Raw genomic sequence first — 57,671 nt, 5'->3', positions numbered from 1 at the left:
TAGTTTGAGTCTGATATAATTTGATAATCAAAGCTTATTGAAAGGAGTCTGGTGTGAATTACGATAAAATTGATGGCTATCTTGTTGATATTTTTAATAACGTCGTTATTATCGAAGAAGCAAGTTTGAAAAATTCAAAGTTTAATGATGTTTCCCTCAAGGAAATGCATACCATTGATGTCATCGGTACACATCCAGATACGACACCAAGTGCAGTTGCTAGAGAGCTTATGTTAACCCTTGGTACTGTAACAACTTCTCTCAATAAACTTGAAAAGAAAGGATATATTATTCGTACACGTTCATCTGTTGATCGTCGTGTGGTTCATCTATCGCTTTCTAAAAAAGGTCGTCTGGTATATCGTCTTCACCGTCGTTTCCATAAATCAATGGTGATGCGGATTACAGAAGGATTTAACGACGAGGAATTAAAGGTTATGAGCAAGGGATTGGAAAATCTCCACGCCTTTCTTGAGGAGTTGAAATAATGGCATTTGCAAAAATTAGTCAGGTTGCCCATTATGCACCTGCTCAGGTCGTGACCAATGATGACCTATCTAAAATCATGGATACCAGTGATGAGTGGATTCGCTCACGTACAGGGATTCAAGAACGTCGCATCTCATTAAATGAGAATACGAGTGATTTAGCTACCAATGTTGCTTATCAGCTGTTGGAAAAGTCGGGATTATCTCCCGAAGAGTTAGACTTTGTTTTGGTTGCAACGATTTCTCCTGATAGCTCGATGCCTTCAGTGGCAGCGCGTGTTCAAGGAACAATTGGAGCAGTCAACGCATTTGCTTTTGATATTACCGCGGCATGTAGTGGTTTTGTCTTTGCTTTGGCAACCGCAGAAAAATTGATAAAGTCAGGTGCTTACAAAAAAGGTTTAGTCATTGGTGCTGAAGTTCTTTCGAAAACTTTGGACTGGTCTGATCGTACAACAGCAGTTCTATTCGGAGATGGTGCTGGCGGTGTTTTATTAGAAAAATCTGAAGAAGAACATTTTTTTGGTGAATCTTTAAATACCGACGGTAGCAAGGAAGGTCTTGAGTCGGGAGCTTCTGCAGTTATCTCGCCTTATTCTGATGGTACTGAGCAGCTTAATCCCTATATGCAAATGGATGGTAAAGCAATCTTTGATTTTGCTGTGAAGACTGTTTCGAAGAGTATTAAAGCATTGGTTGAAGAAAAAGGTGAACCTGATTACTTCCTTCTTCATCAAGCTAATATTCGTATTTTGGATATTATGGCTAAGAAAATCGATGTCAGTCGTGATAAATTTCTGGCCAACATGATGTCTTATGGTAATACCAGTGCGGCAAGTATCCCAATCTTGCTTTCTGAAAATGTGGCGAATGGGACTCTTAAATTAGGCAGTGATCAAACAATTCTTCTCTCAGGTTTTGGTGGGGGTTTGACATGGGGCAGTCTAATTGTTAAAATCTAGTTATATAAATTATGCACCAGCATAGATTATAAGAAATATATTTATCTTAAAGGAGAAAATAAAATGGCAGTATTTGAAAAAGTACAAGAAATCATCGTTGAAGAACTTGGGAAAGATGCAGAAGAAGTAAAAGTAGAAACTACTTTTGACGAACTTGATGCTGATTCACTTGATGTATTCCAAGTTATCTCAGAAATCGAAGATGAATTCGATATTCAAATCGAAACTGAAGAAGGTCTTAACACTGTTGGTGACCTTGTTGCTTACGTAGAAGAAAAAACTAAATAAGCAGGGCATAGAGAATATTCTTGTTAGGGATATTCTCCTTTGTTTATACAATTACTTTGATTATTAAACTATTTATTTGATTAGAAAATCGAAAAAAGGTGAAAAATGAAATCTCGTATTACAGAACTGTTAGGAATTAAATATCCAATCTTCCAAGGTGGTATGGCCTGGGTTGCTGATGGTGACTTGGCTGGAGCCGTTTCAAATGCTGGTGGACTCGGAATTATTGGTGGGGGTAATGCCCCTAAAGAAGTGGTGAAAGCTAATATTGATAGAGTTAAACAAATCACTGACAAACCATTCGGTGTTAATATTATGCTTTTGTCGCCATTCGCTGATGATATTGTTGACCTTGTCATTGAAGAAGGTGTAAAAGTTGTTACAACTGGTGCAGGAAATCCAGGTAAATATATGGAACGCTTGCACGAAGCCGGTATCACAGTTATTCCAGTTATTCCATCAGTTGCACTTGCTAAACGTATGGAAAAACTTGGAGCGGATGCTGTTGTTGCAGAAGGTATGGAAGCTGGTGGTCACATCGGTAAATTGACAACTATGGCTCTTGTACGTCAAGTTGCAGATGCGGTATCTATCCCAGTTATTGGAGCCGGTGGTGTTGCTGATGGACGTGGTATGGCTGCTGTTCTCATGCTTGGAGCAGAAGCTGTTCAGGTCGGTACGCGTTTCGCTGTTGCCAAGGAATCTAACGCTCACCAAAACTTCAAGGATAAGATTTTGAAGGCTAAAGATATCGATACTGTTATTTCCGCTTCTGTTGTAGGACACCCAGTTCGTGCCATTAAGAATAAATTGGCTACAGACTATAACCAAGCTGAAAAAGATTTCTTGGCTGGTAAGAAGACTCAAGAGGAAATTGAGGAACTTGGTGCGGGTGCTCTTCGCAATGCTGTTGTTGATGGAGATGTGGAATATGGTTCAGTGATGGCTGGACAAATTGCAGGTCTTGTTCGTAAAGAAGAAACGTGTGCAGAAATCTTGGAAGATTTATACACAGGTGCTGCAAAGGTAATTAAAGAAGAAGCTGCTCGTTGGGCAGATGTAAACGTCTAAAAACGTCGAAAGGATTAGGATAGTGACAAAACGTGCGTTCTTATTTGCTGGTCAAGGGGCTCAGAAATTGGGCATGGCGAGCGATTTGTATGCGGCTTATCCCGTTGTCAAAGAGACATTTGATACGGCTAGTCGTATTCTAGGTTATGATTTGCGTGAATTGATTGATTCTGACGAAGAAAAACTTAATCAAACACGCTATACTCAACCAGCTATTTTGACAACGTCAGTAGCCATTTATCGTCTCTTGGCAGAAAATGGGATTACTCCTGATATTGTTGCCGGCTTGTCTTTAGGTGAATATTCTGCCCTAGTTGCGGCTGGAGCACTCTCATTTGAGGATGCAGTAGCTTTGGTTGCTAAACGTGGAGAATTCATGGAAACAGCGGCTCCTGCTGGAAGTGGGAAAATGGTTGCTGTCATGAATACAGATCCAAGTCTGATTGAAGAGATTTGTAAGAAAGCATCTGAAAAGGGTGTAGTAACACCTGCCAACTATAATACCCCAGCACAAATTGTTATTGGTGGTGAAGTTGTGGCTGTTGATTATGCTGTGGAATTGCTTAAAGAAGCTGGTGCAAAACGCTTGATTCCTCTTAATGTATCAGGTCCATTCCATACAGCTCTACTTGAATCAGCTAGTCAAAAATTGGCAGCAGAACTGGAGAAAGTGTCATTCAATGACTTTGCTCTTCCTTTGGTAGGTAATACTGAGGCTCAAATTATGAAGTCAGAAGACGTCAAAGCTCTTTTGGCTCGTCAGGTGATGGAACCTGTACGTTTTTATGATTCGATTGCTACTATCCAAGATTTTGGTGTAGATGAAGTGATTGAGATTGGTCCTGGAAAAGTCTTGTCAGGTTTCTTGAAGAAAATTGATAAAACCCTACCAACTCAAAATGTTGAAGATCAAGCTAGTCTTGATGCCCTTCTTAATGCTTAAAACGAGGTAAACATGGAACTTAAGAATAAAAATGTTTTTGTAACAGGTTCAACACGTGGTATTGGTTTAGCTGTGGCACATAAATTTGCTAGTCTTGGTGCCAACGTTGTCCTAAATGGACGTTCTGAAATTTCTGAGGACTTGCTTGCGCAATTTGTAAACTATGGTGTAACTGTTGTTGGTATCTCAGGTGATATTTCTAATGGTGAGGATGCTAAACGTATGGTGGCAGAAGCCATTGAAAAACTTGGAAGTGTTGATGTGCTAGTTAATAATGCTGGTATCACCAACGATAAGTTGATGTTGAAGATGACTGAAGAAGATTTTGAACGCGTCTTGAAAATCAACTTGACTGGTGCTTTCAATATGACGCAGGCAGTCTTGAAACCAATGTCTAAGGCTCGTCAAGGTGCCATTATCAATATGTCATCTGTTGTAGGTCTTATGGGAAATGTTGGTCAAGCTAATTATGCGGCTTCAAAAGCTGGTTTGATTGGTTTTACTAAATCAGTAGCTCGTGAAGTTGCAGCTCGAGGTGTTCGTGTTAATGCTATTGCTCCTGGTTTCATTGAGTCTGATATGACTGATGCAATCCCAGAGAAAATGAAAGACGCTATGATTGCTCAAGTCCCAATGAAACGTATTGGTCAGGCAGAAGAAGTGGCAGAAGTTGCGGCTTTCTTGGCAGGGCAAGAGTATCTTACAGGTCAAACAATCGCTATTGATGGTGGTATGACCATGCAATAATTGATTTTCATTATAAAAAATCATATACTAAAATATCCATCCGAAAAAGGAGAATATACATGTCTACAAATCGTGTTGTTGTTACAGGTTACGGTGTAACCTCGCCAATCGGTAATACACCAGAAGAATTTTGGAACAGTCTTCGTGACGGTAAGATTGGTATTAAGCCAATCACTAAGTTTGATGCTTCTGAAATCCCAGTCTTTAATGCTGGTGAAATCCAAGATTTCCCATTCGACAAGTATTTTGTGAAAAAAGATACTAACCGTATGGACACTTATTCACTTTATGCGATTTATGCTGCTATGGAAGCTCTTGAAAATTCAGGACTTAACATGGAAGAAGTAAATCGTGATTGCGTTGGTGTTATCGTGTCATCTGGTATCGGTGGTTTGCAAGAACTTGAAGATCAAATTATCCGTATGCACGAGCGTGGTATGAAACGTATTAAACCAATGTTCATCCCTAAAGCACTTTCAAACATGGGTGCTGGTAACATTGCTCTTAAAATTGGTGCTCAAGGGGTATGTAAATCAGTGACAACTGCCTGTGCCTCTGCTAATGATGCTATCGGTGAAGCCTTCCGCGAAATTAAATTTGGTTTGCACGATGTTGTCTTGGCTGGTGGTGCTGAAGCTTCAATCACTAAGATTGGTATCGGTGGTTTCAATGCCCTCACAGCACTTTCAACAACAGAAGACCCAGAACGTTCATCAATTCCATTTGATAAAGACCGTAATGGTTTTGTTATGGGGGAAGGTGCAGGGGTTCTCGTTATTGAAAGCTTGGAACATGCCCAAAAACGTGGTGCTAATATCTTGGCTGAGATTGTTGGTTACGGATCAAACTGTGATGCTTACCACATGACAACACCAACTCCAGACGGTTCAGGAGCTGCTAAAGCAATTAAATTGGCTATCAATGAAGCTGGTATCAAGCCTGAAGATGTTGACTATGTCAATGCCCACGGTACTTCAACACCTGCCAACGAAAAAGGTGAAAGTGGTGCTATTGTGTCTGTACTTGGTAAAGATGTTCCAGTTTCATCTACTAAATCATTTACAGGTCACTTGCTTGGTGCCGCTGGTGCTGTTGAAGCTATTGCAACAATTGAAGCTATTCGTCACAGTTTTGTACCAAAAACTGCTGGTACAAAAGAATTGTCTGACTACATTGAAGCTAATGTTGTTTATGGTGAAGGTAAGGAAGCTGATATTGAGTATGCAATCTCAAATACCTTCGGTTTTGGTGGACACAACGCTGTTCTTGCCTTTAAACGTTGGGAGGGCTAATTCATGAATATTTCTGAAATTAAAGATTTATTGGCTCAATTTGATGCCTCAACTTTGCGTGAGTTCTCATATAAAAACAATGGAGAAGAGTTGAACTTGAGCAAGAATCAAACAAGTTCAGTAACAGCTGCCCCAGTAGCCCCTACAGTTGAAGTGGTTGCGCCAGCTCCTCAGGCTCCAGTAGCTCCAGCAACACCAGCTGCTGTCGAAACACCAGCAACACCAGATGAAGAAGTCTCTACACCAGCTCAAGCAGCTGAAGGAGAAGTGGTTGAAAGTCCACTTGTCGGTGTGGCTTACTTGTCACCATCGCCTGAAAAACCAGCCTTTGTTTCTGTTGGCGATACTGTTAAGAAAGGCCAAACGCTTCTTATCGTTGAAGCTATGAAGGTCATGAATGAAGTGCCTGCACCTAAAGATGGTGTTATCACTGAGATCTTGGTAGCAAATGAAGAAGTTGTTGACTACGGAAAAGGATTGGTACGCATCAAATGACAATTGATATTAATGCTATTCGTGAGGCTTTGCCACACCGTTATCCAATGCTTTTGGTTGACCGTGTTTTAGAAGTTTCTGAAGACGAAATCACAGCTATTAAAAATGTTACGATCAATGAGCCTTTCTTTAATGGGCATTTCCCACAATACCCAGTTATGCCAGGTGTTCTCATAATGGAAGCTCTTGCGCAAACTGCTGGTGTTCTTGAATTGTCAAAACCTGAAAATAAAGGCAAGTTAGTCTTTTACGCAGGTATGGATAAGGTTAAATTTAAAAAACAAGTTGTCCCAGGAGATCAACTTGTTATGACAGCTAAGTTTGTTAAACGTCGTGGAACAATTGCTGTTGTTGAAGCTAAGGCTGAAGTCGATGGAAAACTTGCTGCATCAGGTACTTTGACTTTTGCTATTGGAAGCTAATGTTTTGTGAAAATCCTTCTGGCGACAGTCGGAAAGGATTTTTCTTTAGACATTGGTCTATCACATAGAAAGGAAATCAACACAGACTACCATAAAAATGTCTGATGTTATCTTGTTTTATGTTTAAAAAATTATTGATTGCCAATCGTGGTGAAATTGCAGTTCGTATTATTCGTGCAGCGCGTGAATTGGGAATCCAAACGGTTGCTATCTATTCTGAAGCAGATAAGGATTCTCTTCATACTATGCTTGCTGATGAAGCAATCTGTATTGGTCCGGCAAAATCAACTGATTCTTATTTGAATATGAACCGTGTCTTGTCAGCGGCTATTATAACTGAGGCTCAAGCTATTCACCCAGGGTTTGGTTTTTTGAGTGAAAACTCTAAATTTGCCACTCTCTGTGAGGAAATGAACATCAAGTTTATTGGTCCTTCAGGCGAAGTTATGGACAAAATGGGTGATAAAATCAATGCTCGTGCTGAAATGATTAGGGCTAATGTCCCTGTAATCCCTGGTTCAGATGGTGAAGTCTTTACGGCCGAAGAGGCCTTAGAAGTTGCCAATCGTCTTGGTTACCCAGTAATGCTTAAGGCTTCTGCAGGTGGTGGTGGTAAAGGAATTCGTAAGGTCAACACTGAAGAAGAGTTGGCTCCTGCCTTCGAATCTGCGTCACAAGAAGCTAAAGCAGCCTTTGGTAATGGGGCAATGTATATCGAGAAAGTTATTTACCCAGCTCGTCATATTGAGGTTCAAATTTTGGGAGATAGCTATGGTAATATTGTCCACCTAGGTGAGCGTGACTGTTCTCTTCAACGTAATAACCAAAAGGTCTTGGAAGAATCGCCTTCTGTTGCCATTGGTAAGACACTTCGTCATGAAATTGGGTCTGCGGCTGTTCGTGCTGCTAAGGCTGTTAATTATGAAAATGCGGGTACTATCGAGTTTCTTCTTGATGAAAAATCAGGTCAGTTTTACTTTATGGAAATGAATACCCGTGTTCAAGTTGAGCACCCAGTTACTGAATTTGTAAGTGGTGTGGATATTGTTAAAGAACAAATCCGTATTGCCGCAGGTGAAAAATTATCTGTGGCTCAAGATGATATTGAAATCAAGGGACATGCCATTGAGTGTCGTATCAATGCGGAAAATCCTAAGTTCAACTTTGCACCAAGCCCAGGGAAAATTAGCAATCTCTATCTACCTAGTGGTGGTGTTGGCCTTCGTGTGGACAGTGCTGTCTATCCAGGCTATACCATTCCACCTTACTATGATTCAATGATCGCTAAAATCATTGTTCATGGAGAAAATCGATTTGAGGCACTCATGAAGATGCAACGTGCTCTTTACGAGCTTGAGATCGATGGCGTTGTGACAAATGCTGACTTCCAGTTGGATTTGATTTCAGACCGTAGCGTTATTGCTGGGGATTATGATACATCATTCTTGATGGAAACTTTCCTACCAGCATACCAGAATCGTGAGGAATAGAGTTTATGGGATTATTTGATCGAAAAGAAAAGTATATCCGTATCAATCCTAACCATTCTGTACGTAATGGGGTGGATCAACAGGTGCCAGAAGTACCAGATGAGCTTTTTGCCAAATGTCCAGGCTGTAAGCAAGCTATTTATCAAAAGGACTTGGGACAAGCTAAAATCTGTCCAAACTGTTCTTATACCTTCCGTATTTCGGCAAAAGAACGTCTTGATTTAACGGTTGATGAGGGATCTTTCCAAGAACTGTTTACAGGTATTAAAACTAAAAATCCATTGAATTTCCCAGGTTACATGGAGAAGCTAGCAGCTACCAAGGAAAAAACAGGTCTTGATGAAGCAGTTGTAACGGGTGTTGCAACTATCAAGGGGCAAAAAACAGCCTTGGCTATCATGGATTCCAACTTTATCATGGCTTCAATGGGAACTGTTGTTGGTGAAAAAATCACAAAACTCTTTGAGCATGCGATTTCAGAAAAACTTCCAGTTGTTATTTTTACAGCTTCTGGTGGTGCCCGTATGCAAGAGGGAATCATGAGTTTGATGCAAATGGCTAAGATATCGGCAGCAGTAAAACGTCATTCGAACGCTGGTTTGTTGTACTTGACTGTTTTGACAGATCCAACCACTGGTGGGGTTACAGCAAGTTTTGCTATGGAAGGCGATATCATCTTGGCTGAGCCACAAACTTTGATTGGTTTTGCAGGTCGTCGTGTCATTGAAAATACAGTTCGTGAAACTTTGCCAGATGATTTCCAAAAGGCCGAGTTCCTTCAGGAACATGGTTTTGTTGATGCCATTGTCAAACGTACAGAGTTGGCTGATACTATTGCCACACTCTTATCATTCCATGGAGGTGTTCAATGAGCGACGTAGCACGTATTTTAAAAGAAGCGCGTGATCAAGGCCGTTTAACTGCTTTGGACTTTGCCCAAGGAATTTTTGATGATTTCATCGAACTTCATGGTGACCGTAATTTCCGTGATGATGGTGCCGTTATCGGTGGTATTGGTCGCTTAAATGGCCAAGCCGTTACAGTAGTGGGTATCCAAAAAGGTAAAAACCTCCAAGATAATCTCAATCGTAACTTTGGGCAACCTCATCCAGAGGGTTATCGTAAGGCACTTCGCCTCATGAAACAGGCTGAAAAGTTTGGTCGTCCAGTTGTTACCTTTATCAATACTGCAGGTGCTTATCCTGGTGTCGGAGCAGAGGAACGTGGACAGGGTGAGGCTATTGCTCGTAACCTTATGGAAATGAGCGATCTTAAGGTGCCAATTATTGCCATTATCATTGGTGAAGGTGGTTCTGGAGGTGCCCTTGCCTTGGCAGTAGCTGATAAGGTTTGGATGCTTGAAAATACCATCTACTCTATTTTGAGTCCTGAAGGTTTTGCAACCATTCTCTGGAAAGATGGTTCACGTTCAGAAGAGGCAGCAGAGTTGATGAAGATTACATCAGGCGAGTTACTCAATATGGGAATCGTTGACAAGGTTATCCCAGAACGTGGTTACTTTACTAGTGAAATTATTGAAGCGATTAAGACAGCCATTGTAGATGAATTGGCAGAGTTAAGCCAATTATCAAAAGAAGACTTGCTTGAAGCGCGTTATCAACGTTTTAGAAAATATTAAAAAACATTGGGGGACGACTCCCAATGTTTTTTTAGACGGTATGACGTTCGAAGGCTTGGTCTGAAATGCCTTGTTCAAGGATAAGTTTAGCCCATTCCTTAGCCGAATGAAGGCTGTGATCCTTATAGTTACCACAAGATTCAATGGTAGTTCCTGGAACATCTTCCCAAGTAATTTCGTTAGCAATAGCTTCAAGACAAGATTTGATAACTTTGGCAATTTCCGTAGGATCTTGTTTTCCCCACATGATCATATGAAAACCTGTACGGCAACCAAATGGTGAGCAATCGATAAGTCCATCGATACGTTGACGAATCAGTTTAGCGAGTAGGTGTTCGATAGTATGAAGACCACCTGTATCGATACTATTTTCGTTAGGTTGGATCAAACGGATATCGAAGTTTGTGATGATATCTCCTTTGGGTCCGACTTCCTCCGAAATAAGACGGACATAAGGTGCTTTTACAATAGTGTGATCAAGTTCAAAACTTTCAACAGTAACGTCCTTTGGCATGATAATACCTCCCTATTCTAATAGAGTTATCATACCATAAAATCAACTTAAAGTTCTAGTATTTATTTGAGATATAGCTACAAATATGATACACTAGAAGACGGTTTTCTTTAGGGAAACCTTAGAAAAGTTGAGGTAAAGACATGATAAACATAATAATTTTAGTTGTCTTTGCACTCATTGGTTTAGTCGTTGGATATTTAGCAATTTCTATCAAACTTAGCAAAGCTAAGGAACAAGCAGAAACTACCTTGCTAAAGGCAGAACAAGACGCTGTGAACCTTCGTAGTCAGGCAGAACATGATGCAGACCACCTGCGTGTAACTGCTGAACGCGAAAGTAAGGCTCAACGTAAAGAGTTCTTGTTAGAGGCAAAAGAGGAAGCTAGAAAATATCGAGAAGATATTGAAAAAGAATTCAAATCTGAACGTCAAGAGCTTAAACAAATGGAGAATCGTTTAACAGAACGTGCAACCAGCCTTGATCGTAAGGATGAAAATCTATCAAGTAAAGAACTCGCCCTCGAGAAAAAAGAGCAGAGTCTTGCTGACAAATCTAAACATCTTAATGAGCGTGAAGAGAATGTGACTCAGTTGGAGGCTGAGAAGCAAGCTGAACTTGAACGTGTTGGTCAAATGACCATTGCAGAGGCGCGTGAGGTAATTTTAACAGAGACTGAGAATAATCTTACTCATGAGATTGCAACACGTATCAAAGATGCAGAAGCACAGGTCAAAGATACTGTTGATAAGAAGGCCAAAAACTTGTTGGCGCAAGCTATGCAACGTTTGTCTGGGGATTATGTTACTGAACAAACCGTAACTACTGTCCACCTCCCAGATGATAATATGAAAGGTCGTATCATTGGGCGTGAGGGGCGTAACATCCGTACCCTTGAAAGCCTGACAGGTATCGATGTTATCATTGACGATACTCCAGAAGTGGTTGTTCTTTCTGGCTTTGATCCAGTCCGTCGTGAGATTGCTCGCATGACTCTCGAAGCCTTGATTAAGGATGGACGTATCCATCCAGCTCGTATTGAGGAGTTGGTTGAGAAGAGTCGTCAGGAAATGGATAACCGTATCCGCGAATATGGTGAAGAGGCAGCTTATGAAATTGGGGCTATGAATCTCCACCCTGATCTAATCAAGATTATGGGACGATTGCAGTTCCGTACTTCATATGGTCAAAACGTCCTTCGTCACTCAGTTGAAGTTGGTAAACTAGCAGGTATTATGGCTGGTGAATTGGGTGAAAATGTGGCTCTCGCTCGTCGTGCTGGTTTCCTTCACGATATGGGGAAAGCTATTGACAAAGAAGTCGAAGGTAGTCACGTTGAGATTGGTACTGAGTTTGCACGTAAGTACAAAGAGCATCCAGTCGTGGTTAATGCCATTGCCAGTCACCATGGAGATGTGGAACCTGAAAGTGTGATTGCAGTTATTGTTGCTGCAGCAGATGCTTTAAGTTCGGCTCGCCCAGGGGCTCGTAATGAATCTGTTGAGAATTATGTCAAACGCCTTCGTGATCTGGAAGAGATTGCATCAAGCTTTGACGGTGTACAATCAAGCTTCGCCCTTCAAGCTGGTCGTGAAATTCGTATTATGGTTCATCCAAATAAAATCTCTGATGACGAAGTTACGATCTTGTCTCACAAGGTACGTGAACAAATTGAGAAAAACTTGGATTATCCAGGAAATATTAAGGTTACAGTCATTCGTGAATTCCGTGCGGTTGACTATGCCAAATAGATAAAAAAGCCGAAAGGCTTTTTTATTTTGCAATAAAATTGAAAAGAATTACCCTGTTAAAAATGTATGAACTTTCTTATCAACCTGCTTCATTTTGATAGATTAGCATTTTGCAATGAAATATTTTGATTTTTTTTGACGGTTTTTGTTGACAGCTATTAAAAATTTAGTATAATAGATTTTGTAAACGATTACAGAAGGAGAGATTATGCTAAAGTCTGAACGTAAGCAGATTATCTTGTCTCAGTTGAAACAAGATGGTTTTGTCACTTTGGAAAACCTGACAGTTTTATTAAGTGATACGTCTGAGTCGACGATTCGTCGTGACTTGGATGAGTTAGCGGCAGATGGCCAACTTAAACGTGTTCATGGTGGTGCTGAAAGTATTCATGGTCTAAAGGAAGAAATTGCCAATAGCCAAAAAGCTATCAGAAATGTTCAAGAAAAGGCTCGATTAGCTGCTTATGCTGCCGATTTGATTAAGGAAGGTGATGTCGTCTTTCTTGAGGCTAGTACAACGAATGAACTTTTGATTCCACATTTGAGCAATCGTCAGGTGACGGTTGTGACTAATTCTATCCATCATGCTGTTAAGCTAGTAGATCTCGGTGTTAGTACTAGGATTATTGGTGGTAAGGTTAAACATTCAACAGATGCCTCTATTGGAATTACTGCTCTGGAACAAATCAGACAACTGAATTTTGATTGTGCTTTCATTGGTGCTAATGGAGTTGATGCCAATTATTTCACAACGCCAGATATGGAAGAGGCTGTCATTAAACGAACAGTGATAGCCAATGCGCAAAAAGCTTATGTTTTAGCAGATGCCTCTAAACTTGGTCAGGTTACCTATGCTAAGGTAGCTGAGGTTGAGAAAGTAACCATAATCACAAATGCTTCGGAAGAAGGGCTCCTTAAAGAATTAAAAGAGAAAACGAGGGTTATTGAAGTATGATTTATACTGTAACGCTAAATCCATCAATTGACTTCATTGTTCGTATCGACAAGGTAGCGATTGGTGAAGTTAACCGTATGGAGAGTGATGATAAATTCGCTGGTGGTAAGGGGATTAATGTCAGTCGTATTCTACAACGTTTAGGAATTGACAATACTGCTACGGGCTTCATCGGTGGTTTTACGGGACGTTTTGTTACAGACGGTTTGGATGCTGAAGGTATTAAAACTAAGTTTGTAGCTGTCGACCAAGATACACGTATCAATGTTAAAATCAAGGCTGACCAAGAAACTGAAATTAACGGTACTGGACCTGTCATCAATGATTATCAGTTAGCTGAGCTTGAAGCTATCCTTTCAAGTGTAAGTGCTGACGATGTGGTTGTTTTTGCTGGCTCTGCACCAAGCAATCTTGGAAACAAGGTCTATAACAAATTGATTCCACTGGTTCGTGAAACTGGGGCACAAGTGGTTTGTGACTTTGAAGGACAAACCTTGCTTGATTCATTGACTTACCAACCGCTCTTGGTTAAGCCAAATAACCATGAACTTGAAGCCATTTTCAATGTTAAACTTAATGGTTTGGCTGATGTTGAAAAATATGCGCGTGAAATCCTTGCTAAGGGGGCGCAAAACGTTATCATCTCAATGGCAGGTGATGGAGCTCTGCTTGTCACACCAGAGGCTGCGTACTTTGCCAAACCAATCAAGGGAACAGTGAAGAACTCTGTTGGTGCAGGGGACTCAATGGTTGCCGGTTTCACTGGTGAGTTCGTTAAATCAGGTGATCCAATTGAGGCTCTCAAGTGGGGAGTAGCCTGTGGAACATCTACGGCTTTCTCAGATGACTTAGCGACAATTGAATTTATTAAAGAAACATACAATAAAGTAGAGGTAGAAAAACTATGAAAATTCAGGACTTACTGAACAAAAAAGTTATGTTGCTTGACCTTCAAGCAACAACAAAGGAAGCTGCTATCGATGAAATGATTAACAGCTTGGTTGACAATGGTGTCGTAACTGACTTTGATGTTTTCAAAGCAGGCATTATGGCTCGTGAAGCACAAACATCAACTGGTTTGGGTGATGGAATTGCTATGCCACACAGTAAAAACGCTGCAGTAAAAGAAGCAACTGTACTTTTTGCTAAATCTAATAAAGGTGTGGATTACGAATCACTTGATGGTCAACCTACCGACCTCTTCTTTATGATTGCAGCTCCAGAGGGAGCAAATGACACTCACTTGGCAGCTCTTGCTGAATTATCAAAATACCTTATGCAAGATGGTTTTGCAGATCGCTTGCGTAAGGTAACATCTGCGGATGAAGTGATTGCAGCGTTTAATACTGGCGAAGAAGAAGCGCAAGCTGAGGAAGCCAAGAAAGCACAAGCTGTTAAAGAAGCAGCTTCAAGCGACAAGCCACTTATCGTAGCAGTAACAGCTTGTACAACTGGTATTGCTCACACTTACATGGCTGAAGAATCACTTATTAAAACAGGTGAAGAAATGGGTGTCAATGTTCGTGTTGAAACTAACGGTGCCTCAGGTGTCGGAACACCATTGACCGCGGAAGAAATCAACAAGGCTGTCGGTGTTATCATTGCAGCAGACAAGGCAGTTGAAACAGCACGTTTTGACGGTAAGAAATTGATTTCTAAACCAGTTGCTGCAGGTATTCGTCAACCTCAAGAATTAATCCAAAACATCTTGGATGGTAAAGCTGAAGTTTTCCACGCTGAAAATGCTGGTGCTGCCCAAGAATCAACAGAGAAATTGAGCCTTGGTGGTGCCTTCTATAAACACTTGATGAGTGGGGTCTCACAAATGCTTCCATTCGTTATCGGTGGTGGTATCATGATTGCACTTGCCTTCTTGCTTGACCAAATCATGGGTGTTCCTAAGGATCAATTGTCACAACTTGGTTCTTACCATGAAATTGCTGCGCAATTCAAAGCAATTGGTGGCGCTGCCTTTGGCTTCATGCTTCCAGTACTTGCAGGTTATATTGCTTACTCTATCGCTGAAAAACCAGGTTTGGTTTCAGGTTTCGTAGCTGGTGCTATCGCTTCAAGTGGTGCAGCCTTTGGTGGAGTTCCATTTGCTGCAGGTGGTAAAGCAACCCTTGCACTTGCCGGTGTATCTTCAGGTTTCCTTGGAGCTCTTGTTGGTGGTTTCCTTGCAGGTGGTGTTATCCTCGTTCTTCGTAAACTCTTGGCAGGTATTCCACGTGCTCTTGAAGGAATCCGTTCTATCTTGCTCTTACCACTTCTTGGTGTATTTGCTACAGGTTTCTTGATGTTGGCAGTCAATATCCCAATGGCAGCAATCAATACTGGTCTTAATAACTTCTTGTCAAGCTTGTCAGGAAGCTCGGCAGTGCTCCTTGGTCTCCTTGTTGGTGGTATGATGGCAGTGGACATGGGTGGACCAGTCAACAAAGCTGCTTATGTCTTTGGTACAGGTACTCTTGCAGCAACAGTAACTTCAGGTGGTTCCGTTGTTATGGCAGCAGTTATGGCGGCTGGTATGGTTCCTCCATTGGCAGTCTTTGTAGCAACACTCTTGTTTAAAGATAAATTCACTGAAGAAGAACGCAACTCTGGTTTGACAAACATCGTTATGGGACTCTCATTCATCACTGAAGGTGCAATCCCATTCGGTGCGGCTGACCCAGCACGCGCTATCCCAAGCTTTATCGTTGGTTCAGCTCTTACAGGTGCTCTTGTAGGTATGGCAGGAATCAAATTGATGGCACCACACGGAGGTATCTTCGTTATTGCCCTCACTTCAAATGCCCTTCTCTACCTTCTCTTCATCTTGATTGGTGCTGTGGTATCAGGTATCCTTTTCGGATTCCTCCGCAAACCACTTGATAAATAAGATATGACCAAACAATCTCGTTGTGACGGGATTGTTTTTTTGTGTCGTAGCAGATTTTTGTCAGGGTATTTAATTTATGATAAAGTATAGGCAGAAATGGCTTACAAGGCTTATATAGAAGCTCATATGCTCCATAAAGAAACATAAGAGGTAAATTATGGTAAAAGAATACGATTATATTGTCATCGGTGGGGGCTCTGGTGGGATTGCTAGTGCCAATCGTGCTGCCATGCATGGCGCTAAAGTTATTCTCTTTGAAGGAAAAGAGGTCGGCGGTACCTGCGTCAATGTGGGTTGTGTGCCTAAAAAGGTCATGTGGTATGGTGCCCAGGTTGCTGAGACCCTTCACCGCTATGCAGGTGAGTATGGTTTTGATGTGACGCTTAATAAATTTGATTTTGCGACGCTTAAGGCCAATCGTCAGGCTTATATCGATCGTATCCATGGTTCTTATGAGCGTGGTTTTGATAGCAATGGTGTTGAACGTGTCTACGAGTATGCAAGATTTGTTGATCCTCATACGGTTGAAGTAGCGGGCGAGCTTTATACAGCACCACATATCCTAATTGCAACAGGTGGTCATGCCCTTTATCCAAATATTCCAGGCAGTGAATACGGAATTACCTCAGATGGTTTCTTTGAGCTAGATGAGGTCCCAAAACGTACAGCTGTTATTGGTGCTGGGTATATCGCAGTAGAAGTTGCCGGTGTTCTCAATGCTCTTGGAAGTGATACTCACCTCTTTGTTCGTAAGGATCGCCCATTGCGTACCTTTGACAAAGACATTGTTGATGTTTTAGTTGATGAGATGGCTAAGTCTGGCCCTAAGCTTCACACGCATGCTAATGCAACAGAGGTAGTGAAAAATGCAGACGATTCTCTGACGATTAGCTTTGACAATGGAGAAAGGATTACAGTTGATTGCCTTATCTGGGCTATCGGGCGTGCAGCAAATACTTCTGGTTTTGGTCTTGAAAAGACAGGCGTTGAGTTGACTGAACGAGGTAACATTTATTCAGATGCCTTTGAAAATACATCTGTTCCTGGTATCTATGCTCTTGGAGATGTAACTGGTAAACTTGATTTGACGCCAGTTGCAGTTAAGGCTGGTCGTCAATTGTCAGAGCGACTTTTCAACAATAAAGCTGATGCTAAGCTTGATTACACAGATGTAGCTACTGTGGTCTTTAGTCATCCAGTCATTGGTGCTATTGGCTTGACTGAGGAAAAGGCAATTGCTAAATATGGTTCGGAGAATATCAAGGTCTATAAATCTAGTTTTACTCCAATGTATACGGCACTGGGAGATAATCGTCAGCCGTCAACCATGAAATTAGTAACGCTAGGTGAGGATGAAAAAATCATCGGTCTTCACGGGATTGGCTACGGTGTCGATGAGATGATTCAAGGTTTCTCTGTGGCTATTAAGATGGGAGCAACTAAGGCTGATTTTGATAATACGGTTGCCATTCATCCAACTGGTTCCGAAGAGTTTGTGACAATGAGATAAAAAGGTAAGGTCTGAATACCGAGAGGTTCAGGCCTGTCTTTGTGACTGAATGGCTTCAATTGAAAGTGATTGCAAGGGAGTTCCTTGCGAATTTCCATAGCCGATTTGGCTATGGAAACCATTCATCCAACCGGTTCCGAAGAGTTTGTGACGATGAGATAAAAAGGTAAGGTCTGAATACCGAGAGGTTCGGGTCTTTCTATGTGGCAGAATGCTAACCTATATCTTGTGTGTCACTTTAGATTGTCTTAACGAAAAAAGGCCCTTAGGCCTTTTTTTCGTTGATTAGGTAGTTCCTGACTTCTGAAATAAAGTAAAGAGATCCAGTGACGACAAATAAATCATCAGGATTTGCAGACTCAGCTTGAGTTAACCAGTCTCTGTAGTCAGTTGAGCGTTCTAAGTGTTGAGGGTAATCATCCAAGGGCAGTGCCTCAAAGAAATTGAAGGAGGTTACTGTTAGATTATAGTCTTTAAGCTCATCAAGTAAGTCCTCTAAAGGTTTTCGTCTAAGTCCTGCGAAGAGGATGTGGATTCGACGGTTGACAAAGTTATCTTTTAATACCTGTTTTAGGCTGGTAATTCCCTGAGGATTGTGGGCACCATCTAGGTAAATGTTATTTCCAATCCACTCACTACGACCAGGCCAGTGTGTGCCACAAATACCATCTTGAATGCTCTGATTGGTAATCTTAGGAAATCTTTGAGACAAGAGATGGGCAGCAGTGACAGCTAGACCAGTATTATTTTCCTGATGTTTTCCTAGCATGGGGAGATTAAGATTTGGGCTCTCCCAATCGCTATAACCAACTCGAAGAGTTTGCCTGTCTGTGGGCAGAAGCTTGATTTCTCGATCAATGATTGCTATAGGCGCCTGAAGTTCCTGGGATTTTTGTTTGAAGAAATGTGAAACCTCTTCAGAAACACGACCAAGTAATATAGGAGTCTTTTCTCGCATGACACCTGCTTTATGTTTAGCAATATCTATTAGGCTATTGCCTAAAGTTTCAGTGTGATCAAAGCTAATTGAAGTGCAGATGACAAGCTCCGGCGAAAGCACATTGGTCGAATCAAGCCGTCCTCCAATTCCTGCTTCAATGATAGCGATATCAACCTCTTTAAGGTCGAAGTAGAGGAACATGAGTAAGGTGACCAACTCAAATTCCGTTGGCCTGCCAAAATCAGTCTTATTTTCTAAATCATTGAGAAGAACTTGAGCTTTCTCAACAATGCTAATCAGGTCCTTATCAGGAATCTCTATACCATTAATACTAATACGCTCGTTAAATCGAGTAATATAGGGGGAGGTAAAGGTCCCGACCTGATAGCCTGATTTTGTTAGGATATGTTGTAAGTAACTGGTTGTTGAGCCTTTACCGTTAGTTCCGACAATGTGGACCGTTGGATAGTGCATTTGAGGATTTCCAGCTTGGTCCAAAAGCCAGCGCATACGCTCAAGTTTGGGGCGACGACCATTACCTTTGAAGGAGTGGATGAAATTTAGAGTTTCTGTATAGTTCATAGGATTATAGAAAAGGCAGGAAACTCCTAGCCTTTCAAATGTCTTAGTTGGAAGCAGCGCCACCAGTTGTTGCGTCACCAGTTGTCGCATTGCCAGTTGTTGTGTCTGCAGTAGCTGCTGATGAAGAAGTAGTCGTATTGCCACCAGTTGTTGTATCTGCTGATGATGAATAGGTGTTAGTTCCTGCTTGGCTACTTGTTGCTGTATCGGAATCAGTCGCATTTCCATAACTAGAAGAAGTGCTTGATTCTTGGGTCTTATTGTTGCTCTCTTTAATGACTACAGTTGACTGATTAGATGATGAATCAGAAGTGTCCTTATTTTTAGATGATGTGAAATTCATGATAGTGATAGAAGCGACAATGATCGACAAGATTGTCCCGACAGCAGTAAGGACTTTTTGGAAGGCAGTGAAGCCTTTTGTAACGTGTTCAGTCACCTTTGGTGCAGATTTTTTTTCTTCTTTTGATGAATGATTACGGCGTGAGTAATTTTCAGACATGATGCTCTCCTTAAAAATATTTCGTACTTTCTATTATATGATTTTCTCGCAAAAATTGCTAAAAAAATTATGCTATAATAAATAGTAAATAAAAATCGAGGAAAAATCATGATTTATTTTGATAATTCAGCCACTACGGTACCTTATCCAGAGGCACTTAGAACCTATCAGGAAGTGTCCACGAAAATTTTTGGGAATCCATCCAGTTTACACCAATTAGGAACATCTGCGACGCGTATTTTGGAGGCTTCTCGTAAGCAAGTTGCGGACCTCATTGGAAAATCAGCCGATGAGATTTTCTTTACGTCTGGTGGAACTGAAGGTGACAACTGGGTTATCAAGGGTGTAGCCTTCGAAAAAGAACCTTATGGCAAACACATCATCGTCTCTGATATTGAACACCCCGCAGTAAAAGAGTCTGCTAAATGGCTTTCAGAACGTGGTTTTGAAGTGTCCTATGCCCCTGTTAATGCACAAGGTTTCGTGGATGTGAATGCTCTTGCTGAACTATTACGCCCTGACACTATCTTGGTTTCGGTTATGGCCGTTAATAACGAAATCGGATCAATCCAACCTATTCAAGCTATCTCGGATATATTGGCTAATGAGCCGACCGTATCTTTCCATGTGGATGCTGTCCAGGCGATTGGGAAGATACCTGTATCAGCTTATTTAACAGACCGTGTTGACTTTGCAACTTTTTCTGGTCACAAGTTCCATGCTGTTCGAGGTGTCGGTTTTGTCTACAAAAAGGCAGGGAAAAAGATTACTCCGCTCTTAACAGGTGGTGGTCAAGAAAAAGACTTTCGTTCAACGACTGAAAATGTAGCTGGGATTGCGAGTATGGCTAAGGCTTTGCGCTTAGTCACTGATAAAGAGGAATTTTCTCTTCCTAAAATTGCTAAGATGAAAAAGATTATCTTTGATGAATTGGCTAAGTATGAGGACATTACTATTTTCTCAGGCGAGGGTGAGGACTTTGCTCCCAATATTTTGACCTTTGGAATTAAGGGAGTTCGTGGTGAAGTGGTTGTCCATGCTTTTGAAGAGCATCAAATCTATATTTCAACGACTTCAGCATGTTCATCTAAGGCAGGTAAGCCAGCGGGAACCCTCATTTCTATGGGTGTTCCAACCAAGTTAGCCCAAACAGCTGTTCGTATTAGTCTTGATGATGACAATGATATGGGACAAGTAGAACAGTTTCTCACGATTTTCAAACAAGTCTATGCTAAGACGCAAAAAGTAAGATAGCAAGATTTAATCGATTGAAAAATAAAATTAAATTCAAGTTTAAAAGGAAAAGGAATGACATTAACGTATTCAGAAATTATGGTTCGCTACGGTGAATTGTCAACTAAGGGCAAAAATCGTATGCGTTTTATCAATAAACTTAGAAATAACATCAAAGATGTGTTATCTATCTATCCAGAAGTTAAAGTGACTTTTGACCGAGACCGTGGACACATCTACCTCAATGGCACAGACTACGAACCAGTCGCAGAGTCTTTGAAGCAGATTTTCGGTATTCAGGCCTTTAGCCCTGTTTACAAATTTGAAAAAGATGTCGAAGTATTGAGAAAGGCTGTTCAAGACATTATGACTGGGCTCTATCGTGACGGTCTTACCTTTAAGGTGACTGCCAAACGTAGTGATCACGACTTTATTTTAGATAGTCGCGAGCTCAACCTTACTTTAGGAAATGCTGTATTTGATGTCTTGCCTGACATTAAAGCACAGATGAAGGGGCCGGATGTTAATCTGAAGGTAGAAATTCGTGCTGAGGCCGCTTATATTTCCCATGAGGAAATTAAGGGAGCAGGTGGATTACCTGTAGGGACTGCTGGTAAAGGAATGCTCATGCTTTCAGGTGGGATTGACTCGCCAGTGGCAGGTTACTTAGCTCTTAAACGTGGTGTAGATATTGAGGCTGTTCACTTTGCAAGCCCTCCATATACAAGTCCAGGTGCACTTAAAAAGGCTCAAGATTTGACTCGTAAGTTGACCAAGTTCGGTGGTAATATCCAGTTCATAGAAGTACCATTTACTGAGATTCAAGAGGAAATCAAAGAAAAAGCACCAGAGGCTTACTTGATGACCTTGACACGCCGCTTTATGATGCGTATTACAGACCGAATTCGTGAAGAACGCCGTGGTCTCGTAATTATCAATGGTGAGAGTCTTGGACAGGTTGCCAGTCAGACTATGGAGTCTATGCAGGCCATCAATGCTGTAACATGCACGCCCGTGATTCGTCCAGTTGTCACTATGGACAAGTTGGAAATCATTGATTTGGCACAAAAAATCGATACCTTCGATATCTCCATCCAACCTTTCGAGGATTGCTGTACCATTTTTGCACCTGACCGTCCAAAAACTAATCCAAAAATCAAGAACGTTGAACAATATGAACGTCGTATGGATGTTGAAGGCTTAGTTGAACGTGCAGTTGCAGGAATCATGGTGACTGAAATCACACCTATTGAAGAAGCGCAAGACGAAGTGGATACACTTATTGAAGACTTACTTTAGTCTAGGAGTATATAGTGACAGTTTGGTATCGCAAAGGTATCATTAGAATTATCTATATCGAAAAAGAGATGTCGATGTTGAACTTTTACCTAGAAAGGAAACTACATGACTGTTTATAACATCAATTTAGGAATCGGTTGGGCATCAAGTGGTGTTGAGTACGCCCAGGCCTACCGTTCTACAATTTTCAAAAACACAGGTATTAAGGCTAAGTTTGTCTTTATGGATATGTTCTTGCAGGACAATCTTTCTGATTTGACCCGTAACATGGGATTTTCAGATGAAGACATCATCTGGCTTTACAGCTATTTTACGGACCTAAAGATTGCCCCAACGACCTATACTGTTAAGGATTTGGAAAAGGAAATCCCTTATGACATCACACGTCGTGAAATTAATGGCAAAGTGGTTAAGCTCTTTTGTGCCAAGGAAGATATTTTCTACGCCGCTTATTTGCGTAAAGAGGGTGAAGATATTGTCCATCGTGTGGAAAAAGTATCACGTGGTTGCCTAATTCGTAAAGACTTTTATTCTTATACTAAGATGTTTACTGAGTACTATACACCGGTAGACAATAAAGCCCACCTCTATCAACGCCGTTTCTTCAATGAAGATGGCAGTATTGCTTATGATGAAATTGTTGATGGTAAGGATAGTGTCTTCCGTTTCCCAGATAAGATATTGTCTTCTAAGCATGAGTTTATTGCCTACTTTATGTCTCAACTAGGTCTAACTAATCAAGACATTGTCATTTTGGACCGCGCAACTGGTACAGGACAGGCCGTTTTCCGTAATACTAAACCTGCTAAGCTTGGAGTTGTTGTCCATGCAGAGCACTTTAGTGAAAATGCTGTGACAGACAAGACTATTCTTTGGAATAACTTCTATGAGTATCAATTCAGCAATGCGGATAAGGTTGATTTCTTCATCACAGCGACAGAGCGTCAACGTAGCATTATGCTAGATCAGTTCAACAAATATACACCATTTACACCTAATATCGTAACGATTCCTGTGGGAAGTGTGGATAAACTGAGAGAGCCTGAGGGAGAGCGTAAACCATTCTCGATTATCACGGCTTCACGTTTGGCCAATGAAAAGCACGTGGATTGGTTGGCTAAGGCTGTTGTTAAGGCTAAAGAAAGTCTGCCACAAGTGAACTTTGATATCTTTGGTACAGGTGCTGAAGAAGCTAAGCTCAAGACAATTATCGAGGAAAATCAAGCTCAGGATTACATCCATCTCAAGGGTCACCAAGATTTAACAGAAGTCTACAAGGATTACGAACTTTACCTATCAGGTTCTAAGAGTGAAGGTTTTGGCTTGACACTTTTAGAAGCTGTTGGATCGGGCCTTGGTATGATTGGTTTTGATGTCCGTTATGGAAACCAAACTTTTATCAAGGATAATGAAAATGGCTACTTAATCCCTCGATTTGAAAAAGATGACGAACCTGCTATTGTGGCTGCCTTGGCAGAGAAAATTGTAGCTTTCTTCAATCGTTCAGATTTAGATCATGTTCATCAAGTCTCTTATGATATTGCCAAAGGCTTTTTGACTGAGGAAATCGAGCAGAAGTGGCTTAACTTAGTAAAGGAGATGACTAATCATGATTAATTTATTTGAAGACTATAGTCAAGGTAGTTGGGATCTCCATTACTCGCTGATTGTCGCTGGCTATGTGAATACAACAGTTTGTCTTTCAGATGATGGCTTTTTACCTAGTGATGTGACCTCACCTTACCTTTATTTCACAGGCTTTGATGAGGTTCAGGGATCTGCACTTTACTTTAATCAGGTACCCGTGCCGGATTACTGGGAAATTTTAGGAACAAATAGCAATGCGGAAATCTTCCGTTTTGATAAGAAACGTGGTCATATTCACTATGCGCATCCTGCTCATCAGCGCCTAGTTAAAGCTGTGGATTGGTATGATGAGTCAGGTCGCTTGCGCGTGACTGATCGCTACAATAACAAGGGATACCGTTTTTCACAAACAACTTACAATGTTAAGCAAGAAGCGACCATTACTAGTTATTTCACTCCAGACAACAAGGAAGTGATCGTCGTTAACCATTTGACCAAAGACGTTATCTTGAATTGGAAAGACAAGGTCTACATTTTCAAAAACAAATCGGAGTTTGTAGTCTTTTATCTTAAAGAAGCTGGCTATGACTTGCGACGTATCCTTTATAATTCCTTGTCAACACCTTTCTTGACAGCTATGAATCTTCCGAATTCTGGTCAAGATGTCCTCTTCTGGCAAGAGCCTATCACTGACACTGTTCCTGGGAATATGCGTCTCCTTCTTGATAGCAATCACCGTCAAACTAAGATTGTTGTGCAAGAATACACAGCCTACACAAATCTTCTAAGACTGATTAGTCCAGAGCAGGCTTCTCGTGTGGCTTTCCTTGGCTTCATGTATCCATTTGCTCGTCAGAATAATTTCCAAAATCAAGCACTTATCTTGACCAACTCAGATCAGATTGAACACTTGGAAAGCATTGTTAGTGAAGTGCCTACCATGCACTACCATATTGGGGCAATCACTGAAATGTCAAGTCGCTTGATGGATTTAGCTAAATATAGTAATGTTAGCCTTTATCCAAATATTACAACGGAGCAGGTTAAGCGTCTCTATCAAGAGGCTGATTTCTATTTAGATATTAACCACCAAAATGAGATCCTGTCAGCGACACGTGCTGCCTTTGAAAACAACTTGCTTATCCTGGCTTTCACGAACACAAGCCATGGTCCAGATTATACTGCACCAAGCAATATTTTCTCACCTATGAATGCTGGGCAATTTAAACAAACCCTTAAAGAAGCCTTGGGCAACCGTGACTTCCTTAGTCACTTGCTTGATCGTCAACGTGAGCATGCTCATGTGGCGACACCAGAAGATTATAAAAAGGTTATTGGTTAGGAAAATGACACTAGAGGTTCGCAACATTTATCCTCTGACACCAACATTCAAGAAGGTCGCTTCGCTTTATGAAGCGGCTTTTCCTGTGGAGGAGAGACTTCCACTCTGGAAATTGTCTTGGAACAGTTTGAAAAATGGGCAATCTTTCTTAGCTTATTTTGATCAGGAAGTTTTTATTGGTTTTACCTATGCAATCTGCACTGATAATCTAGTCTACTTGCTCTTTCTTGCGGTTGAGGAAAGTAAACAGTCGCAGGGTTACGGTAGTCAAATTTTGGCACAAGTTAGGAAAGGAGCAGGAGAACGACCATGTGTGCTTACGATTGAGCCTATGGATGAAGAGGATGCTTCTAACCGTTCTCAACGACTAAAACGCCTGGCTTTTTATGAAAATAATGGCTATCAGTCTTTGAATCACTTCTATTTTGAAGGAAGGGAGCGCTATCAGATTTTAATAACTGATAGGAGTCTTTCTTTAGATACGATTGAGCAAGATTTGGCTAAGACTTTCCTAGGCAAGCATGGTGTAAGAGTGGAGTAGATGGAGTATTAGGTTATTAAACCTAAATTGACGGAATAAGAATAATCAAAAAAACTTTTTCTCTTGTCATTAGCGTGAAAAAATGATAGAATCGTAACGTTGACTAAATGCACGTCCTGTGCAACCGCACGACTACTGTTTTGCAAGTGGGTTCGTCCCCGCAGTACTAGGCGAGTCTTCACAGAGGGAAACCTCAGACACATTAAAAATTTTAATAGGAGGTGCATCATGAGCACATACGCAATCATCAAAACTGGTGGAAAACAAGTTAAAGTTGAAGTAGGTCAAGCGATCTACGTTGAAAAAATCAACGCTGAAGCTGGATCAGAAGTAACTTTTAACGAAGTTGTTCTTGTCGGTGGTGATAAAACTGTAGTAGGTACTCCAGTTGTTGAGGGAGCTACTGTTGTCGGAACTATCGAAAAACAAGGTAAACAAAAGAAAGTTGTTACTTTCAAATACAAACCTAAAAAAGGTAGCCACCGTAAACAAGGTCACCGTCAACCTTATACAAAAGTTGTTATCAACGCTATCAACGCGTAAGTTAGCGACTAATCACTAAGAAAGGACACAATCTTATGTTGAAAACTCTTGAAAACTTGCAACTTTTCGCCCACAAAAAAGGTGGGGGTTCTACTTCCAATGGTCGTGATTCACAAGCTAAACGTCTTGGTGCTAAAGCAGCTGATGGACAAACTGTATCAGGTGGATCAATCCTTTACCGTCAACGCGGTACACACATCTACCCAGGTGTAAACGTAGGCCGTGGTGGTGACGATACACTCTTCGCTAAAGTTGAAGGTGTTGTACGTTTCGAACGTAAAGGTCGCGACAAAAAACAAGTATCTGTATACCCAGTTGCTAAATAATTCAGCTAAAGTCTGCACTTTTGTGTAGGCTTTTCTTATTTATGAAAGGAAGATGCCTATGCCTTTAAATCAGTACCAACAAGAAGTCGGCCCAAGCCTAGTGGATGCCAGCCCTGGGAAGATGCCAGACATCACTCTCTTGGACGGTCGCTATTGTAGTGTTGAACATTTGACGGTAGCAGAACACTATGAGGATATTCTAGACTTCTACTTTACCAATCGGATTCTTTCTGACTGGACCTATATGTATGCGGATCCTTTTGAATCTGAAGAAGCAGTACGCCAGTGTTTGGAAGACTATGAGCAGTCTTCTAACCCTTATTTCTTTGCCATTAGGGATAAGGCTTCAGGAAAGGTTCTGGGCACTTTCTCACTCATGGCTATTACACCCAAAAATCGTAGTGTAGAGATGGGACGAGTGATTTTGGCTCCTGCTCTACAAAAAACTCGGGCAGCCACTGAAGCTCAATATCTAGTTATGAAATATGTCTTTGAAGGCCTTAACTATCGTCGTTATGAGTGGAAATGTGACAGTCTCAACCGTCCTTCTGCCAATGCAGCACAACGATTAGGTTTCACCTACGAAGGGCGTTTCCGTAACCATGCTATCTATAAAGGACGTAGCCGAGATACGGACTGGTTCTCCATTATTGACAGTGAGTGGCCAAGGCTTAAAGAACGATTTGAGAATTGGCTAGCTCCTGAGAATTTTGATGAACAGGGACAACAGAAACGTTCTTTGAGGGACTGTTAGCTATTAATATAAGGGCTCTTTTTCTGATGAAGGAGCCCTGTTTTAGTAGTCTGACGGTCAAGTCAAAGTTTCTAGTTAGCTAGTGCTTATTAGTGCTGTCAAAATCAGTCTAAATACTCATTTTTCTGTCAATAATATTCCCATAATAAAGCATATTTATGCTATAATAAAGAGTAATTGTATCAAGGAGAATAATGACTAATGGATTTAATTCGCGAAAAAGTATTTGTTAACCGTTACCACTATGATGTTCGTAACCATGAGTGGGAAAAAGAGAATGGTGTTCCTAAAACAAATGTTGAAGTAACTTTTCAGTTGCACAATAAAGATGAAGAAGCTAACAATACATCGGTTGTAGCTGTTTTGCAATTTATGATTGTCCGTGATGAGTTTGTTATCTCAGGGATTGTTTCTCAAATGGACCATATTCAAAACCGTATTGTCAATGAACCTAAAGACTTTTCACAAGAAGAAGCAGAGACTTTGGCAGCACCACTATTGGATACACTTCAGCGTTTGACTTATGAAGTAACTGAAATCGCCTTGGATCGTCCAGGAATTAACTTGGAGTTCTAAAATGTCTTTAGCAGTTATTACGGATTCATCGGTTAATCTACCTGCTGAAATTCAGGGACATGCTGATGTATATATTTTAGATATTCCGGTTATCATTGAGGGACAGCCTTTTGTTGAAGGAAAGAACTTGGATGTGAACCAGTTTTACGAACAAATGGCAAATTCTGAGGAACTGCTCAAGACGTCACAACCTAATCTAGCCGACTTGGATAACTTTCTTATGGAGTTGGAGGAGAAAGGCTATACCCATGTCATTGGGCTATTCCTTTCTTCGGGGATTTCTGGTTTCTGGGCTAATAGCCAGTTTTTGATTGAAGATCACGCCAAGTTGAAGGTTGCTTTTCCTGATACTAAAATCACAGCAGCTCCTATGGGTGCTATGGTTAGAAATGTTTTGCATTGGTCAGAGCAAGGGATGTCTTTTGAGAACATTTTGAAGAAGCTTGAGGAGCAGGTAGAGAAAACGACGGCTTATATTCTTGTGGATGATCTTAATCACCTTGTAAAGGGTGGTCGCTTGTCGAATGGCTCAGCGATTTTGGGAAATCTCTTGTCTATCAAACCTATTTTACAGTTTAATGACGAAGGCAAAATCGTTGTTTTTGAAAAGGTACGTACAGAGAAGAAAGCTGTGAAACGCTTAGTTGCCCTAGCTGAGGACAATCGTGAAATGGAGATCAGCATCCTTCATACCAATGCTCCTGAAAAGGCTGAGGCTTTTAAAAATCAGCTGGAAGCTCAAGAGATTACTGTTTCAACAGTGGTATCCTTATGCGCTGTGATTGCGACGCATTTGGGCGAGGGAGCACTAGTGCTAGGTCTAACACCTAAATTTACCAAATAAGTATGATCCATCTGGAATCGGCTTACCTATGAGCGAGATCAATAGAGAGGAAAAAGAACATGTCTATTAAAGTTATTATTGCTGGATTTAAAGGAAGAATGGGTTCAACTGCGGTTGAAATGGTTAAGGGAGATGATGAATTGACCTTAGCTGCCTTGCTTGACCCCTTTGCGACAGAAAAAGAAGTGGACGGTGTTCCTGTCTTCACTGATAAAGCGGATTTGGTTGGCTTCGATGCAGATGTTTGGGTAGATTTCACCATGCCTGCTGTTGCCTATGAAAATACCCGTTTTGCCTTGGAAAATGGCTTTGCACCGGTTGTAGGAACAACAGGTTTTACTGAAGAACAAATTCAGGAATTGACAGACCTTTCTAAAGATAAGTCTATTGGTGGTTTGATTGCTCCTAACTTTGCTATTGGTGCTATCCTTCTTATGAAGTTTGCGGCAGAAGCTAGTAAATATTTCCCAGACCTTGAAATCATTGAGCTTCACCACGATAAAAAGAAAGATGCGCCATCAGGTACAGCAGTGAAAACGGCTGAACTTATTCGTGAGGTTCGCGAGACCAAACGTCAGGGAGCTGAGGATGAAGTGGAGACACTTGCTGGAGCACGTGGTGCAGAGTTTGATGGTTTCCGCATTCACAGTGTTCGTTTGCCAGGTCTTGTGGCTCACCAAGAGGTTATCTTTGGTGCCCAAGGAGAAGGATTGACCTTACGTCACGATTCTTATGACCGTATTTCCTTTATGGGTGGGGTTAACCTCGGTATTAAAGAAGTGGTTAAACGTGATCAGCTTGTTTATGGTTTGGAACATTTACTATGAGATTAAGTTATTTGCCTTCTGAATTTCAGAAGGCTTTACCAATATTAGAGAAAATTAAGGCTGCAGGGTTTGAGGCTTACTTTGTTGGTGGTTCAGTCCGCGATGCCCTTCTCAACCGTCCCATTCACGATGTTGACATTGCTTCGTCTTCTTATCCTGAGGAGACCAAACAGATTTTTGAGCGTACAGTGGATATCGGTATTGAGCATGGGACTGTTTTGGTTTTGGAAAATGGCGGTGAGTATGAGGTGACGACCTTCCGAACAGAGGATGTCTATGTGGATTACCGTCGTCCGTCTAGCGTGTCCTTTGTGCGTTCATTGGAAGAGGATCTTAAGCGTCGTGATTTTACAGTCAATGCTTTTGCTCTTAATGAAAATGCTGAGGTTATTGATAAGTTCAATGGTCTTGCTGATTTGGACAACCGTGTCTTAAGGGCTGTTGGTAAGGCTGAGGAACGCTTTAACGAGGATGCCCTTCGCATCATGCGTGGGCTACGTTTTGCAGCGAGCTTAGACTTCGATATTGAAGAAAAGACTTTTGAGGCCATGACCAGCCATGCTCCTCTTTTGGAAAAGATTTCGATTGAGCGAAGTTTCATCGAGTTTGATAAGTTGCTCTTAGCACCACATTGGAAAAAAGGGATTAAGGCTCTTCTAGCGACTAAGGCCTATCAGTATCTTCCGGATTTTCAAGAGACAGCAGAGGAATGGCAGTCTTTTGTGGCAGATTATGCTGAGGACTTTAGATTTACAAGTTCTGAGCAAGCCTGGGCGGCAACTCTTCTGGCTCTCAAGCACAATAATCCACGCTCTTTTCTTAAAAAATGGAAGACATCTGTCAATTTTCAGAAGACCGTTCAGTCTTTGATTGAGATTTTTAGACTCCGTATGGAGAGGGAAGTGACCAAGCAAGATGTTTATCAGTATGGTAAGGACCTCTTAGAGGAGGCTGAAACCTTGAGACAGGCTCAGGGGTTGGACGTAGATTATGAGCGTATTGCCGAGTTGGATGGTCAGTTGCTCATCCATGATAAGCACGAAATCGTTGTTAATGGTGGTATGCTGATGAAGGAGCTGGGATACAAACCTGGACCAGATCTTGGTCGTACTCTCAGAGCTATCGAGAATGCCATCGTTGATGGTCAACTAGCTAATGATGAGGAAGCCATCATGGCCTTTGTTCAAGCTATGAAATAAGTCTACAGACGTGATAAAAATGACACACCGCTACAGAGCATACGTAGGATCCGTAGCGGTGTTATTTGTAAAAAGGAAGTAAGATGTCAGATTTTATTGTTGAAAAATTAACCAAGTCCGTTGGGGACAAGACGGTTTTTAAAGAGATTTCATTCATTATCCATGATTTGGATCGTATCGGGATCATTGGTGTCAATGGGACAGGTAAGACAACCTTGTTAGATGTTGTATCAGAGCGTATTGGTTTTGATGGAGACGTGTCACCTTTTACCAAGGCTAATGGTTATAAGATTGCTTATTTGACTCAGGAACCTGAATTTGATGATAGCAAGACAGTGCTTGATACGGTCTTGTCATCAGACCTTCGTGAGATGGCCTTGATTCGTGAATATGAGACCCTAATGGCGGATTATTCTGAGGATAATCAATCTCGTTTAGAGAAGGTTATGGCTGAGATGGATAGTCTTGATGCTTGGTCCATTGAGAGCGAGGTTAAGACAGTTTTATCAAAGCTAGGTTTGTCAAACCTCTCTCAAAAGGTTGGAGACCTCTCAGGTGGTCTCAGACGCCGTGTGCAGTTGGCTCAGGTTCTCTTGAATGATGCAGATCTCTTGCTCTTGGATGAGCCAACCAACCATCTGGATATTGACACTATTGCTTGGTTGACCAATTTTCTCAAGTCTTCCAAAAAAACGGTCCTTTTTATTACCCACGATCGTTATTTCTTGGATAATGTGGCAACTCGTATCTTTGAGCTAGACCAGGCTAATTTGATTGAATATCAAGGCAATTACCAGGACTACGTACGTCTCAAGGCTGAACAAGATGAGCGTGATGCAGCAGCTCTTCATAAGAAAAAGCAACTCTATAAGCAGGAGTTGGCATGGATGCGAACGCAACCACAGGCACGTGCGACTAAGCAACAAGCTCGCATCAATCGTTTTAAGGATCTTAAGGGTGAAGTACATCAAGCGGTCAATAATGACGATTTTGAAATTAACTTTGAGACTAGTCGTATTGGGAAGAAGGTAGTTAACTTCGAGCATGTAGATTTTGCTTATGAAGATGGTAAGCCAATTCTCAGTGACTTCAACCTTATCATGCAAAACCGTGATCGCATAGGTATTGTTGGGGATAACGGTGTCGGAAAATCAACCTTGCTCAATCTCATTAATGGCGATCTTGTTCCCACAGCTGGTGTTCTAGATATTGGGGACACGGTACGTATTGGCTATTTCTCGCAGCAGATTAAAGATATGGATGAGAGCAAGCGTGTCATTAACTACTTGCAAGAAGTCGCAGATGAAGTCAAAACAACTGTTGGGACTACCAGTATCACAGAGCTCTTAGAGCAATTCCTCTTTCCTCGTTCTACCCATGGAACACAGATTGCCAAGCTATCTGGTGGAGAAAAGAAACGTCTTTATTTGCTCAAGATTCTGATTGAAAAGCCTAATGTTCTGCTTTTGGATGAGCCGACAAATGATTTGGATATTGCGACTTTGACTGTTTTGGAGAATTTCCTCAATGGTTTTGGTGGCCCTGTTGTTACCGTAAGTCACGACCGCTATTTCTTGGACAAGGTGGCTAACAAGATTCTAGCTTTTGAGGAGGGTGGCGTGCGTGAGTTCTTTGGCAACTACACTGACTACCTTGATGAAAAAGCTTTCTTACAAGAGCAATCAGCCTTCCTAGAGAAAGAAAAAGAGCAAGCTAGCGTTAAGGTTGAGAAGGTCAAAGAAGAAAAAAGACGCATGAGCTATTTTGAAAAACAAGAGTGGGCGACAATCGAGGATGAGATTGCTGACCTTGAAGCTAAAATCGAAGAGATTGAAGCAGCCATGCTTGAAAATGCTAGTGATTATGGACAGCTAGCAAGTCTTCAACGTGATTTAGACTCTGCCAATGAAACCTTGCTTGAAAAATACGAGCGTTATGAGTATTTGAGTGAGCTAGAGGGATAAACTCTTTAACATTCAAAGCATGCTAAAAGCCCTGCAGATGCAAGGCTTTTTTATATGGTTACCTAGTAAAATAACTTTGTTCTACCACAAGCGGAATGAAAAGGTGAGGACAGATACACCCGCAAAGATAATCAAGGAAGCTACCAAGCGACCAATTAGAAAGGCTGAGAAAAATGGTGCGCTAAAGAGCAATAGTCCAAATACTAGACAAATTAAGGCGATTGACAAAGCAGGTTGCCCTGAAAAACCGAACTGACGTTGACGGTAAGCTTGGAAGCCTTGGGTAAAGGCTGAGACAAGGAGCCACCAAGCGATGATGGCCACTGCAACCCCAGAGAGTATCCATGCCGATGTCGATAGCAAAATAATACCAAAAACAATCGAAATGGCGCTCTGGAGTAATTGGAAGAAGGAACGGTTCTCGTTATCACGTTTGAAATAAACCATGAGAGTTGAAACACCAGAAGTGAGCATCACTAGAGCAAAAAGCCAACCAACAATGGCAAGAAGGTTTGTAGGATTAGCGAAGAAAAAGACACCTAAGAGAGTAATGAGAATCCCGCTAACTAATGTAAAACTTTTCATACGATACCTCTTATTAATTTTCCTTAATACTACTATGTAAGGGGCAAATTGTCAAACAAAGACCTACTTTAGACTGGTTGGATGTGATAAGTGTAGGTAGCAGCCTTTTTGGTTCTGGTAGCTACTTGGCGCCCTGTTTTTTGGAAAAGATGCTTAAAGCGCCGTAAGAAATTTGTGGAATCCATCTTAAGGTATGTTTCATTAAAGGTCCCAAACAGCTGACGGTAGGTGGTCAAGGTATTTTCCTCCGGCATAATCTTGAGGATAGTTGGGTAGTATTCGAGTCTTCCCTTAATACGTTCCATAGCAGTCAAAAGGATTTCCCAGTGGTCAAAGGCTAGGTCGTCATGAGACAGCGTCTTGTCACCGTCAGTAAGCTGCAACTTGCCATTGACCATAGCAATATCTAACCAATGCGTAGACGCTGCATCATCGGCAGCCTTATCCACTTGACTATCATTAAAAGTCATGAAACAGAGGTAAGCTACTGTAATGGTCCACATACGGGGATCTCGATAAGGCGTTCCTACTGTAACGAGTTGCTCGATGTGATCAGGGTTCAGTTGAACGGATGTCTCCTCAAGTACTTCACGACAGACAGCCTTATTGAGATCTTCTTGTTTCTGAACGAAACCACCACTAAGAGCATATTTTCCCATGTAGGGATGATTTTTTCGTTTGATAAGCAAGGTTTGGACTCTTCCTTCAAAATATCGGAAGATGACTGAGTCTACAGTTACTGAGGGTTTGACATACTTATCCATTTCTTCTTTACGGTAGATTTCCAGGAAGTCTTTTTCGCTACCAGAGTTTTCGAAGGTTTTAGACATTTTTTAGCCTCCTAGTCTATATTGTTAATTTCGAGTGAAAATGCGTTTGCTGAAGCAATCCATTAGATTTCGATATGTAGACGTTCTTTAATTGCCTTCTTGGCGTAATGGTAGTTGTCAGCAAAAAAACTGTCACTATCACTGTTTTCTCCTAAAATAACGATTTTATCTTTGAATGGTGATAGTAGGTCCAAGAGATGCTTGGTAAACCAATCACGTGTTCGGTTATCAGCCATAGTCATATCACGGAAACCATCATCCACATAGTTTGATTTTGGCAGTATCACAAAAATCAAATCCCACTTTTCACGAGCTTGGGTTACCTGATAGAGTCGATCTAACATATCGAACTCTTCTTGTGAAATGTTTTCTTTTAAATAGTAGTCGATATATACCTTAGTGACCGTTGAGTTGGTGTCTGCAAAAATAAGTCCTGAGTGTTGCCCTTTGTCAATAATCTCAGCTGTCTGGGCATATTGATCGGTTAAGAGGTGGATATAATCATTGGTATCTAACTCGTCATCTCGGACATTATACTTTTCTTGATATTCTCTGGCATATTCAAGTGAACAAGGGGCGTTGTAAGTGCGAGCCAAATCCTTAACAAGGGTTGTTTTTCCTCCGCTGGCGGATCCGACAACTAGGACCTTACGAGTAAAGTGGCGACGGAAAGGTTTGGTGATAAACCGCCAATTTTCCATAGGATTATCGCGAATCTCAGTAGCAGAGATATTGATAATAGAACGTTCGATGAGTTCTACCTGAGCTTGAGGGTAATAGCGATTGAGCTCGGTCACGTACTCTGGCTCTCCAACATAGAAGGTAATCTTTTCAGGGTCATCCGTATTTTTAGTGATAAGCTCTTTGACGTGGTTAACCCATGGTACCCAACCTTCTGGATAGGGAGGCATATCGACTTCGTCCAGTTTATCCACAAGAACTAGTTCATCATCGTAGAAAACTTCACGGACATAACGAAAGCGTCGGTTGAGCGACAGGCCTGCGCGTGTCCCACGATCTTCTTGTGTATTGCTGCCACTTACGATGACAAGGACGTTGTCATTAGCGCGTTTTGCCTTTGTGATGAGGTCGACATGTCCCACATGCATTGGAGCAAAGGTTCCAAAAACAATGCCAATACGCTTTCCTGATAACTGTTTTCTTTTCATAGGCTTATCCTTTATATTTTTGAATATAGTAATTTTACTAAATTAATAGTAGCATAGTTTTGAGGTTCTGTAAATAGATAAAATAGTAAAACAACTAAATTATTTTTCAAACAAATTCAGCTTCAATTTTTAAAAAAAGAAAAAAATTTTGAAAGAAGCACCCAAAAAAGATAATGCGCTTACATTGTTGTCGTGATAGGTTTTTAAAAAATAGTAAGAGTTATATATGTCACAAAATCTAACATGTAAATCAAAAAAATCTCAGAAAATACTTGACAAGAAGATTCTGAAAATTTATACTATTCATGTAATTAAATTACTAAGGTAATTATTTGAAAGGAAACATTGATATGACAACAGGTAAAGAATACGTTGCTAGCGTTTTTGAAAAAGTGAAAGCTCAAAATGGCCACGAGGCTGAGTTCCTTCAAGCAGTTGAAGAAGTTTTCGATTCACTTGTCCCTGTCTTCGATAAATACCCTAAATATATTGAAGAAAACCTTTTGGAACGTTTGGTTGAACCAGAACGTATCGTTTCATTCCGTGTACCATGGGTTGATGATAAAGGTCAAGTACAAGTAAACCGTGGTTTCCGTGTGCAATTCTCATCAGCTATTGGTCCTTACAAAGGTGGTCTTCGTTTCCACCCATCAGTAAACCAATCAATCATTAAATTCCTTGGTTTCGAACAAATCTTTAAAAACTCATTGACTGGTCAACCAATCGGTGGTGGTAAAGGTGGATCAAACTTCGATCCTAAAGGTAAATCAGACAACGAAATCATGCGTTTCTGCCAAAGCTTCATGACTGAGTTGAGCAAACACATCGGTGCAGATACAGACGTACCTGCAGGTGATATCGGTGTTGGTGGACGTGAAATTGGTTACCTCTATGGTCAGTACAAACGTCTTCGTAACGAATACACAGGTGTTCTTACTGGTAAAGGTTTGAACTGGGGTGGATCACTTGCTCGTACAGAAGCAACTGGTTACGGTGCCGTTTACTTTGCAGAACAAATGCTTAAAGCTCGTGGTGAAAACTTTAACGGTAAAACAGCAGTTGTTTCAGGTGCAGGTAACGTTGCGATTTACGCTATTGAAAAATTGCAAAGTCTAGGTGCTAAAGCTGTGACATGTTCTGATTCATCTGGTTTTGTTTATGATCCAGACGGAATCGACGTTGACTTGTTGAAAGAAATCAAAGAAGTTAAACGTGAACGTATCGTGAAATATGCAGAAGCTCGTCCAAATGCAACCTTCACACCTGCTGGTGGTGAAAAGACAGTTTGGTCTATCAAAGCTGACTTGGCTTTCCCATGTGCAACACAAAACGAATTGGATGAAACAGATGCAGAAACACTTGTAGCAAATGGCGTTCTTGCTGTTTCAGAAGGTGCTAACATGCCTTCAACTTTAGGAGCTATTGATGTCTTCCTTAAAGCTGGTGTATCATTTGGTCCTGCCAAAGCTGCTAACGCTGGTGGTGTTGCTGTATCAGCTCTTGAAATGGCACAAAACAGCCAACGTACATCATGGACATTCGAAGAAGTTGATGCTAAACTCTACGATATCATGAAAGGCATCTACGAAAATGCTGCAGCTGCTGCTAAAGAATTTGGTCAAGAAGGTAACCTTGTTGTGGGTGCCAACATCGCTGGATTCCTTAAAGTTGCAGATGCAATGTCAGCACAAGGTATTGTTTAATTAATAGACTATTACCAATCGCCTCTCAATAAAATAAAAAAAGAAGCCTGCGGGTTTCTTTTTATTTGTGTGAAAAGGTATGACAGGTGGGTTAATCTTTAGTGGATCCTCCTTCTGGCTGTCACAGATGTGGGCTTTTAAAGAGGTATAGAGTTTCCTGCTGGATTTTTGGTATAATAAAGGAACAAAGAATCTCTTTCTATAGCTGATTTTTATGACTTATTATGAGAGGAAGAATTGTGACTATTGAACAAGGTCCCTTTGGGAAAAGAGAGAAGAACTGTAGTAGTTGGTCAGTCCTTATGCTGAGTTTTTTGATAAGTTTCGTATCAATATTGCCAATGTTCTTTTTTAGAGATAAGCTTTATGGTGATGATGTGGTTTTTCATATTAACCGTCTTTTGTCTCTAGATACCATTTGGAAGAGTCCTATTAATTTTACAACCAATGGAGGCACTGGCCAGCTAATCAATACCTTTTATCCTTGGTTGATCTACTACCCTATCTTCTTAGTGTATAAGCTGACGCAATCTATTTTTGTAGCTTGGATGACTTTTCAGATATTAGTCAGATTTGCAACCTGTTTGCTTAGTTTTTATGGTTTACGTTTATTAAGGTATTCTGATAAGCAGGTGCTGGTATTTTCTACCTTCTATCTCTTTTCAGGTTACTTCTTACATAATTCCTACTACAGGGCAGCGGTTGGCGAAACGCTGGCTATGATTTTTCTGCCCCTAGTTTTTGTAGGCGTGCGTTTGATAACCTTTGGAGATTACAAAAAATGGTGGGTCTTGACCCTTGGGATGCTTGGTCTTGTTTATTCCCATGTTTTGTCGGTCGTCCTAGCCACTGTTATGATTTTCTTAGCAGTGGTAACCAGTTTTTGGATTTGGGACTCTAGGAAAGAGCGTTTACTGGGGTTTCTAAAGGCTACTCTAGTAACTTTGGGAATGTCTCTGGCCTATTTTGTGCCCATGATAGAGCAATTCCGGTATGTGACTTTGCGGACGACATTTAAACCTTTTCTAGCCAAAACGGCTTTGAGTTTGTCAGATATCTTGGGGTCTATTGTAAAAAGTGATTTAAGGACTCCATCAGTTAATCTTCTTTATCTTATTGGTTTAGTGTTAAGTCTAGCCTTTGCTAAGCGTCTTGTGAAGGATAGGGAAGCTAGAATTTACCTTATTATATCTCTTGCTTTAGCCTTTTTAACCTTGAAGAGTTTTCCTTGGCAGTTATTGCAGGAAAGCCCGGTGTCCAATCTTCAATTTCCTTGGAGATTATGGAGTTTGGCCTTGTTATTTTTCAGCTTAGCCTTGGCTAATATCTTAAAGAGTATTTCTATCAAGGTTACGACGGTACTTGTCCTGATTGGTATTTGTCTGAATATGTTCCAAATTGTTAGGGTTCAAGATAGGATGACTAAAGTCAAGAACATATTGCCGAGCAATACAAAAGTTACGAAAGAAATGCTGGCTAAGGGAACTTACAAAAATATCAACGGCGATTATACCAATAAAGAAGTTTCCTTTCAGTTTGTCTTTGATAAACACCTTTTTCTGGATACTCAGGAAATTGAGTCAGCCATCAAGCAATCTCCTAATGAGCTGTCACTTAAGGTGATCAACAATTCCCAAGTTGAGAAAGTTTTATCACTACCTGTTTTCTACTACAAGGGACAGGAAGTGACGATTGATGGGAAGCCAGCAACAACTTACTTATCTAATGAAAAGAATCCAACTAATTTAGTCTTGCCACCAGGCAAGCATCGAGTTGTAGTGACCTATAGTTATACCCCGCTTGCTAAATTGGCATTGAGTGTTTCAGCTATTAGTTTTTTGGCTTTTATTGGTTATTTGTATAGAGTGAAAAAAGATGATTAAAAAGAAGCCTGTGGGTTTCTTTTTTAGTCATCTTTCTTAGAAATCAGCCATTTTTGATATAATAAGTTGAGGCCATTATGTCTGAAAATAAAAAAACTTTAGTTCAGATAAATGAAGGGCATATGATGTCATAGATTAGAAAAGAAACAATAAGGGAGTAAATAGATGATAAAAAATATTGTAAAGGATGTCTTTTTTCTAGGACAAAAATCGACAGAAGCGACTAAAGAAGACCTCTATTTGGCAAAGGATTTACGTGATACACTGAACTTTCATAAGGAAGCCTGTGTGGGTATGGCAGCCAATATGATTGGGGTCAAAAAGCGTGTTATTATCGTCAATATCGGTTTTGTCAATCTGGTTATGTTTAATCCTGTCTTGGTAAGCAAGTCTTCACCTTTTGAAACGGAGGAGTCTTGTTTGTCTTTAGAAGGAAGTCGTCCAACCAGACGTTATGAATCGATTGAGGTTGCCTATTTAGATGAACAATGGATGCCAAAACAGTTGAGTTTTTCTGGTATGCCAGCCCAAATTATTCAGCATGAATTGGATCATTTGGAGGGTGTTATCATATAGAAGGTACTTGAAATAGATTCTAAGAGAGATAAATTACAGTTGCAGAGTGAGAGTGGAAACTAAAAATTCCTACTCCACTCTTTTTTAGTTCTCATAGGAACTTTTTCCTTGACAATGGTTCTCATAAGAACTAAAATAGTTCTCATAGGAACTATTTAAGGAGGAGCTTGCGATGCATAGAAAAGATCCTTTTGATGACTTCAGAGAATTCATTAATATTATGGAATCTCGCGTGAAAGAGTTAGGAAAAATCCACGGAGTTGAGCATTTAGCCGGTCCACAAGGGTTTGCCGTTAGGTACTTGTTTGAGAACCAAGATAAAGAAATATTTATCAAAGATATTGAGAAAAATCTATTTATTTCCAAGTCAGTGGCTAGTAATTTGGTCAAACGTATGGAGAAAAATGGTTTTGTTGAATTGGTGACATCTGACAAGGATAAACGCTACAAGTATGTTCATCTGACAGACTTGGGTAAAAAGAAGGCCCAAGATGTCGGACATTTCCGAGAGGCTATTCATGAACAGTTGTTAGATGGTATTTCGAAAGAAGATGTTGAAATAGCTTTTCGAGTCTTTCACCAAATTCGTAAGAATTTAGAGAAAAATAAGGAGTAACTTATGTTTAAAATTTTTAAACGTTTGACGGCAAAAGAGTTAAGCATGATTGTATTAGCTGTGATATTTGTTTGTTTGAACGTCTATCTCAACTTGAAAATTCCAGACTATATGGCTGACATTACAACCCTCTTATCAACCAAGGGGACTAAGGCGTCTGATATTTTTGCTTGGAATATGGATGCTCCAGGGATGCGAATGCTTTTAATGTCCTTTGCGGGCTTTATGGCTTCTGTCGTGGTTGGTTTTCTAGCTGCCAGAACAGCAGCTAGTTTTACCACTCGTCTTCGTGATGATATCTTCCATCAGGTTCTAGATTTTTCGGATGCCGAGATTAAGAAATTCTCTATTCCGAGTCTTTTAACCCGTACGACAAACGATATTACACAATTACAGATGGTACTGACCATGGGGTTACAGGTTATTACACAGGGACCTATTATGGCAATCTGGGCTATTACAAAGATTGCTGATAAAAATGGGAATTGGCTTCTTGCCTTGCTTGTCGCTGTGGCAGTAATTGCCATTCTCATGCTCTTCCTCTTGATTATGGTCATGCCTAAGCAACGCTTGATTCAAACTCTGACAGATAAATTCAATAGTGTGACGCGTGAATCTCTAACTGGGATTCGTGTGGTGCGTGCCTATAACGCTGAGAGTTATCAAGAGGATAAATTTGAAAAGGCCAATACTGATCTGACCCAAAACAATCTTTTCATCGGTCGTTCTTTTGCCTTACTGACACCGGTAATGACTGCTGTATCTAGTGGTTTGACGCTAGCTATTTATTGGATTGGTGCGCATCTGATTGAAGATGTTAAGATTCCAACAGATCCAACTAAGATTGCTAGTGCCATGGAAAATAAAATCCATCTCTTCTCAGATATGGTGGTTTACTCATCTTATGCTATGCAGGTTGTTATGGGATTCATGATGATGATTGTTGTCTTCTTCCTTCTTCCACGAGCAGTTGTAGCAGCTGGACGTATCAATGAAGTTTTAGATACTCAATCTTCAGTTTCTTACCCGGAACAGAGCTCTGAAAAGTCTAAAGAAGTTGGAACTGTTGAATTTGAAGATGTTTCCTTCCGTTATTCTGAAACTTCAGAGCCTGTTTTGGAGCATGTTAGCTTCAAAGCTAAAAAAGGAGAAACGGTTGCTTTTATTGGTTCGACTGGATCTGGTAAATCAACGCTTGTCAACCTTATCCCACGTTTATACGATGCAACGCAAGGAACTATCAAGGTCGATGGTGTAGATGTGAGACATTATGACCACGAAACCTTGCACAATATCGTTGGTTATATTCCACAAAAGGCTGTGCTTTTCTCAGGTGATATCACATCAAATATGACAATGGGAACTAGCAATAACAGTCCTCTCGATGACGCTAAAATTTGGGAAGCTCTCGAATTGGCTCAAGGAAAAGACTTTGTTGAAAATAAAGAAGGCCAACTTAAGGCAGAAGTGGCTCAAGCTGGGTCTAACTTCTCAGGTGGCCAGAAACAACGTTTGGCTATTGCGCGTGCACTTGCTCGTAAGCCTGAAATCTTGATTTTTGACGATTCCTTCTCAGCTTTGGACTATAAGACCGATCGTAAGTTACGTCAAGAATTGGCTGAAAAAACACAAGATATGACCAAGTTGATTGTTGCGCAACGCATCTCTACTATTATGGATGCTGACCAAATCTTGGTTCTTGATCAAGGTAAGGTCGTTGGTCAAGGAACCCACAAGGAACTCTTGGCTAACAATGAGGTCTACCAAGAAATTGCCTACTCACAATTGTCTAAGGAGGAGTTAGAAAATGGAAAATAAACCAAAAACATCGTCCTATAAACGTTTAAAACCCTATATTAAAGGTTTCCAACTTCCATTTGTCCTTGCGATTGTTGGAGCCATCATTTCAGCGGTCATTACAGTGATTGGACCAGATAAGCTTAAAGAAATCACTAATACTATTACTGAAGGTATAACACCTACCAAAATGGGGACGATTCCAGGCATTGATTTGGACAAGATAGCAAGTATTGCTATGACCTTGGCCGTTCTCTATGTCATTTCAGCGATTGTTGGTTACTTGCAAAGTTTTACAGTTGCGACAGTTACGCAACGCTTTTCACAACGTTTCCGTACAGCAATCCAAAAGAAAATCAACACTGTACCTCTTAATTATTTTGACAGTCATTCTCAAGGAGACACACTCTCTCGTGTGACTAATGATGTTGACCTTTTGGGACAATCCCTTAGTCAAGGTCTGGGTACCCTAATTACTTCAAGTGTTCTCTTGGTAGCAGCCGTTATTATGATGTTCTACTCAAATGTCACTATGGCTTTCACTGCGATTGGTTCTGTCTTGATAGGATTTGTTCTAGTAGCCTTCATCATGGGCTTCTCGCAGCCATTGTTTAAACGCCAACAAGATAATCTGGCTAACATTAATGGCTACATTGAAGAAATCTACACAGGTCAAGCAGTTGTAACGAGTTACAATGCATCTGAAGAAAGCAGTCAAGCTTTCAAGGGGCTTAATGATAAGCTCTATAAATCTATGTGGCAATCTCAATTTATCTCTGGTATTATGATGCCGCTTATGATTTTCATTGGGAACTTTGGTTACGTCATGGTCTGCTTGGTAGGTGCGGTTAAGGTAATCGACGGAAGCTTGACCATCGGTGATGTGGTAGCCTTCATGACCTATGTTCGTATCTTTTCACAACCTCTTTCTCAAATTGCACAAGGGATTACACAACTCCAATCAGCAACTGCAGCTATTGGTCGTATTTTTGAATTTTTGGAAGAAAAAGATATGGACGATGAGTCAGCCAAGACAGCCGAGTTGACAGATACCAAGGGTCAAGTAGTCTTTGACCATGTTTCCTTTGGTTATACTCCTGAAAAGACTATCATTCATGATTTTTCAGCTCTTGCCAAGCCAGGACAAAAGATTGCTATTGTTGGTCCAACGGGTGCTGGTAAGACAACCATTGTTAACCTGCTCATGAAATTCTATAATATCGATCAAGGTCGTATCACCATTGACGGTGTGGATACGAACGACATGAAGCGTGAGACCGTTCATGACCAATTTTCTATGGTACTTCAAGACACTTGGCTCTTTGAAGGAACGATTCGGGATAATTTGATTTACAACCAAGAAAACATCTCTGACGAGCAAGTTGTTGCTGCAGCCAAGGCCGTAGGTGTTCACCACTTCATCACCACACTACCAAAAGGTTATGATACCTATTTGGATGATTCTGTGACCTTATCCGTTGGTCAGAAACAGCTTTTGACCATTGCGCGTGCGCTTCTTAAGGATGCCCCTCTTCTTATCTTGGACGAGGCAACATCGTCAGTTGACACACGGACAGAAGAATTGATTCAGAAGGCTATGGACAAGCTTATGGAGGGTCGTACATCCTTTGTTATTGCCCACCGCTTATCAACCATTCGAAATGCTGACCTTATCCTTGTGATGAAAGATGGTAATATTATTGAACAGGGAAATCATGATGAGCTAATGGCAGCAGATGGTTTCTATGCTGATCTTTATAATAGTCAGTTTACGGAAGAAGTGGTCTAGGATGTTATTAGAAAATTATAAGATTTAACAAAAATCCATAAAACGTATGACTGTAAGTCATGAGTTTTATGTTATACTGAGAAAAAACAGACAGATTAGGAGACCAAGATGCAATATCGCAAAGCAAGACAAGATGAAGTTCAGAAAGTGGCACAAGTGTGTGCAGATGCTTTTGAAGATTATCCCTACCTTTCGATGATTGCTGGTAATTTAAAGAAGCCTGAACAGTATGATGAGTTTGTCTTAGCTTTGCAGGAAATGTTGGTCCGTTTAGCGATAAAAATGGACTCTTGTTTGGTGGCTGAAGAGGATGGTCGCATTGTTGCAGCGGCTATTTTACAGCATCAGACGGTGTCTATGCTTAATTATCTTCAAAATGGGGCGACCAAGCTTTTCCGTTTCATAAGCATTACTAAGTTGTTCAAGTATTTTAACTTTGTTGAAGAGTCTGAAAGACATCTGGAAGATTCTGCAGAGTACGACTGGTACCTGATGATGTTAGCAGTGACTCCGGATTATCAAAGAAAAGGGATAGGGAGTCGCTTCTTGCTTGAAGGTGTTGAACCCTTTGTAAGTAGTACAGGAGGTCACAGTCTTGGCTTGATTACCAACCGTGACTATAATGTACCTTTTTATGAGAAGAACGGCTATAAGCTATGTGGTTACAAGGTCTTGACTTACGAGAAGCACAAATTGGGCAACTGGCCTTTTGTCAAATCTCTTGATGAATAGTTTAGTGGGAATTGAACTGAGATAGGAAAAATGATTCTGGCTTCGGCTGGTTTTTTTTCTTCTTCTTTAAGAGTCTCTCAAAGCAGGTTTATTCCTTATTTTTAAGCCTATCTATGCTATAATTAAGGAATGATATTAGAGGAGGTTTATATGTCAACTCCAAGTATTTATGGGGAATATGCTCAGTATCTCCCAAAAATTTTACAGGAAATAACAGACCCAATTATTGCGGCTAATATTGCCAGCAAAAAAGAAACAGGCTTTAAACTCTATGAACATTTCATTTCTAGAATTAAGGAAAGTGATTCTATGCGTGAAAAGTGTCGTAGGAAAAATTTGCCTGAGACCAGCCAGTCTGCCCTCAAGGAAAACCGGGATAGTATTGGTATCCGAATTGTTTGTGGTTTTGTAGATGATATTTACAAGACTGTCAATGTCATCAAGGCTATTCCAGGAGTCTCTATCTACAATGAGAAGGATTATATTCTAAATGCTAAGCCCAATGGTTATCGCTCTTACCACCTCATTTTGCAAATAGAGACGGATTTTCCAGATGTCCTAGGCAATGATAAAGGGACATATTTTGTTGAGGTTCAGCTTCGGACCATTGCTCAGGATTCGTGGGCCAGTTTGGAGCATCAGATGAAGTATAAACATGATATCAAGAATCCAGAAATGATTACCCGTGAGCTTAAGCGCTGTGCAGATGAATTAGCATCATGTGATCTGACCATGCAGACCATCCGTAACTTAATTCAAGAAGGAGATGACTAGAATGGCTCTGAAAATTTTATTGGCCGAGGACGAAGAAGCCTTATCTCGAGTTTACAAGGTGGCCCTTGAGCATCAAGGTTTTGAGGTCGATCAGGCTTTTAATGGTCAAGAGGCAGTCGACCTAGCTGCACAGAATGCCTATCAAGTAATGATTATGGATATTATGATGCCTATCAAAACAGGTATTGAGGCCCTAAAAGAGATTCGCTCCTCTGGAAATACTACTCATGTCATTATGTTGACGGCCATGGCTGAAGTTGATGATCGTGTGACAGGACTTGATGCTGGGGCAGATGATTACTTGACCAAGCCGATTTCCCTAAAGGAACTTTTAGCTCGTCTGCGGTCGCTAGAGCGTCGTGTTAGTGAGACCTTTACTTCTAAAATTTTGACCCTTGGTTCTGTTTGCTTGGACCAAGAGGATCAAGAGTTGGTAGCTGGCAATGCCATTAGACTTTCAAGTAGAGAGACCAAGTTAATGGCCTACTTCATGCTCAATCCTGCTAAGAAATTAACCACTGATCACCTTTTTAAAACTATCTGGGATGATGAGGAAGATGTGGATGAGTCAATTGTCTGGGTCTATATTTCCTATCTGCGCCAGAAATTGCAGGCTATTCAAGCTGATATCAGTATTCTTGGCGAAAAGGGTGGCGACTTCTGCCTTTTGCAAGATTAGTAAGGAGTAGCTCATGTTTAGACGTTTACGACTTCAGTTTATAACGATCGCTTCTTTGGCTATCTTCTTTATCTTGGTCTTTACGGTGGGAATCATCAATACCGTGAGGTCTTTTCAGACGGATCAGGAAATTAGCAAGGTACTCAACATACTTTCGGAAAATAATGGTAGCTTCGGAAAAACCGAAACAATTGAGACCAACCAGGGGCGTGAGATTCCAACAGATAGCTTTCGTTTTTTCAGTGTGACCTTGTCTGGTGATGAAGTGGTCAGCCAAGATACCAGTCATACTTCTTTAGTAGATGATGATGAGGCTGTTAGTTATGCACTTGCAGCAAGTCGTATGACGAGTACTTTTGGGACAATTAGAGAAAAAAATATCAATTTGAGTTATCAGGTTAGCAAAGTTAGCGAAAATAAAACCCTTGTAGTCTTTTTGGACACATCTTATTATTATAATTCTTCCCAAGCCTTGCTCAGTCTTTCTATCCTTTTATCACTGTTTGGATTTATCTTTTTTGTCGTCATTATCAGTGCCTTATCAGGAATCGTCATTCGCCCCTTCATTCAAAATTACGAAAAGCAGCGACGTTTTATCACCAATGCTGGTCATGAATTAAAGACACCGTTAGCTATTATTTCTGCTAATACGGAGTTACAGGAACTCATGACAGGGGAGAATGAGTGGACAAAGTCAACTAATGACCAGGTGACACGTTTGACCAATCTAATCAACTCTCTTGTGGCCCTATCTCGTCTGGAGGAGCAGCCGGACATTGTTCTTCACGATGTGGATTTTTCCTATATTACAGAGGATGCGGCCGAGGACTTTAAGGGGCCTGTCGTCCGAGATGGCAAATCCTTCGTTATGGACATTACCCCAGATATCCATGTAAAGGCAGAGGAAAAGTCTCTCTTTGAACTTGTAACTCTCCTTGTTGATAATGCTAACAAGTATTGTGATCCAGAAGGGACGGTTACTGTAAGACTTCGTCAGATAGGAAGAACGCGTAAAAGGGCTCGTCTAGAAGTGTCAAACACCTATAAAGAAGGTAAGGAAGTTGATTATAGTAAGTTTTTTGAGCGCTTTTATCGTATTGATGAGTCCCATAATAACAAAGAGCACAGTGGTTTCGGCATAGGTTTATCAATGGCACAAAGCATGGTCAAATTATTTAAGGGACGAATCTTTGCCTCCTATAAAAATGACACCATCACCTTTACGGTCATCTTGTAAATATATTTTTTAAATATTTGACTAGGTGAAAACCCTAATTTATGATAAAATAGTAAGGATGAAGATTTAGTGTTTGCTTTGCAAAAAGAAACCATTTTCTTATCCAAATCGTCAATAGGAGAAGGTCAAATGAGTTCCTTTTCAACCTCTAAAACGGATGGCAACTGATGGATAAGAAATGATAAATCTCAGCTAAGAATCAAATCAGAAATATAATAGTTAATAGGGAGAAATCATGGTAGAACCAAAATACAAACGTGTCCTCATTAAACTTTCAGGTGAAGCTCTAGCTGGTGAAAAAGGTGTTGGGATTGATCTTCCCACCGTCCAAGCTATGGCTAAAGAAATTGCTGAGGTAGCGGATTCAGGTATTCAAATTGCTCTAGTTATCGGTGGTGGGAACCTCTGGCGTGGAGAACCCGCAGCTGAAGCAGGAATGGATCGTGTTCAAGCTGACTATACTGGCATGCTTGGAACAACTATGAATGCTCTTGTTATGGCTGACAGTTTGAAACAATTGGGTGTTGATACACGTGTTCAAACAGCGATTGATATGAAATCTGTGGCAGAGCCTTATATTCGTGGTCGTGCCCTTCGTCACCTTGAAAAAGGGCGTATCGTTATCTTTGCAGCAGGTATTGGTTCACCATACTTCTCAACAGATACAACGGCAGCTCTTCGTGCCGCTGAAATCGAAGCCGATGCCATCCTTATGGCTAAAAATGGTGTTGATGGTGTCTACAATGATGATCCTCGTAAAAACGCTGATGCTGTCAAATTTGACGAATTGACACACGTAGAAGTTATCAAACGTGGTTTGAAAATTATGGATGCCACAGCTTCTACCCTTTCAATGGATAATGACATTGACCTTGTTGTCTTTAACATGAACGAATCAGGAAATATCAAACGTGTTATTTTTGGTGAACACATTGGGACAACGGTATCTAACAAAGCAGAATTACATAAATAAGAAAGAGAGAACTCATGACAAACGCAATTATTGAAAAAGCAAAAGAACGTTTCGCCCACTCACACGAGTCATTGGCCCGTGAATTCGGAGCTATCCGTGCAGGTCGTGCTAATGCATCACTTCTTGACCGCATCACTGTGGAATACTATGGTGCTCCAACACCACTTAACCAATTGGCTTCAATCACTGTTCCTGAAGCACGTGTTCTTTTGATTTCACCATTTGATAAAGGATCAATCGCTGATATCGAACGTGCCATCAATGAATCTGACCTTGGTATCAACCCAGCTAACGATGGCTCTGTAGTCCGCTTGGTTATCCCAGCGCTTACAGAAGAAACTCGTAAAGAGTTAGCCAAAGAAGTGAAAAAGGTCGGTGAAAATGCTAAAATCGCTATTCGTAACATCCGTCGTGATGCTATGGATGAAGCTAAAAAGCAAGAAAAAGACAAAGAAATCACAGAAGATCAATTGAAAACTTTGGAAAAAGATATCCAAAAAGCAACTGATGATGCTGTTAAGAAGATTGACAGCATGACAGCAGAGAAGGAAAAAGAACTCCTTACTGTTTAATCAATAGAAAATAAGGAGAGTGGGACAGAAGCAAAAGAGCATGGACTATGTTAGCTTCCTTGTCCGACTCTCTTTTTAGAGGAAAAAAGATGAATACACTACTTGGAACCATCATTACTGCTCTAGTAACTGATGAAAATGACCGCTTTTACTTTGTTCAAAAGGACGGCGTGACCTTTGCCTTGGCTAAAGATGAGGGAGAACATGCCATTGGTGACATAGTGAAAGGTTTCGCCTATACAGATAGTAAGCAAAAATTACGTTTGACTCAAAAGGAAATCAAGGCAACTCGCGAATCTTACGATTGGGGAGAGGTCACTGAGGTCCGTAAGGATTTAGGTGTCTTTGTAGACGTGGGAATTCCAGATAAGGAAATCGTTGTCTCTCTTGATGTTTTACCTGAACTCAAAGAGCTTTGGCCTAAGAAGGGGGACAAACTCTACATTAAACTAGATGTGGATAAAAAAGATCGTATTTGGGGGCTTCCTGCTGAACCTGAGGTCTTTCAACGCATGGCTGGTCCTGCTTACGATAATATGCAAAATCAAAAATGGCCAGCCATTGCCTACCGTCTTAAACTGTCAGGAACCTTTGTCTACCTGCCAGAGAATAATATGCTTGGCTTCATTCATCCATCAGAACGTTATGCTGAGCCGCGCTTGGGTCAAGTCCTTGAAGCGCGCGTGATTGGTTTCAGAGAAGTTGATCGCACGCTTAACCTTTCTCTTAAACCACGTTCTTTTGAGATGCTGGAAAATGATGCACAGATGATTTTGACCTATTTAGAGAGCAATGGTGGCTTTATGACTCTTAATGATAAATCATCACCAGCAGATATCAAGGCGACCTTTGGTATTTCTAAGGGACAATTCAAAAAAGCCTTGGGTGGTCTGATGAAGGCTAAAAAAATCAAACAAGATCAGTTTGGAACAGAATTAATCGGTTAGGAGAAGGCATGAGAAAATCCTTTTATACTTGGCTGATGGCCCAACGTAATCCAAAATCAAATGAACCGGTAGCTATCTTAGCCGATTTGGCTTTTGAAGATTCAACTTTTCCTAAACATACCGATGATTTTGAAGAAGTTAGTCGTTACTTGGAAGATCAGGCTAGTTTCTCTTTCAATCTAGGTCAGTTTGATCAGATTTGGGAAGACTATCTAGCACATTGATAGGGATAGGGCATTACCATAGGTGTAATCGTTTTTTACAATTTTTATAAAGCGGTTAGCATTTGAATTGGGATGAATTGTTACATTTTTTTACAAATATCTCAGATATTTTTCAATAAATTAGGCTTGTTACAACTAGTTAGTAATTGCTTTAAAGAGCAGTAAATCACAACTTTTTTGATGGAAAGTGTGGTATTATTGTAAATGTTGAAATTGTTAAAAAAGGAATGAATTATACATGTTATCAAAATCTAAAACTACAAAGGCACTTCTTTACTCGACTGCAGCACTTTCACTTTTTGCTGCTAGCCACGTACATGCCGATGAAACTTCTAACTGGGCAGCACGTTCAGTAGATCAAATCAAAGCAGATATCTCTGTAAATGATAATCAACAAACTTACACTGTTCAATACGGTGATACTTTGGGAAGTATCGCTGAAGCAATGGGTATCGATGTGAACGTTTTGGCTAACATCAATCAAATCACAAACATTGACTTGATTTTCCCTGGAACAGTTTTGACAACAACATACAACGCTGATAATCAAGCAGTATCAGTTAAAGTTGAAACACCAGCTTCAGAAACTTCTGACACACCTGTAGTAGCAGAAGCTAACTTGACAACTAACGAAGTGACTGTAAATGGTCAATCTGTAGTAGCAGCTGATTTGTCTGCTCCAGTTGAAACTGTTAGCTTGACAGCTACTCAAGCACCTGCTAAAGAAGAGTCAACTCAAGCTGTTTCAGAAGTAACAGAGGCTATCGCATCAGCATCAGAAGCTCCAGCATATGCAGAAACTGAGCAACCTATTGCAGACGCTATTGACCGTGTGACTTCATCAGCTGAAGCAACACCTGTAGAAGAGGAAGCTCCAGCCACTGAAACATCTGCACAAGCTGAAACAACTGAAGAAGTAGTGGCACAACCAGCAGCAACATCAGAAGCACCTGCTGAAGCACCAGCAACTTCAGAGGCACCAGCAGAACAACCAGCAGCAACACCGGAAGCAGCTTCAGAAGCAGCTTCAGAGGCACCAGCAGAACAACCAGCAGCAACATCGGAAGCAGCTTCAGAGGCACCAGCCGCATCAGAAGTGCCAGCAGAACAACCAGTAGCAACATCAGAAGTAGCGTCAGAAGCACCAGCTGCATCAGAAGCACCAGCAGCACAACCTGCATCAACTAATACACTTCCAACGGATCCAAATCTTCAACCACAAGCTGAAGCTTTCCGTCAAGATGTAGCAGCACAATTTGGTCTTACTGATATCGGTGGTTACCGTGAAGGTGACCCACAAGACCATGGTCAGGGACTTGCCGTTGACGTTATGGTACCAGTTGGTTCAGAAGTTGGTGATCAAGTTGCACAATATGCTGTAGATAATATCTCAAATGCAGGTATTTCATACATCATCTACAGACAACAATTCTACGCACCAGTAGATAATATCTACGGACCAGCCAACACTTGGAACCAAATGCCTGATCGTGGTAGCATTACTGAAAACCACTATGACCACGTTCACGTATCATTCAATGCCTAATTAAGAATTACAAAAAGTCACGCCTGGCGTGATTTTTTTGATATAATGGATAAAAATACTTAAGAAAGAGGAACTCTATTTGCAAGAGTATTCTGTTGAAATTACCCTAAATCACCCAGATGATGTCTTGTCGCTTTTTGGAACCAATGAGCGTCATTTAAAACTCATTGAAGAAAACCTAAATGTTATCATCCATGCTCGAACAGAGCGTGTGCAAATCCTTGGGGATAATGAAGAAAGTGTCGAATTGGCCCGCTTGACCATTCAAGCCCTCCTTGTTTTAGTGGAACGTGGGATGCTAGTCAACACTTCAGATGTTGTCGCGGCCTTAACCATGGCTCAAGATGGATCGATTGACAAGTTTGTTGCTTTATATGAAGAAGAGATTATCAAGGACAACAGTGGTAAGCCTATTCGAGTGAAGACCCTGGGGCAAAAGGTCTACGTTGATAGCATTAAAAGCCATGATGTGGTCTTTGGGATTGGGCCAGCTGGTACAGGTAAAACTTTTTTAGCGGTCACTCTTGCAGTCACAGCTCTTAAACGAGGCCAGGTTAAACGTATTGTTCTAACACGTCCGGCGGTTGAGGCAGGTGAAAGTCTTGGCTTTTTGCCTGGTGATCTCAAGGAAAAGGTAGATCCTTACCTTCGTCCCGTCTATGATGCCCTTTATCAAATTCTTGGCAAAGAGCAGACGACTCGTCTCATGGAACGTGAAATTATTGAAATTGCACCACTCGCCTATATGCGTGGTCGTACCCTCGAAGATGCCTTTGTTATTCTTGACGAAGCACAAAATACAACCATCATGCAGATGAAGATGTTTTTGACCCGTCTTGGCTTTAATTCTAAGATGATTGTCAATGGAGATATGAGTCAGATTGACCTTCCACGTCGTGTTAAATCTGGTCTTGTCGATGCCATGGAGAAATTGAAGGGAATCAAGGCTATTGATTTTGTTCATTTCTCTGCTAGTGATGTCGTACGTCACCCAGTTGTTGCCGATATCATTAATGCTTATGAAAAAGATGTGCCTAAAGTTGACTTTGAGGCAAAATCAGAAGGGTCAGACCAGACTGAAGAAGTATCATCAGGATTGACTGAATACCCAGTCATTGGTGCTGAGGATGTTAAAAAGTAAATAGATGAAAGGAGGTTTGAGAGTAAGTATTCTCTACCTCTTTTTCTTTGCTAGTCAAGTCACAGATTTTCTCTCTATTTTTGGTAAAATAGTATTGAAGAATAGGCTAATATGGAGAGAAAGGGCATGACTAAGGTAAAAAATGGAAGATTGCTATTACTTCGGTTCTAGGCCTTGTGGCGGTAGTCTTAATAGCTATTGTAGAGGGAAGGTTCTGGAAGTATCAAGAGAACCATATTCCAGATGACACCTATCAGATGGTAAAATACGAATCTACTTCGGCATATTCAAATGAATTGGTAAATTGGACTAAGCGAGGAGAAAATAATGATATCCTATATGAAGATTTTATAGTTGTTAAGAATATGAAATGTCAATTTTATTATCTTTCTTATGGGGATGGGGAACCTTTTATTTCACTATTTGAGCACGATGAAAAGCTACCTCAGACTTTTGATCCACGTACAGGGACTTTGAAACAAGATTTAACAGTCTCTGAATATAAAGCTTTAGTGATTTCTCATATTGACAAGATTTCTAAGAAGGGAGAGGAGTATTCAAGAGTAAAAGAAGTATCTGCCCAAAGGTATGTGGATGATTATAAAAAAATGTTGAAGCAAAAAGGAACTTATGAATAGCGTCCCAATGTTCTCGTTCTGACTGTTTATGCTAATGATGGACATATTGAGTCGCGTAGAACTTTTAAACGTTTGACCTCAGAGGAAGCTAAAGGGCTCAGAAGTGGTTATGAGAGGGATTATGAGTATGCCTTGGAGCATCATAAGGACTGGGATCATTATGGGGATTATCTCATCTGGTGTTGATCAGTAAACTGACCAGGCAGTTCTTTACTATGTAGAATCTAGCCTAAAGATTTATTAAAAAAACTTACAGTCTTTATGATAATTGTCAAATACTATTTCACCATTTATTTTGGTACAATAGAACAGTAGACCAATAAAAAAGGAGATTATTATGAACCAGCAAGAGTGGATTGAGTACTTTGAATTAGTCAACGGCCGTAAACCAACTCCCGTAGAGTTATCTCAAGCTCAAGCAGCAGGCGAGTTTATGCTTGAACGACCTAACGTTTTTAGCTCAAATGGACAAGTGACGGAGCAAAGACCGATTAGGCCAGCTGAACCTGTGATCGCTATGACACAACAGCCTCAGTTTGCCCAACCAACAGCAACTTTCCAACAAGTAGTACCCCCTAAAAGAGGTATGTCTAAGAAAACTAAGATTATTTTGGCATCAGTCTTAGGATTCTTGGCGGCGATTTTACTTATCGTTGGTGGTTACACGCTATGGCGTTACCAGTCAGGTAAGATTGCGGATGGAACATACGAAGTAGTAGCCTATTCTTATCGTGATGATGATAAAGATAAGATGGTAGACGCTTTTGATGAATTTGATGATGTCTACTCTTTTGTAGAAGTTAAAAATAATAAGTCTAGATACTATTCTTATCTTGAAGATAATAAATCATCTTACGTTAGCTTGTTAGAATATGAAAATGATATCCCGCAGAAGTTTGATCCATGGAACAAGACTCAGACAGAGGTTTTAACGGTTGAAGAGCTTGAATCTACTGTCAAAGATTTCATGAAAAAAATGTCTAAGGACTATTCATTCTACACTAAAGATGCTACCAAAGAAGCTGTTAAAGAATCTGTAAAATCATATAAGAAATCTCTAAAAGAAAAACGCACTTACGTCAAAAAAGGAAACGAGTATACTCTATCTACTTATGACAAGGATGGAGAACTTCAATCACGTGTTACTTATAAACGTATGAGTAAGGGAGACGCTGAGGAGCGTTGGGATGACTATAAGGATGCTATCAAAGATTATAAGAAAGATTTGAAGACTTATAGTGATCAATATGATGACTTCAAGGACTATTATGATTATGGTTATGGAAGTGACTATGGTTATGGCTATAGTGACGACTATGGTTATGGCTATAGTGACGACTATGGTAGTGATTCAAAATCAAGTTCTAGTGATAGTAGTAAAAAATCTAGTGATAAAATTTAATCACCCTATTTCATAAGAGGATGAAGTGATACGAGAAGGGAGAGTTGGTTCTCCAATCTGGTATCACTTTTCTTTGTATGAAAACAGTCAGATAGCTTAGAAGTCTTTTTCTGGTAGAATGGAAGTATCAATGAAAAAAGGGTACTATCATGAATGAAAAAGAGTGGTTAGACTATTTTGAGATAATCAATAATCGACAACCGACGGCAGAAGAAATCCAACAAGCAAAAGCTAGTGGGGAATTTATAGCCTCAGAGCCTGTGGTAGAGAATAGTCAGCCACAAGTTCAACTCAATGAACAGGTGACACAACCTGTTTTACAAGTTAGGGCTCCTAAAACAGGCTTGTCTAAGAAGGCAAAAATCATAATAGTTTCTCTAATCGGAACCCTTCTGGTGGCACTTTTCTTAGGTGCTTACGCCTTTATACATCAGCAAGTCGGTAAAATTCCTGAAGGAACCTATCTAATTGAATCTGACTATTATTATGACAAAAATAGGGAAGAAATGGTTGATAGATTGGAGTCTTATGAATCCATCGACATCGATGTTCGAGACTTTGTTAGGGTTAAAGGCAATTATTTAAAAACATATGTTTACCATACATGGAGTATATCATTTGTAAGTGAGCTGGATTATATGTCTGGTTATAATTTCGAATATGATACCTGGTCAAGAAGTTTAAAACACACCTGGACACTGTCAGAATATGAAGATACGGTTGGTAAGATTTTAAGAAAGTATTATAAGGGAGCTACCTTTATGAGCGAGTCAGAAATTGAGGATGATACAAAACATTACGTCAAAAGGTATAAATCAGAATTGAAAAGGACTTATCGTTATAAGCTGAGGGGAGACAGATTAACCATTACCATCTATGATGAAGATGGGAGAGTTCTTGCTATTCGTACCTTCAAACGCCTATCAAAAGCAAAGGAGAAAAATCTCATTTATGATTATGATAAAGATGCTAAGAAAGACAGAGAGCAGTATCTACCATAAAAAAGTTAAAGTGTTGAGGTATTAACTGTTAGTGGCGTTCAAATTCCTTTCGAATTAATATTATTTAAAACCAGCTAGTCTGGTTTTTTTAGTGTCCAAAACGTGCTATAATAAGATGTTATATCATCAGTGTTAGCCCATTTGTTAACACATGAAAGGAAATTAAAATGACAAAAACATTCTACATCACAACACCTATCTACTACCCATCTGGTAAATTACATATTGGTTCTGCCTATACAACCATTGCTTGTGACGTCTTGGCACGTTACAAACGTATGATGAACTATGATGTCTTTTACCTTACTGGGCTTGATGAGCACGGTCAAAAGATTCAACAAAAGGCTGAAGAAGCAGGAATCACCCCACAAGAGTATGTGGATGGTATGGCTGTTGGTGTTAAGGATCTCTGGCAATTTTTGGATATCTCATACGATAAATTCATCCGTACGACTGATGATTACCATGAAAAAGTTGTTGCTCAAGTTTTCGAGCGTCTCTTGGAAAAAGGGGATATCTACCTTGGTGAATATTCAGGTTGGTACTCAGTTTCCGATGAAGAATTTTTCACCGAAAGTCAGTTGGCAGAAGTTTACCGTGATGAGCAAGGTAATGTCATTGGTGGTGTGGCTCCATCAGGACATGAAGTGGAGCTAGTGTCTGAAGAATCATATTTCTTTAAACTTAGCAACTACGCAGACCGTTTGACTGCCTTCTTTAAAGAACACCCAGAATTTATCCAACCTGATGGTCGTATGAATGAAATGCTTAAAAACTTCATCGAGCCAGGCTTGGAAGACTTGGCGGTATCACGTACAACCTTCACTTGGGGAGTTAAAGTACCATCAGATCCAAAACATGTGGTTTATGTGTGGATTGATGCTCTTATCAACTATATTACTGCCCTTGGTTATGGTCAGGATGAGCATGGTAACTTTGATTTGTTCTGGCAAAATGATGAAAACCACGAAATTATCCACATGATTGGTAAGGACATTCTTCGTTTCCACTCTATTTACTGGCCAATCATCTTGATGGCACTTGATTTACCATTGCCTACACGTCTTGTTGCTCATGGTTGGTTTGTCATGAAAGACGGTAAGATGTCTAAGTCTAAAGGTAATGTCATCTATCCAGAAATGTTGGTAGAGCGCTTCGGTCTTGATCCACTCCGTTACTACCTCATGCGTAGTCTTCCAGTCGGTTCAGACGGTACCTTCACGCCAGAAGACTATGTGGCTCGTATCAACTATGAGTTGGCTAATGACCTCGGAAACCTCCTCAACCGTACAGTTGCCATGATTAACAAGTATTTCGGTGGTCAAGTGCCTGCCTATGTCGAGAATGTTACAGACTTTGATGCTGATTTGGCTAAGGTTGTGACTGAAAATATTGAAGAGTTTCACAAACAAATGAATGCTGTTGACTTCCCACGCGCCTTAGATGCCGTTTGGAATATCATTTCACGTACCAATAAGTACATTGACGAAACAGCTCCTTGGGTACTTGCCAAAGAAGATGGTGACAAGGAACACTTGGCAGCGGTGATGGCTCACTTGGCAGCTAGTCTTCGTGTGGTAGCCCACCTCATCCAACCATTCATGATGACAACTTCAAATGCCATCATGGAACAACTCGGATTGTCAGAGGAGTTTGACCTTGAAAATCTCGAACTTTCAGGTTTCCCAGAGAATGTGACAGTCGTTTCAAAAGGAACACCAATCTTCCCACGTCTTGACATGGACGAAGAAATTGCCTACATCCAATCTCAAATGAACGCAGGCAAACCTCAAGAGAAAGAATGGAATCCAGAAGAGGTCGAACTTAAATCTGAAAAAGACCAAATCAAATTTGATGACTTTGACAAGGTTGAAATCCGTGTCGCTGAAGTTAAAAAAGTAGAAAAAGTCGAAGGCTCAGACAAATTGCTCCGTTTCCGTCTTGATGCAGGTGACGGTGAAGACCGTCAAATCCTCTCAGGTATCGCTAAATTCTATCCTAACGAACAAGAATTGGTCGGCAAGAAACTTCAAGTCGTATCTAATCTCAAACCACGTAAGATGATGAAGAAATATGTCAGCCAAGGTATGATTCTTTCTGCTGAACATGACGGTAAACTCACGGTCTTGACAGTAGATCCATCTGTTCCAAATGGAAGTGTGATTGGGTAAGAGTAATTTAGTTTTAAGGGATTTCTTTAAGTGGGAGTGGGAAGACGAGGTGCTTTTGAATGCTTAGGCTTCTGTTCCATTCCCTATTTTGATTTCGCCATATAACTAATAAAAAGTAAAAAAGAAAACGAGTTCAGTCGAACTCGTTTTCTTATACACTATATTTCAATAAATGCTTA

56 protein-coding genes and 1 other annotated feature are annotated in these 57,671 nt (G+C 40.6%); of the genes, 50 read left to right on the top strand and 6 right to left on the bottom strand.

The genetic code is table 11. From position 1 onward, the window contains the following. Window positions 1-53: 53 nt before the first annotated feature. From RWZ99_RS02350 to RWZ99_RS02295, 12 genes are all read left to right on the top strand, one after another. Window positions 54-488 carry a MarR family transcriptional regulator gene (locus tag RWZ99_RS02350; protein ID WP_314676116.1) on the top strand — a complete coding sequence of 145 codons (435 nt, stop codon included), beginning with the start codon at window positions 54-56 and terminating at the stop codon, window positions 486-488. Beyond that, entirely contained in the window at window positions 488-1,450 is a 963-nt protein-coding gene (locus RWZ99_RS02345; protein ID WP_314676115.1) for a beta-ketoacyl-ACP synthase III, read from the top strand. The genes RWZ99_RS02350 and RWZ99_RS02345 overlap by 1 nt, the downstream gene beginning before the upstream one ends. 63 nt (window positions 1,451-1,513) lie before the next feature. Next, window positions 1,514-1,738, top strand: coding sequence for an acyl carrier protein (locus tag RWZ99_RS02340; RefSeq protein WP_002885495.1), 225 nt, complete (start codon window positions 1,514-1,516; stop codon window positions 1,736-1,738). A 105-nt stretch (window positions 1,739-1,843) separates the two neighbouring features. Next, complete coding sequence (gene fabK, locus RWZ99_RS02335) at window positions 1,844-2,809, top strand: enoyl-[acyl-carrier-protein] reductase FabK (protein ID WP_314676114.1); 966 nt, start codon at window positions 1,844-1,846, stop codon at window positions 2,807-2,809. A 22-nt stretch (window positions 2,810-2,831) separates the two neighbouring features. Beyond that, a complete protein-coding gene (gene fabD, locus RWZ99_RS02330) occupies window positions 2,832-3,752 on the top strand; it encodes an ACP S-malonyltransferase (protein ID WP_314676113.1) in 921 nt (306 codons plus the stop codon). Between the two features lie 12 nt (window positions 3,753-3,764). Further along, window positions 3,765-4,499 (top strand): 3-oxoacyl-[acyl-carrier-protein] reductase, encoded by a 735-nt coding sequence (gene fabG / locus RWZ99_RS02325; protein WP_314676112.1) that lies wholly within the window; start codon window positions 3,765-3,767, stop codon window positions 4,497-4,499. Between the two features lie 59 nt (window positions 4,500-4,558). Continuing rightward, the gene (gene fabF, locus RWZ99_RS02320) at window positions 4,559-5,791 is read left to right on the top strand and encodes a beta-ketoacyl-ACP synthase II (RefSeq protein WP_314676111.1); all 1,233 of its coding nucleotides are present in this window, start codon (window positions 4,559-4,561) and stop codon (window positions 5,789-5,791) included. A 3-nt stretch (window positions 5,792-5,794) separates the two neighbouring features. After that, a complete protein-coding gene (accB, locus tag RWZ99_RS02315; protein WP_314676110.1) occupies window positions 5,795-6,286 on the top strand; it encodes an acetyl-CoA carboxylase biotin carboxyl carrier protein in 492 nt (163 codons plus the stop codon). Continuing rightward, the gene (fabZ, locus tag RWZ99_RS02310) at window positions 6,283-6,708 is read left to right on the top strand and encodes a 3-hydroxyacyl-ACP dehydratase FabZ (protein ID WP_002885470.1); all 426 of its coding nucleotides are present in this window, start codon (window positions 6,283-6,285) and stop codon (window positions 6,706-6,708) included. The genes accB and fabZ overlap by 4 nt, the downstream gene beginning before the upstream one ends. Before the next feature lie 119 nt (window positions 6,709-6,827). Beyond that, window positions 6,828-8,198, top strand: coding sequence for an acetyl-CoA carboxylase biotin carboxylase subunit (locus RWZ99_RS02305; RefSeq protein ID WP_314676109.1), 1,371 nt, complete (start codon window positions 6,828-6,830; stop codon window positions 8,196-8,198). Window positions 8,199-8,203: 5 nt separating this feature from the next. Further along, entirely contained in the window at window positions 8,204-9,070 is an 867-nt protein-coding gene (gene accD, locus RWZ99_RS02300; RefSeq protein ID WP_314676108.1) for an acetyl-CoA carboxylase, carboxyltransferase subunit beta, read from the top strand. Then, the gene (locus RWZ99_RS02295) at window positions 9,067-9,837 is read left to right on the top strand and encodes an acetyl-CoA carboxylase carboxyl transferase subunit alpha (RefSeq protein ID WP_314676107.1); all 771 of its coding nucleotides are present in this window, start codon (window positions 9,067-9,069) and stop codon (window positions 9,835-9,837) included. Before accD ends, RWZ99_RS02295 begins: the two co-directional genes overlap by 4 nt. 31 nt (window positions 9,838-9,868) lie before the next feature. Here the strand turns inward: RWZ99_RS02295 and RWZ99_RS02290 are convergent, their stop codons facing one another. Continuing rightward, the gene (locus RWZ99_RS02290) at window positions 9,869-10,351 is read right to left on the bottom strand and encodes an S-ribosylhomocysteine lyase (RefSeq protein WP_314676106.1); all 483 of its coding nucleotides are present in this window, start codon (window positions 10,349-10,351) and stop codon (window positions 9,869-9,871) included. 143 nt (window positions 10,352-10,494) lie between these two features. On the opposite strand from RWZ99_RS02290, the gene RWZ99_RS02285 reads away from it, so the two are divergent. The 5 genes from RWZ99_RS02285 (at window position 10,495) to gorA (ending at window position 17,448) form a co-directional block, all read left to right on the top strand. Further along, complete coding sequence (locus tag RWZ99_RS02285; RefSeq protein ID WP_314676105.1) at window positions 10,495-12,102, top strand: ribonuclease Y; 1,608 nt, start codon at window positions 10,495-10,497, stop codon at window positions 12,100-12,102. Between the two features lie 208 nt (window positions 12,103-12,310). Then, window positions 12,311-13,057, top strand: a complete 747-nt coding sequence (locus tag RWZ99_RS02280) for a DeoR/GlpR family DNA-binding transcription regulator (RefSeq protein ID WP_314676103.1) — start codon at window positions 12,311-12,313, stop codon at window positions 13,055-13,057. Then, window positions 13,054-13,965, top strand: a complete 912-nt coding sequence (gene pfkB, locus RWZ99_RS02275) for a 1-phosphofructokinase (protein WP_314676101.1) — start codon at window positions 13,054-13,056, stop codon at window positions 13,963-13,965. The genes RWZ99_RS02280 and pfkB overlap by 4 nt, the downstream gene beginning before the upstream one ends. Further along, complete coding sequence (locus RWZ99_RS02270) at window positions 13,962-15,938, top strand: fructose-specific PTS transporter subunit EIIC (protein ID WP_314676100.1); 1,977 nt, start codon at window positions 13,962-13,964, stop codon at window positions 15,936-15,938. The genes pfkB and RWZ99_RS02270 overlap by 4 nt, the downstream gene beginning before the upstream one ends. A 157-nt stretch (window positions 15,939-16,095) precedes the next feature. Then, on the top strand, window positions 16,096-17,448 hold the full coding sequence (gene gorA / locus RWZ99_RS02265) for a glutathione-disulfide reductase (protein ID WP_314676098.1): 1,353 nt from the start codon (window positions 16,096-16,098) through the stop codon (window positions 17,446-17,448). Window positions 17,449-17,713: 265 nt separating this feature from the next. Here gorA and RWZ99_RS02260 read toward each other — a convergent pair whose 3' ends face one another. Both RWZ99_RS02260 and RWZ99_RS02255 read right to left on the bottom strand, forming a co-directional pair. Continuing rightward, the gene (locus tag RWZ99_RS02260; protein ID WP_314676097.1) at window positions 17,714-18,970 is read right to left on the bottom strand and encodes a folylpolyglutamate synthase/dihydrofolate synthase family protein; all 1,257 of its coding nucleotides are present in this window, start codon (window positions 18,968-18,970) and stop codon (window positions 17,714-17,716) included. 43 nt (window positions 18,971-19,013) lie between these two features. Next, window positions 19,014-19,472 carry a DUF6556 family protein gene (locus RWZ99_RS02255; protein WP_314676095.1) on the bottom strand — a complete coding sequence of 153 codons (459 nt, stop codon included), beginning with the start codon at window positions 19,470-19,472 and terminating at the stop codon, window positions 19,014-19,016. Between the two features lie 108 nt (window positions 19,473-19,580). On the opposite strand from RWZ99_RS02255, the gene RWZ99_RS02250 reads away from it, so the two are divergent. From RWZ99_RS02250 to RWZ99_RS02190, 13 genes are all read left to right on the top strand, one after another. Beyond that, window positions 19,581-20,726 (top strand): cysteine desulfurase family protein, encoded by a 1,146-nt coding sequence (locus tag RWZ99_RS02250; protein WP_314676094.1) that lies wholly within the window; start codon window positions 19,581-19,583, stop codon window positions 20,724-20,726. Between the two features lie 54 nt (window positions 20,727-20,780). After that, window positions 20,781-22,004, top strand: coding sequence for a tRNA uracil 4-sulfurtransferase ThiI (gene thiI, locus RWZ99_RS02245; protein WP_314676093.1), 1,224 nt, complete (start codon window positions 20,781-20,783; stop codon window positions 22,002-22,004). A gap of 105 nt (window positions 22,005-22,109) precedes the next feature. Continuing rightward, window positions 22,110-23,621 (top strand): accessory Sec system glycosyltransferase GtfA, encoded by a 1,512-nt coding sequence (gtfA, locus tag RWZ99_RS02240; RefSeq protein ID WP_314676092.1) that lies wholly within the window; start codon window positions 22,110-22,112, stop codon window positions 23,619-23,621. Then, complete coding sequence (gene gtfB / locus RWZ99_RS02235; protein WP_314676091.1) at window positions 23,614-24,933, top strand: accessory Sec system glycosylation chaperone GtfB; 1,320 nt, start codon at window positions 23,614-23,616, stop codon at window positions 24,931-24,933. Before gtfA ends, gtfB begins: the two co-directional genes overlap by 8 nt. Before the next feature lie 4 nt (window positions 24,934-24,937). Next, the gene (locus RWZ99_RS02230; RefSeq protein WP_314676089.1) at window positions 24,938-25,474 is read left to right on the top strand and encodes a GNAT family N-acetyltransferase; all 537 of its coding nucleotides are present in this window, start codon (window positions 24,938-24,940) and stop codon (window positions 25,472-25,474) included. A gap of 112 nt (window positions 25,475-25,586) precedes the next feature. Continuing rightward, window positions 25,587-25,662 (top strand) — a sequence feature (ribosomal protein L21 leader region). Between the two features lie 40 nt (window positions 25,663-25,702). Then, a complete protein-coding gene (rplU, locus tag RWZ99_RS02225) occupies window positions 25,703-26,017 on the top strand; it encodes a 50S ribosomal protein L21 (RefSeq protein WP_002885597.1) in 315 nt (104 codons plus the stop codon). Between the two features lie 35 nt (window positions 26,018-26,052). Next, a complete protein-coding gene (gene rpmA, locus RWZ99_RS02220; protein ID WP_002885483.1) occupies window positions 26,053-26,343 on the top strand; it encodes a 50S ribosomal protein L27 in 291 nt (96 codons plus the stop codon). A gap of 58 nt (window positions 26,344-26,401) precedes the next feature. Next, window positions 26,402-27,097: a GNAT family protein gene (locus RWZ99_RS02215; protein ID WP_314676088.1), complete on the top strand. Its 696-nt coding sequence runs from the start codon at window positions 26,402-26,404 to the stop codon at window positions 27,095-27,097. Between the two features lie 201 nt (window positions 27,098-27,298). Continuing rightward, entirely contained in the window at window positions 27,299-27,673 is a 375-nt protein-coding gene (locus RWZ99_RS02210; RefSeq protein WP_004183985.1) for a DUF1149 family protein, read from the top strand. A 1-nt stretch (window position 27,674) separates the two neighbouring features. Then, entirely contained in the window at window positions 27,675-28,517 is an 843-nt protein-coding gene (locus RWZ99_RS02205) for a DegV family protein (protein WP_314676087.1), read from the top strand. Between the two features lie 59 nt (window positions 28,518-28,576). Beyond that, window positions 28,577-29,344 carry a 4-hydroxy-tetrahydrodipicolinate reductase gene (gene dapB, locus RWZ99_RS02200; RefSeq protein WP_314676086.1) on the top strand — a complete coding sequence of 256 codons (768 nt, stop codon included), beginning with the start codon at window positions 28,577-28,579 and terminating at the stop codon, window positions 29,342-29,344. Then, complete coding sequence (locus tag RWZ99_RS02195) at window positions 29,341-30,543, top strand: CCA tRNA nucleotidyltransferase (RefSeq protein ID WP_314676085.1); 1,203 nt, start codon at window positions 29,341-29,343, stop codon at window positions 30,541-30,543. The genes dapB and RWZ99_RS02195 overlap by 4 nt, the downstream gene beginning before the upstream one ends. Window positions 30,544-30,626: 83 nt before the next feature. Next, window positions 30,627-32,507 (top strand): ABC-F family ATP-binding cassette domain-containing protein, encoded by a 1,881-nt coding sequence (locus tag RWZ99_RS02190; protein WP_314676083.1) that lies wholly within the window; start codon window positions 30,627-30,629, stop codon window positions 32,505-32,507. An 81-nt stretch (window positions 32,508-32,588) separates the two neighbouring features. Here RWZ99_RS02190 and RWZ99_RS02185 read toward each other — a convergent pair whose 3' ends face one another. From RWZ99_RS02185 to RWZ99_RS02175, 3 genes are all read right to left on the bottom strand, one after another. Beyond that, the gene (locus tag RWZ99_RS02185) at window positions 32,589-33,092 is read right to left on the bottom strand and encodes a DUF308 domain-containing protein (RefSeq protein ID WP_314676082.1); all 504 of its coding nucleotides are present in this window, start codon (window positions 33,090-33,092) and stop codon (window positions 32,589-32,591) included. 68 nt (window positions 33,093-33,160) lie between these two features. Beyond that, the gene (locus RWZ99_RS02180; protein ID WP_314676081.1) at window positions 33,161-33,922 is read right to left on the bottom strand and encodes an NUDIX domain-containing protein; all 762 of its coding nucleotides are present in this window, start codon (window positions 33,920-33,922) and stop codon (window positions 33,161-33,163) included. Between the two features lie 62 nt (window positions 33,923-33,984). Next, entirely contained in the window at window positions 33,985-35,091 is a 1,107-nt protein-coding gene (locus tag RWZ99_RS02175; protein WP_314676080.1) for an AAA family ATPase, read from the bottom strand. 350 nt (window positions 35,092-35,441) lie between these two features. On the opposite strand from RWZ99_RS02175, the gene gdhA reads away from it, so the two are divergent. The 20 genes from gdhA (at window position 35,442) to metG (ending at window position 57,492) form a co-directional block, all read left to right on the top strand. Further along, a complete protein-coding gene (gene gdhA, locus RWZ99_RS02170) occupies window positions 35,442-36,794 on the top strand; it encodes an NADP-specific glutamate dehydrogenase (protein WP_314676078.1) in 1,353 nt (450 codons plus the stop codon). A 239-nt stretch (window positions 36,795-37,033) separates the two neighbouring features. Next, window positions 37,034-38,677, top strand: a complete 1,644-nt coding sequence (locus RWZ99_RS02165; protein ID WP_314676077.1) for a YfhO family protein — start codon at window positions 37,034-37,036, stop codon at window positions 38,675-38,677. Window positions 38,678-38,842: 165 nt separating this feature from the next. Beyond that, complete coding sequence (locus RWZ99_RS02160; RefSeq protein ID WP_314676076.1) at window positions 38,843-39,253, top strand: peptide deformylase; 411 nt, start codon at window positions 38,843-38,845, stop codon at window positions 39,251-39,253. 172 nt (window positions 39,254-39,425) lie between these two features. Beyond that, window positions 39,426-39,869 carry a MarR family transcriptional regulator gene (locus tag RWZ99_RS02155; protein ID WP_314676075.1) on the top strand — a complete coding sequence of 148 codons (444 nt, stop codon included), beginning with the start codon at window positions 39,426-39,428 and terminating at the stop codon, window positions 39,867-39,869. Between the two features lie 3 nt (window positions 39,870-39,872). Continuing rightward, window positions 39,873-41,687, top strand: coding sequence for an ABC transporter ATP-binding protein (locus tag RWZ99_RS02150; protein ID WP_314676074.1), 1,815 nt, complete (start codon window positions 39,873-39,875; stop codon window positions 41,685-41,687). Continuing rightward, the gene (locus RWZ99_RS02145; RefSeq protein WP_314676073.1) at window positions 41,677-43,455 is read left to right on the top strand and encodes an ABC transporter ATP-binding protein; all 1,779 of its coding nucleotides are present in this window, start codon (window positions 41,677-41,679) and stop codon (window positions 43,453-43,455) included. Before RWZ99_RS02150 ends, RWZ99_RS02145 begins: the two co-directional genes overlap by 11 nt. Before the next feature lie 108 nt (window positions 43,456-43,563). Further along, window positions 43,564-44,187: a GNAT family N-acetyltransferase gene (locus RWZ99_RS02140; RefSeq protein WP_314676071.1), complete on the top strand. Its 624-nt coding sequence runs from the start codon at window positions 43,564-43,566 to the stop codon at window positions 44,185-44,187. Between the two features lie 150 nt (window positions 44,188-44,337). Continuing rightward, window positions 44,338-44,961, top strand: coding sequence for a GTP pyrophosphokinase family protein (locus RWZ99_RS02135; RefSeq protein ID WP_314676069.1), 624 nt, complete (start codon window positions 44,338-44,340; stop codon window positions 44,959-44,961). Window position 44,962: 1 nt separating this feature from the next. Then, on the top strand, window positions 44,963-45,640 hold the full coding sequence (locus RWZ99_RS02130; RefSeq protein WP_314676068.1) for a response regulator transcription factor: 678 nt from the start codon (window positions 44,963-44,965) through the stop codon (window positions 45,638-45,640). A gap of 13 nt (window positions 45,641-45,653) precedes the next feature. After that, window positions 45,654-46,877: a HAMP domain-containing sensor histidine kinase gene (locus RWZ99_RS02125; protein WP_314676067.1), complete on the top strand. Its 1,224-nt coding sequence runs from the start codon at window positions 45,654-45,656 to the stop codon at window positions 46,875-46,877. Between the two features lie 235 nt (window positions 46,878-47,112). Continuing rightward, window positions 47,113-47,850 (top strand): UMP kinase, encoded by a 738-nt coding sequence (gene pyrH / locus RWZ99_RS02120; RefSeq protein ID WP_314676066.1) that lies wholly within the window; start codon window positions 47,113-47,115, stop codon window positions 47,848-47,850. Between the two features lie 14 nt (window positions 47,851-47,864). Then, window positions 47,865-48,422 carry a ribosome recycling factor gene (frr, locus tag RWZ99_RS02115; protein WP_301381863.1) on the top strand — a complete coding sequence of 186 codons (558 nt, stop codon included), beginning with the start codon at window positions 47,865-47,867 and terminating at the stop codon, window positions 48,420-48,422. Window positions 48,423-48,511: 89 nt separating this feature from the next. Continuing rightward, window positions 48,512-49,369 carry an RNA-binding virulence regulatory protein CvfB gene (gene cvfB, locus RWZ99_RS02110; protein WP_314676064.1) on the top strand — a complete coding sequence of 286 codons (858 nt, stop codon included), beginning with the start codon at window positions 48,512-48,514 and terminating at the stop codon, window positions 49,367-49,369. An 8-nt stretch (window positions 49,370-49,377) separates the two neighbouring features. After that, window positions 49,378-49,593 (top strand): YozE family protein, encoded by a 216-nt coding sequence (locus RWZ99_RS02105; protein ID WP_002885591.1) that lies wholly within the window; start codon window positions 49,378-49,380, stop codon window positions 49,591-49,593. Between the two features lie 238 nt (window positions 49,594-49,831). Beyond that, a complete protein-coding gene (locus RWZ99_RS02100) occupies window positions 49,832-51,139 on the top strand; it encodes a LysM peptidoglycan-binding domain-containing protein (RefSeq protein WP_314676062.1) in 1,308 nt (435 codons plus the stop codon). A gap of 79 nt (window positions 51,140-51,218) precedes the next feature. After that, window positions 51,219-52,280, top strand: a complete 1,062-nt coding sequence (locus RWZ99_RS02095; RefSeq protein WP_314676061.1) for a PhoH family protein — start codon at window positions 51,219-51,221, stop codon at window positions 52,278-52,280. Between the two features lie 176 nt (window positions 52,281-52,456). Beyond that, window positions 52,457-52,918 (top strand): hypothetical protein, encoded by a 462-nt coding sequence (locus RWZ99_RS02090; RefSeq protein ID WP_314676060.1) that lies wholly within the window; start codon window positions 52,457-52,459, stop codon window positions 52,916-52,918. A gap of 337 nt (window positions 52,919-53,255) precedes the next feature. Beyond that, window positions 53,256-54,320, top strand: a complete 1,065-nt coding sequence (locus tag RWZ99_RS02085) for a hypothetical protein (protein WP_314676059.1) — start codon at window positions 53,256-53,258, stop codon at window positions 54,318-54,320. Window positions 54,321-54,469: 149 nt separating this feature from the next. After that, window positions 54,470-55,321, top strand: coding sequence for a hypothetical protein (locus tag RWZ99_RS02080; RefSeq protein ID WP_314676057.1), 852 nt, complete (start codon window positions 54,470-54,472; stop codon window positions 55,319-55,321). 167 nt (window positions 55,322-55,488) lie between these two features. Beyond that, window positions 55,489-57,492 carry a methionine--tRNA ligase gene (gene metG, locus RWZ99_RS02075; RefSeq protein ID WP_314676056.1) on the top strand — a complete coding sequence of 668 codons (2,004 nt, stop codon included), beginning with the start codon at window positions 55,489-55,491 and terminating at the stop codon, window positions 57,490-57,492. Window positions 57,493-57,671: the final 179 nt, after the last annotated feature.

It is taken from the genome of uncultured Streptococcus sp., assembly GCF_963545685.1.
In the GTDB taxonomy this organism is placed as follows: domain Bacteria; phylum Bacillota; class Bacilli; order Lactobacillales; family Streptococcaceae; genus Streptococcus.
This window is presented reverse-complemented; position numbering and strand designations above follow the sequence as displayed.

Bases quoted from the DNA above. Each gene is read 5' to 3' on its own strand.
- RWZ99_RS02260 (WP_314676097.1), bottom strand. From the start codon at position 18,970: ATGAACTATACAGAAACTCTAAATTTCATCCACTCCTTCAAAGGTAAT.
- RWZ99_RS02085 (WP_314676059.1), top strand. From the start codon at position 53,256: ATGAACCAGCAAGAGTGGATTGAGTACTTTGAATTAGTCAACGGCCGT.
- fabG (WP_314676112.1), top strand. From the start codon at position 3,765: ATGGAACTTAAGAATAAAAATGTTTTTGTAACAGGTTCAACACGTGGT.
- RWZ99_RS02280 (WP_314676103.1), top strand. From the start codon at position 12,311: ATGCTAAAGTCTGAACGTAAGCAGATTATCTTGTCTCAGTTGAAACAA.
- fabK (WP_314676114.1), top strand. From the start codon at position 1,844: ATGAAATCTCGTATTACAGAACTGTTAGGAATTAAATATCCAATCTTC.
- metG (WP_314676056.1), top strand. From the start codon at position 55,489: ATGACAAAAACATTCTACATCACAACACCTATCTACTACCCATCTGGT.
- RWZ99_RS02255 (WP_314676095.1), bottom strand. From the start codon at position 19,472: ATGTCTGAAAATTACTCACGCCGTAATCATTCATCAAAAGAAGAAAAA.
- cvfB (WP_314676064.1), top strand. From the start codon at position 48,512: ATGAATACACTACTTGGAACCATCATTACTGCTCTAGTAACTGATGAA.
- RWZ99_RS02215 (WP_314676088.1), top strand. From the start codon at position 26,402: ATGCCTTTAAATCAGTACCAACAAGAAGTCGGCCCAAGCCTAGTGGAT.
- RWZ99_RS02250 (WP_314676094.1), top strand. From the start codon at position 19,581: ATGATTTATTTTGATAATTCAGCCACTACGGTACCTTATCCAGAGGCA.
- gdhA (WP_314676078.1), top strand. From the start codon at position 35,442: ATGACAACAGGTAAAGAATACGTTGCTAGCGTTTTTGAAAAAGTGAAA.
- RWZ99_RS02150 (WP_314676074.1), top strand. From the start codon at position 39,873: ATGTTTAAAATTTTTAAACGTTTGACGGCAAAAGAGTTAAGCATGATT.
- rpmA (WP_002885483.1), top strand. From the start codon at position 26,053: ATGTTGAAAACTCTTGAAAACTTGCAACTTTTCGCCCACAAAAAAGGT.
- rplU (WP_002885597.1), top strand. From the start codon at position 25,703: ATGAGCACATACGCAATCATCAAAACTGGTGGAAAACAAGTTAAAGTT.
- pyrH (WP_314676066.1), top strand. From the start codon at position 47,113: ATGGTAGAACCAAAATACAAACGTGTCCTCATTAAACTTTCAGGTGAA.
- fabF (WP_314676111.1), top strand. From the start codon at position 4,559: ATGTCTACAAATCGTGTTGTTGTTACAGGTTACGGTGTAACCTCGCCA.
- RWZ99_RS02190 (WP_314676083.1), top strand. From the start codon at position 30,627: ATGTCAGATTTTATTGTTGAAAAATTAACCAAGTCCGTTGGGGACAAG.
- RWZ99_RS02210 (WP_004183985.1), top strand. From the start codon at position 27,299: ATGGATTTAATTCGCGAAAAAGTATTTGTTAACCGTTACCACTATGAT.
- RWZ99_RS02340 (WP_002885495.1), top strand. From the start codon at position 1,514: ATGGCAGTATTTGAAAAAGTACAAGAAATCATCGTTGAAGAACTTGGG.
- RWZ99_RS02100 (WP_314676062.1), top strand. From the start codon at position 49,832: ATGTTATCAAAATCTAAAACTACAAAGGCACTTCTTTACTCGACTGCA.
- thiI (WP_314676093.1), top strand. From the start codon at position 20,781: ATGACATTAACGTATTCAGAAATTATGGTTCGCTACGGTGAATTGTCA.
- RWZ99_RS02175 (WP_314676080.1), bottom strand. From the start codon at position 35,091: ATGAAAAGAAAACAGTTATCAGGAAAGCGTATTGGCATTGTTTTTGGA.
- fabZ (WP_002885470.1), top strand. From the start codon at position 6,283: ATGACAATTGATATTAATGCTATTCGTGAGGCTTTGCCACACCGTTAT.
- RWZ99_RS02195 (WP_314676085.1), top strand. From the start codon at position 29,341: ATGAGATTAAGTTATTTGCCTTCTGAATTTCAGAAGGCTTTACCAATA.
- RWZ99_RS02295 (WP_314676107.1), top strand. From the start codon at position 9,067: ATGAGCGACGTAGCACGTATTTTAAAAGAAGCGCGTGATCAAGGCCGT.
- gtfB (WP_314676091.1), top strand. From the start codon at position 23,614: ATGATTAATTTATTTGAAGACTATAGTCAAGGTAGTTGGGATCTCCAT.
- RWZ99_RS02130 (WP_314676068.1), top strand. From the start codon at position 44,963: ATGGCTCTGAAAATTTTATTGGCCGAGGACGAAGAAGCCTTATCTCGA.
- RWZ99_RS02135 (WP_314676069.1), top strand. From the start codon at position 44,338: ATGTCAACTCCAAGTATTTATGGGGAATATGCTCAGTATCTCCCAAAA.
- RWZ99_RS02105 (WP_002885591.1), top strand. From the start codon at position 49,378: ATGAGAAAATCCTTTTATACTTGGCTGATGGCCCAACGTAATCCAAAA.
- RWZ99_RS02180 (WP_314676081.1), bottom strand. From the start codon at position 33,922: ATGTCTAAAACCTTCGAAAACTCTGGTAGCGAAAAAGACTTCCTGGAA.
- accB (WP_314676110.1), top strand. From the start codon at position 5,795: ATGAATATTTCTGAAATTAAAGATTTATTGGCTCAATTTGATGCCTCA.
- frr (WP_301381863.1), top strand. From the start codon at position 47,865: ATGACAAACGCAATTATTGAAAAAGCAAAAGAACGTTTCGCCCACTCA.
- RWZ99_RS02290 (WP_314676106.1), bottom strand. From the start codon at position 10,351: ATGCCAAAGGACGTTACTGTTGAAAGTTTTGAACTTGATCACACTATT.
- RWZ99_RS02125 (WP_314676067.1), top strand. From the start codon at position 45,654: ATGTTTAGACGTTTACGACTTCAGTTTATAACGATCGCTTCTTTGGCT.
- RWZ99_RS02160 (WP_314676076.1), top strand. From the start codon at position 38,843: ATGATAAAAAATATTGTAAAGGATGTCTTTTTTCTAGGACAAAAATCG.
- RWZ99_RS02185 (WP_314676082.1), bottom strand. From the start codon at position 33,092: ATGAAAAGTTTTACATTAGTTAGCGGGATTCTCATTACTCTCTTAGGT.
- RWZ99_RS02155 (WP_314676075.1), top strand. From the start codon at position 39,426: ATGCATAGAAAAGATCCTTTTGATGACTTCAGAGAATTCATTAATATT.
- gorA (WP_314676098.1), top strand. From the start codon at position 16,096: ATGGTAAAAGAATACGATTATATTGTCATCGGTGGGGGCTCTGGTGGG.
- RWZ99_RS02230 (WP_314676089.1), top strand. From the start codon at position 24,938: ATGACACTAGAGGTTCGCAACATTTATCCTCTGACACCAACATTCAAG.
- pfkB (WP_314676101.1), top strand. From the start codon at position 13,054: ATGATTTATACTGTAACGCTAAATCCATCAATTGACTTCATTGTTCGT.
- accD (WP_314676108.1), top strand. From the start codon at position 8,204: ATGGGATTATTTGATCGAAAAGAAAAGTATATCCGTATCAATCCTAAC.
- dapB (WP_314676086.1), top strand. From the start codon at position 28,577: ATGTCTATTAAAGTTATTATTGCTGGATTTAAAGGAAGAATGGGTTCA.
- RWZ99_RS02145 (WP_314676073.1), top strand. From the start codon at position 41,677: ATGGAAAATAAACCAAAAACATCGTCCTATAAACGTTTAAAACCCTAT.
- RWZ99_RS02140 (WP_314676071.1), top strand. From the start codon at position 43,564: ATGCAATATCGCAAAGCAAGACAAGATGAAGTTCAGAAAGTGGCACAA.
- RWZ99_RS02080 (WP_314676057.1), top strand. From the start codon at position 54,470: ATGAATGAAAAAGAGTGGTTAGACTATTTTGAGATAATCAATAATCGA.
- gtfA (WP_314676092.1), top strand. From the start codon at position 22,110: ATGACTGTTTATAACATCAATTTAGGAATCGGTTGGGCATCAAGTGGT.
- RWZ99_RS02270 (WP_314676100.1), top strand. From the start codon at position 13,962: ATGAAAATTCAGGACTTACTGAACAAAAAAGTTATGTTGCTTGACCTT.
- RWZ99_RS02285 (WP_314676105.1), top strand. From the start codon at position 10,495: ATGATAAACATAATAATTTTAGTTGTCTTTGCACTCATTGGTTTAGTC.
- RWZ99_RS02205 (WP_314676087.1), top strand. From the start codon at position 27,675: ATGTCTTTAGCAGTTATTACGGATTCATCGGTTAATCTACCTGCTGAA.
- RWZ99_RS02305 (WP_314676109.1), top strand. From the start codon at position 6,828: ATGTTTAAAAAATTATTGATTGCCAATCGTGGTGAAATTGCAGTTCGT.
- RWZ99_RS02345 (WP_314676115.1), top strand. From the start codon at position 488: ATGGCATTTGCAAAAATTAGTCAGGTTGCCCATTATGCACCTGCTCAG.